Source organism: Collinsella aerofaciens, assembly GCF_039752955.1.
GTDB classification, from domain to species: domain Bacteria; phylum Actinomycetota; class Coriobacteriia; order Coriobacteriales; family Coriobacteriaceae; genus Collinsella; species Collinsella aerofaciens_BI.
This window is the reverse complement of record NZ_JBDMHB010000002.1, coordinates 82,723-126,614: the sequence shown is the minus strand read 5'-3', so window position 1 is coordinate 126,614 and position 43,892 is coordinate 82,723. Positions and strand designations below refer to the sequence as shown.

General features: G+C 61.0%; 40 protein-coding genes and 1 tRNA gene. 17 read left to right on the top strand and 24 right to left on the bottom strand.

What is annotated here, in order from left to right; genetic code table 11:
• Positions 1–556: transposase (locus ABHR75_RS01220; protein WP_346963452.1), on the top strand; the 556-nt coding region annotated here is incomplete at its 5' end.
• 411 nt (positions 557–967) lie between these two features.
• Here the strand turns inward: ABHR75_RS01220 and ABHR75_RS01215 are convergent.
• The 7 genes from ABHR75_RS01215 to bilR all read right to left on the bottom strand — a co-directional run bounded on the left by ABHR75_RS01215 (position 968) and on the right by bilR (position 9,577).
• On the bottom strand, positions 968–1,309 hold the full coding sequence (locus ABHR75_RS01215; RefSeq protein WP_346963451.1) for a 4Fe-4S dicluster domain-containing protein: 342 nt from the start codon (positions 1,307–1,309) through the stop codon (positions 968–970).
• Between the two features lie 7 nt (positions 1,310–1,316).
• Positions 1,317–2,405: a hydrogenase large subunit gene (locus ABHR75_RS01210; protein WP_346963450.1), complete on the bottom strand. Its 1,089-nt coding sequence runs from the start codon at positions 2,403–2,405 to the stop codon at positions 1,317–1,319.
• Between the two features lie 5 nt (positions 2,406–2,410).
• The gene (locus tag ABHR75_RS01205; RefSeq protein WP_346963449.1) at positions 2,411–3,043 is read right to left on the bottom strand and encodes an NADH-quinone oxidoreductase subunit C; all 633 of its coding nucleotides are present in this window, start codon (positions 3,041–3,043) and stop codon (positions 2,411–2,413) included.
• On the bottom strand, positions 3,043–3,627 hold the full coding sequence (locus ABHR75_RS01200; protein ID WP_346963448.1) for an NADH-quinone oxidoreductase subunit B family protein: 585 nt from the start codon (positions 3,625–3,627) through the stop codon (positions 3,043–3,045). The genes ABHR75_RS01205 and ABHR75_RS01200 overlap by 1 nt, the downstream gene beginning before the upstream one ends.
• A gap of 12 nt (positions 3,628–3,639) precedes the next feature.
• Complete coding sequence (locus ABHR75_RS01195) at positions 3,640–6,522, bottom strand: proton-conducting transporter transmembrane domain-containing protein (protein WP_346963447.1); 2,883 nt, start codon at positions 6,520–6,522, stop codon at positions 3,640–3,642.
• Between the two features lie 179 nt (positions 6,523–6,701).
• Entirely contained in the window at positions 6,702–7,097 is a 396-nt protein-coding gene (locus ABHR75_RS01190; protein WP_346963446.1) for a helix-turn-helix domain-containing protein, read from the bottom strand.
• A gap of 449 nt (positions 7,098–7,546) precedes the next feature.
• Positions 7,547–9,577 carry a bilirubin reductase, long form gene (gene bilR, locus ABHR75_RS01185; protein WP_346963445.1) on the bottom strand — a complete coding sequence of 677 codons (2,031 nt, stop codon included), beginning with the start codon at positions 9,575–9,577 and terminating at the stop codon, positions 7,547–7,549.
• 749 nt (positions 9,578–10,326) lie between these two features.
• Here bilR and ABHR75_RS01180 point away from each other — a divergent pair.
• The 3 genes from ABHR75_RS01180 to ABHR75_RS01170 are packed head-to-tail and all read left to right on the top strand — an operon-like array spanning position 10,327 to position 13,534.
• Entirely contained in the window at positions 10,327–10,716 is a 390-nt protein-coding gene (locus ABHR75_RS01180; protein ID WP_346963444.1) for a plasmid mobilization protein, read from the top strand.
• A gap of 8 nt (positions 10,717–10,724) precedes the next feature.
• Positions 10,725–12,581 carry a type IV secretory system conjugative DNA transfer family protein gene (locus tag ABHR75_RS01175; protein ID WP_346963443.1) on the top strand — a complete coding sequence of 619 codons (1,857 nt, stop codon included), beginning with the start codon at positions 10,725–10,727 and terminating at the stop codon, positions 12,579–12,581.
• 17 nt (positions 12,582–12,598) lie between these two features.
• Positions 12,599–13,534 (top strand): relaxase/mobilization nuclease domain-containing protein, encoded by a 936-nt coding sequence (locus ABHR75_RS01170; protein ID WP_346963442.1) that lies wholly within the window; start codon positions 12,599–12,601, stop codon positions 13,532–13,534.
• A 519-nt stretch (positions 13,535–14,053) separates the two neighbouring features.
• Here ABHR75_RS01170 and ABHR75_RS01165 read toward each other — a convergent pair.
• Together ABHR75_RS01165 and ABHR75_RS01160 are read right to left on the bottom strand one after the other, a co-directional pair.
• Positions 14,054–14,287 (bottom strand): hypothetical protein, encoded by a 234-nt coding sequence (locus tag ABHR75_RS01165; protein ID WP_346963441.1) that lies wholly within the window; start codon positions 14,285–14,287, stop codon positions 14,054–14,056.
• A gap of 50 nt (positions 14,288–14,337) precedes the next feature.
• Complete coding sequence (locus ABHR75_RS01160) at positions 14,338–14,637, bottom strand: DUF2958 domain-containing protein (protein ID WP_346963440.1); 300 nt, start codon at positions 14,635–14,637, stop codon at positions 14,338–14,340.
• Between the two features lie 399 nt (positions 14,638–15,036).
• On the opposite strand from ABHR75_RS01160, the gene ABHR75_RS01155 reads away from it, so the two are divergent.
• The 4 genes from ABHR75_RS01155 (at position 15,037) to ABHR75_RS01140 (ending at position 20,200) form a co-directional block, all read left to right on the top strand.
• Entirely contained in the window at positions 15,037–15,204 is a 168-nt protein-coding gene (locus ABHR75_RS01155; RefSeq protein WP_346963439.1) for a hypothetical protein, read from the top strand.
• Positions 15,205–16,212 (top strand): DNA methyltransferase, encoded by a 1,008-nt coding sequence (locus ABHR75_RS01150; protein WP_346963438.1) that lies wholly within the window; start codon positions 15,205–15,207, stop codon positions 16,210–16,212.
• Between the two features lie 286 nt (positions 16,213–16,498).
• Complete coding sequence (locus tag ABHR75_RS01145; RefSeq protein WP_346963437.1) at positions 16,499–17,338, top strand: DNA methyltransferase; 840 nt, start codon at positions 16,499–16,501, stop codon at positions 17,336–17,338.
• Between the two features lie 3 nt (positions 17,339–17,341).
• On the top strand, positions 17,342–20,200 hold the full coding sequence (locus ABHR75_RS01140; RefSeq protein ID WP_346963436.1) for a DEAD/DEAH box helicase: 2,859 nt from the start codon (positions 17,342–17,344) through the stop codon (positions 20,198–20,200).
• A gap of 74 nt (positions 20,201–20,274) precedes the next feature.
• Here ABHR75_RS01140 and ABHR75_RS01135 read toward each other — a convergent pair whose 3' ends face one another.
• Genes ABHR75_RS01135 through ABHR75_RS01125 form a run of 3 tightly spaced genes read right to left on the bottom strand, consistent with a single transcriptional unit; the run spans position 20,275 to position 21,761 of the window.
• Entirely contained in the window at positions 20,275–21,129 is an 855-nt protein-coding gene (locus ABHR75_RS01135; protein ID WP_346963435.1) for an ATP-binding protein, read from the bottom strand.
• Positions 21,044–21,532 (bottom strand): hypothetical protein, encoded by a 489-nt coding sequence (locus ABHR75_RS01130; protein ID WP_346963434.1) that lies wholly within the window; start codon positions 21,530–21,532, stop codon positions 21,044–21,046. The genes ABHR75_RS01135 and ABHR75_RS01130 overlap by 86 nt, the downstream gene beginning before the upstream one ends.
• 13 nt (positions 21,533–21,545) lie before the next feature.
• Positions 21,546–21,761 (bottom strand): helix-turn-helix domain-containing protein, encoded by a 216-nt coding sequence (locus ABHR75_RS01125; protein ID WP_346963433.1) that lies wholly within the window; start codon positions 21,759–21,761, stop codon positions 21,546–21,548.
• A 95-nt stretch (positions 21,762–21,856) separates the two neighbouring features.
• Here ABHR75_RS01125 and ABHR75_RS01120 point away from each other — a divergent pair, with 95 nt between their 5' ends.
• Positions 21,857–23,116: a hypothetical protein gene (locus ABHR75_RS01120; protein WP_346963432.1), complete on the top strand. Its 1,260-nt coding sequence runs from the start codon at positions 21,857–21,859 to the stop codon at positions 23,114–23,116.
• Between the two features lie 44 nt (positions 23,117–23,160).
• Positions 23,161–24,378 (top strand): tyrosine-type recombinase/integrase, encoded by a 1,218-nt coding sequence (locus tag ABHR75_RS01115; protein WP_346963431.1) that lies wholly within the window; start codon positions 23,161–23,163, stop codon positions 24,376–24,378.
• Between the two features lie 109 nt (positions 24,379–24,487).
• Here ABHR75_RS01115 and ABHR75_RS01110 read toward each other — a convergent pair.
• A tRNA-Met gene (locus ABHR75_RS01110) sits at positions 24,488–24,564 on the bottom strand.
• A gap of 196 nt (positions 24,565–24,760) precedes the next feature.
• Between ABHR75_RS01110 and ABHR75_RS01105 the strand changes: the two genes are divergently transcribed.
• The gene (locus ABHR75_RS01105; protein ID WP_346963430.1) at positions 24,761–25,534 is read left to right on the top strand and encodes a type III pantothenate kinase; all 774 of its coding nucleotides are present in this window, start codon (positions 24,761–24,763) and stop codon (positions 25,532–25,534) included.
• Positions 25,535–25,633: 99 nt separating this feature from the next.
• On the opposite strand, the gene ABHR75_RS01100 is transcribed toward ABHR75_RS01105, so the two are convergent.
• The 4 genes from ABHR75_RS01100 to ABHR75_RS01085 all read right to left on the bottom strand — a co-directional run bounded on the left by ABHR75_RS01100 (position 25,634) and on the right by ABHR75_RS01085 (position 30,373).
• Positions 25,634–26,830, bottom strand: coding sequence for an ATP-binding protein (locus tag ABHR75_RS01100; RefSeq protein ID WP_195364198.1), 1,197 nt, complete (start codon positions 26,828–26,830; stop codon positions 25,634–25,636).
• Between the two features lie 250 nt (positions 26,831–27,080).
• Positions 27,081–27,782 (bottom strand): hypothetical protein, encoded by a 702-nt coding sequence (locus ABHR75_RS01095; RefSeq protein ID WP_346963429.1) that lies wholly within the window; start codon positions 27,780–27,782, stop codon positions 27,081–27,083.
• A complete protein-coding gene (gene folP, locus ABHR75_RS01090) occupies positions 27,783–29,525 on the bottom strand; it encodes a dihydropteroate synthase (protein WP_346963428.1) in 1,743 nt (580 codons plus the stop codon).
• 95 nt (positions 29,526–29,620) lie between these two features.
• Positions 29,621–30,373, bottom strand: coding sequence for an NAD-dependent protein deacylase (locus tag ABHR75_RS01085; protein ID WP_346963427.1), 753 nt, complete (start codon positions 30,371–30,373; stop codon positions 29,621–29,623).
• 113 nt (positions 30,374–30,486) lie between these two features.
• Here ABHR75_RS01085 and ABHR75_RS01080 point away from each other — a divergent pair, with 113 nt between their 5' ends.
• Positions 30,487–31,305, top strand: coding sequence for an exodeoxyribonuclease III (locus ABHR75_RS01080; RefSeq protein WP_271737020.1), 819 nt, complete (start codon positions 30,487–30,489; stop codon positions 31,303–31,305).
• Between the two features lie 148 nt (positions 31,306–31,453).
• On the opposite strand, the gene ABHR75_RS01075 is transcribed toward ABHR75_RS01080, so the two are convergent.
• From ABHR75_RS01075 to ABHR75_RS01065, 3 genes are read right to left on the bottom strand one after another with little or no spacing between them, the layout of a single operon-like run.
• Positions 31,454–32,167: a DUF6580 family putative transport protein gene (locus tag ABHR75_RS01075; RefSeq protein ID WP_346963426.1), complete on the bottom strand. Its 714-nt coding sequence runs from the start codon at positions 32,165–32,167 to the stop codon at positions 31,454–31,456.
• A gap of 4 nt (positions 32,168–32,171) precedes the next feature.
• Positions 32,172–33,815 carry an ABC transporter ATP-binding protein gene (locus ABHR75_RS01070; RefSeq protein WP_346963425.1) on the bottom strand — a complete coding sequence of 548 codons (1,644 nt, stop codon included), beginning with the start codon at positions 33,813–33,815 and terminating at the stop codon, positions 32,172–32,174.
• Positions 33,815–34,702, bottom strand: a complete 888-nt coding sequence (locus tag ABHR75_RS01065) for an energy-coupling factor transporter transmembrane component T (RefSeq protein WP_346963424.1) — start codon at positions 34,700–34,702, stop codon at positions 33,815–33,817. The genes ABHR75_RS01070 and ABHR75_RS01065 overlap by 1 nt, the downstream gene beginning before the upstream one ends.
• 199 nt (positions 34,703–34,901) lie before the next feature.
• Between ABHR75_RS01065 and glmU the strand changes: the two genes are divergently transcribed.
• The 5 genes from glmU to gltA all read left to right on the top strand — a co-directional run bounded on the left by glmU (position 34,902) and on the right by gltA (position 40,975).
• Positions 34,902–36,314 carry a bifunctional UDP-N-acetylglucosamine diphosphorylase/glucosamine-1-phosphate N-acetyltransferase GlmU gene (gene glmU / locus ABHR75_RS01060; RefSeq protein WP_346963423.1) on the top strand — a complete coding sequence of 471 codons (1,413 nt, stop codon included), beginning with the start codon at positions 34,902–34,904 and terminating at the stop codon, positions 36,312–36,314.
• Between the two features lie 191 nt (positions 36,315–36,505).
• On the top strand, positions 36,506–37,492 hold the full coding sequence (locus ABHR75_RS01055) for a ribose-phosphate diphosphokinase (protein ID WP_089573682.1): 987 nt from the start codon (positions 36,506–36,508) through the stop codon (positions 37,490–37,492).
• A gap of 239 nt (positions 37,493–37,731) precedes the next feature.
• A complete protein-coding gene (gene pth / locus ABHR75_RS01050; protein WP_171025267.1) occupies positions 37,732–38,361 on the top strand; it encodes an aminoacyl-tRNA hydrolase in 630 nt (209 codons plus the stop codon).
• Between the two features lie 374 nt (positions 38,362–38,735).
• Positions 38,736–39,575, top strand: coding sequence for a sulfide/dihydroorotate dehydrogenase-like FAD/NAD-binding protein (locus tag ABHR75_RS01045; RefSeq protein WP_006235793.1), 840 nt, complete (start codon positions 38,736–38,738; stop codon positions 39,573–39,575).
• Positions 39,566–40,975 (top strand): NADPH-dependent glutamate synthase, encoded by a 1,410-nt coding sequence (gene gltA, locus ABHR75_RS01040; RefSeq protein WP_022094914.1) that lies wholly within the window; start codon positions 39,566–39,568, stop codon positions 40,973–40,975. Before ABHR75_RS01045 ends, gltA begins: the two co-directional genes overlap by 10 nt.
• Positions 40,976–41,101: 126 nt before the next feature.
• Here the strand turns inward: gltA and ABHR75_RS01035 are convergent, their stop codons facing one another.
• The 4 genes from ABHR75_RS01035 to ABHR75_RS01020 all read right to left on the bottom strand — a co-directional run.
• On the bottom strand, positions 41,102–41,725 hold the full coding sequence (locus tag ABHR75_RS01035) for a cytidylate kinase-like family protein (RefSeq protein WP_117746190.1): 624 nt from the start codon (positions 41,723–41,725) through the stop codon (positions 41,102–41,104).
• Positions 41,726–41,773: 48 nt separating this feature from the next.
• A complete protein-coding gene (locus ABHR75_RS01030) occupies positions 41,774–42,412 on the bottom strand; it encodes an amino acid ABC transporter permease (protein WP_055285379.1) in 639 nt (212 codons plus the stop codon).
• A gap of 3 nt (positions 42,413–42,415) precedes the next feature.
• On the bottom strand, positions 42,416–43,162 hold the full coding sequence (locus ABHR75_RS01025; protein ID WP_346963422.1) for an amino acid ABC transporter permease: 747 nt from the start codon (positions 43,160–43,162) through the stop codon (positions 42,416–42,418).
• Between the two features lie 25 nt (positions 43,163–43,187).
• On the bottom strand, positions 43,188–43,892 hold a 705-nt coding region (locus tag ABHR75_RS01020), incomplete at its 5' end, for a transporter substrate-binding domain-containing protein (RefSeq protein WP_346963421.1).

The window sequence follows — 43,892 nt, the reverse complement described above, 5'->3', positions numbered from 1 at the left end:
GCTCGGCGTCGAGGGCTGCGGCACCACGACCGCCGCCGCCCTGGTCGTGGCCGCCGGCGACAACCCCGGCAGGCTGAGGGGCGAGGCGGCGTTCTCGATGATGTGCGGCGCCTCCCCGATCCCCGCGTCGAGCGGGAAGACGGACCGGCACAGGCTCAACCGCGGCGGCAACCGGCAGGCGAACTGGGCGCTCTACGAGATCGCGATCAAGCGCATGGCGTACGACGAGAGGACGAGGAGGTACGTGGCGAGGCGAACCTCCGAGGGGAAGTCCCGGAGGGAGGCGGTCCGCTGCCTGAAGCGCTACATAGCGCGGGAGGTGTACCGCGTGCTCATGGACCCGAACCCCGACGGCGCCGCGCCGGAGGGACCCGAGCTCGCGAAGATGCGCAAGGCGATGCGGGTGACTCAGAGGCAGGCCGCCGCGGAGCTCGGCCTGTCCGCAGCCACACTCGGGCACTTGGAGCGGGGGAAACGGCGGTCGACGAAACTGGAGAGGAGGTATTACGAGCTCCTGTGCGAATTGAAGGGAGCGCTCCCGCAAACTGCCTCTTGACAACTTATAGGAGCGTCGGTTTTGTTTTCGCGTTTTTCGCTGTGGTTGAGGGTAGCCGCCCAAACGTAGTAGATGGGCCCATTTCGTGGCGGACGGGTCGCGCAGACGCCCTTGCAAGGCCTAAATGGTCCGCTTTCCTCCGTCCCCGGGGGATCAGGGGCTGTTGCCGATACGGTGCCATTTCAAAACTATGCCGGTTTACTACGATAAATACGAATTCCCCGACCACACTCGCTTTCTTTGCAAAATCGCAAGCCGTCTACCTGCAGTTTTGTTTTTACCAAATGCGGCGTGGTTGAAGATTAGCAATTCATCGTAGTAAACCGGCATAGTTTTGTTCGAGATGGCCTAACCGCGCGTCTACGCGCGGGGCCGGCGGGGCATTTTGCCCCGCCGGCCCCTATTTCAGCGCTATTCCGGCTTGGTTTCTACCGTGGGAGTCTTATCCGCCGCAACCGGAGTACGGGCGGTGTCCATACTCAGGCAGTGCTTGGGGCAGCTTTCGATGCATTCGCCGCAGACCACGCAGGCGTACGGGTCGATCGACCAGGTGCCGCCCTTGCGATCGACCGCGAGCGCACCCGCCGGACAGCGACGTGCGCACATGCCGCAGCAGATGCACACGTCCATATCATTGACGATATGCGCGCGCAGGCGCGCAGGCGCCGCGAGCTTCTCCTGCGGATAGCACACCGTTACCGGCTGCTTGACCATAGAGCCCAAGGCCGTCTTGGCAAATGTCAGCAAACTCATGCCGCGCCTACCTTTCCGTGCAGCTAATGCAGGGGTCGATGGTCAGGATAATCATGGGCACGTTGGCAAGGAGTACGCCCTGCAGCGCATGCGTCAGACCCGCCAAGTTCTGCGACGTCGGCGTGCGCACGCGGAAACGGTCCAGGTTCTTGGTGCCGTTGCCGCGCACATAGTAATACGCCTCGCCGCGCGGCTGCTCAATCACAACCTCGCCGCGCGCGCCGTCGGCCGGCGTAAGCTTGGTGCGCCCGCCAATCCCGTCGTGCGGAATCTTGCCCACAAGCTCCTTAATGATGTCCATGGCCTGCGTGACCTCGGCGCAACGCACCTGGCAGCGGGCATAGCAATCGCCATCGGTAGCAACGATGGGCTCAAACGCGGCCAAGTCCGCATAGGCGCCGTCGTCAAACATGCGCACGTCGTAATCCACGCCCGATGCGCGCCCAAACGGACCGACCATCGAAAGCTCCAGCGCGTCTTTCTTGCTAATCACGCCCACGCCATGCAGGCGCTCGCCGCAGCTGTTGTCGTCCAAAAACGTATGCACCAGGGCCTCGTAGTCAGGACGCATGGCATCGAGCGTCTGGACAATGCCCGCCAGCTCGGAGTCCTCGATATCGTGCTTAAGGCCGCCGATCTCGTTAATCGACAGAATCACGCGCCCGCCGCAAGTGCTCTCAAAAATCTTGAGTATCTGCTCGCGCAGGGTCCATGACCGATAGAACAGCGCCTCGAAGCCAAAGGCGTCGGCGAGCAGGCCCAGCCACAGCAGATGCGAGTGAATGCGCGAAAGCTCATGCAGAATGGTGCGGATATACTGCACGCGACCAGGCACCTCGATGCCGAGCATGCCCTCGCAGGCGCTGGCATAGCCGCAGCTATGGCCCACGGCGCAGATGCCGCAGATGCGCTCGGCAATGTAGCCAAACTGATGCATATCGCGCTTTTCGGTGAGCTTCTCGAGTCCGCGGTGCACAAAACCGATCTGCGGAATTGCCTCGATGACGCGGTCGTCCTCGATCACCAGGTCCAGATGAAGCGGCTCGGGCAGTACCGGGTGCTGCGGGCCAAACGGAATAACGGAGCGATGTGCCATGGGCCTTACGCCTCCTTTTTCTGCTTGTCGCGGGCGGCCTTGGCGGCAAGCGCCGCGCGGACCTTGGCTGCTTTCTCGGGATCCATGGCAGCGGGCTGAGCAGCGGCGCCCGCGGCATCGCCGGCGCTCGCAGCGCCCTCCCCTGCAGCAGCCGCAGCAGCGGCGGCCTTTTCGGCAGCGGCCTTGCGCGCCTTGGCTTCGGCGGCGGCACGGACCTTCATGGCCTTCTCGCGCGCGGCCTTCACCTCGGGCGTGATAACGCTCATGGGCTCGGCAGTCGAAACATGGTAGAAAAAGCCCTTAAAGTCGATCTGCATGTCGGTGACGGCAAGCCCGAACAGGTCGTGCGCTTCGTTCTCAAACGGGAACACCGCGGGGTAATACGAGCTGATGGACGGAATCTCCTGGTACCGGTCGATACCCTCGACTACCAGGTTCTCAATCACATAGTTGCCGTCCTGGGCGATCTGCTCCTGGGCAGCACGAACGTTGATGAACGTATAGACCAGGCGATACGAGCCGTCGTCGACGTTGCGCTCGGCGTGCATTTGCACAAAGCGCGCGCCGACGCCCTTGAGCGCCTGGACATGAGACAGGAGCTCGTCAATCCCGACGGTGGTATAGATAGCCTTTTGCATTACTCGGCCTCCTTTGCAGCGGCGGGCGTCTCAGCAGGTGCGTCGCCAGCGGCAGGCGCGTCGCCGGCCTCAGACGCAGCCACAAACCCGCCCTCGCCCAGCTCAACGCCACCATCCCAGGTAGCGGCGCCGCCCACGGTAAGCGGATCGCCGCCAGCACGCATCACGGCCTCCTTCTGATCCAGGATGCCGCACGCCTCCACGATGGCATCGATCACCGTCTCGGGGCGAACGGCGCACCCGGGCGCGTACACATCCACGGGAATCGCGCGGTCCACGCCGCCGATCACGTTATAGGCATCGCGAAACACGCCGCCCGAGCACGCGCAGATACCGCATGCCACCACACACTTGGGCTCGAGCATCTGGTTGTAGATCTGGCGCACGACAGGCAGGTTCTGGGCATTGACCGACCCCGTCACCAAAAAGATATCCGCATGCTTGGGGTTGCCGGTGTTGACCACGCCAAAGCGCTCCGCATCGAACAGCGGCGTGAGCGAGGCCAGCACCTCGATATCACATCCGTTGCAGCTCGAACCGTCGTAATGAATAACCCACGGCGAGCGCGACATTTTATGATCCATGGATGCCGCCTCCTAAATAAAAACGTCGACGAGGATGGGCATAAGGTTGAGCAGGCCAAACACCAGCGCCACGCCCCATCCGAGCCTAAAGCAGCTGCGCCAGGTGCTGCGTGCGAAGGTGTTGTCGATCAGCACCTCGACAAAATACGTCGCAGCCATCACGACCAGGGCTACGACCCAGCTCACCGGGTTGTCCCAAACAAAGAACATGCCCACCCACATCAAAAACAGCACGGTCTCGCACCAGTGCATAAGGGTCATCTTGGCCAGCGTGCCGCCGCTCATCTCGGTGGCGACGCCCTGGACGATCTCCTGATGCGCGTGATGCGAGTACGAAAGGTCAAACGGCGACTTGCGCAGCTTGATGGTGAGCACCGCGAGCAGCGCGAGGAAAATGGGCGCGCTGTACACGATGATGGGGGCCGACTGCCCCGTCACGGCGATGGAATCGAAGCTGTCGGTGGCAAGGTACAGGCCCACGCTCATCAGCAAAACGGCGGGCTCGTAACTCATGACCTGCAGCAGCTCACGGTCGGCGCCGACCTGGGCAAACGGGCTTTGCGTCGAGGCGGACGCCAACACCACAAAGATCGCAGCGAGGGTCACCATAAAAGCGCACAACAGCGTGTTGGAACCCGACACAAAGATGCCGCCGCCCACCACGGTAAAGATGAGCGCGCACGCCATGTAGGTATCGTCCATGGTGTTTACGCTGGCGGGGGCCTTGCGCAGCAGCTTGGCCACATCGTAGAAAGGCTGGAGCAGGCGCGGGCCCACGCGGCCCTGCATGCGGGCCGAAAGTTTGCGGTCAACGCCGTCGATCAGGCCGCCCACAAGCGGCGCCAGTAAGGCAAATGCCACGGTGCCAATAAAAATGCCCACGACGCCCGAACCCTCGAAATACTTGCCGCGCAGCACCGAGGGCGCACTCATGGCAAGTCGCTCGGGCCCAATCCACGCGCAACACAGCAGCGCAAACAAGATAATGCTGCAGCACACGACGCTACCCGCGGGGCCAATACGCTTCTCGCCAAGGGCGTCCTCCGAGTACCAATTGCGCTTTTCGGCCTTCACCTCGTGTCCCATCGAGCCGCGGAAATGGCGATATTTGTCGGTCCCCACGCCCGAAAGGTACACGTTGACGTGCGGTTTGTTGCTCACGCGGAATGAAGTCAGCAGCACCACGGCGATAAAAGCCACGATAACCACCATCAGATACATGGCGTCCTTGCCAATAACGTACGGCACGCGGCCAAACACCATGGCCAAGTAAGGCGACACCAAACCGCTCGAGATAACCGGAAACGCCACGCAGCACAGAATCAGCAGCGCGGCGATGGTGTTGAGCGCCATCCATTCGGTCTTATGAACATTGACTTCAACGTTTTGAGCCGTGGGGTCGACGCCCGAAAGCTTGGCAAGCCACTTGCCCCAGAAGAAGAACGTCGCGGCCGAGCCAAAGGCCAGCACCATGATCATGAGCACGTTGCCGGTCTGGGCAAACGCCACCAGGGCGCCCCACTTGGACACGAGCATGCCAAACGGCGCCACAAACATGCCCATGATGCCCAGCATCATCAGGCGCGTCAGGTGCGGCATGCGGCTGAACATACCGTCCATGTCCTCGATATCGCGGCTGCCGATATGATGCTCGGCCGTGCCCACGCACAGGAACAGCAGCGACTTTGCCACCGTGTGGAACAGGATCAGGAAGATGGCCGCCCATACGGCCTCGGGCGCGCCGACACCCAGGCAGGCACTGATGAGGCCCAAGTTGGAAATGGTGGAGTACGCGAGCACGCGTTTGGCGTTGCTCTGCGAGATGGCCATGAGGGCAGCGAGCAAAAACGTGATGGCACCCACACTCGTGACCATAAAGCCGGTCACGGGATAGATGGCATAGAGCGGGCTCAGCTTGACCATCAGGAACACGCCGGCTTTGACCATGGTTGACGAGTGCAGCAGGGCGCTCGTGGGCGTGGGGGCAACCATGGCACCGAGCAGCCACGTGTGGAACGGCATCTGTGCGGCCTTGGTGAGTGCGGCGAGCGACAGCAGAATGACCGGCATCACCAGCAGCGCGGATTGCGCGGTTCCGGAGCCGGAAAGCTCGATCATGCCCGAGATGGTCAGCGGCATGCCGTTAACGTGCAGGAACATAAGGCCCGCCAAAAACGCGATGCCGCCCAGCATGTTAAGGATGATCTGGGTGAAGGCGTTCTTGATGGCCTCGGGCGTGCGCGTGTAGCCAATCATAAGGAACGAGCACACGGTGGTGATTTCCCAGCCGCAGAACAGCCACTCAAGGTTGTCGCTCGTCACGATGACGAACATGGCCGAGAGGAACAGGAACATAAGCGCCAGGAACTGCGGACGACGGTCGGGTGCGGTCTGCCCGCGCAGCGCGGCCTCGTGCTCATCGTGCGCTTGGAAGTCCTTCATGTAACCCAGGGCGTAGATACAGATAAGGCTGCCGACAATGCCGACGGCGAGGACCATGATCACGCTCATGTAATCCAGGTAGAGCGGCGTCGCCGTGACGGCTTCGGCCGCGGGCAGCGTCATGGTCGCAAAGGCAACGGAGCCCACCAGCTGCACCACGCCGAGCACCGTGGTGAGCGCGTTCCTATATTTGTACGCGTTGTACAGGATGACGGCGCACAGGATGACATCGATAGCGGAGCTGATGATCGAGAGCACATGCGAGGTGCCGGGGGCAACCTCAAAGCTCTGCGGACCCGTGCCAAAAAACATGACGGCGACTACAACTGTCACCGCCATAATAATGCCGGAGCCTATGAGCCCCACCGCATCGCGGGCGCGGTCACCGCGCGCGAGCAGCATGCCCAGCGCCGGTACCAGCGGAAACAGGGTAAGGAAATACAGTAGCGTCATACCATCACTCCCCCATGCAAAAACGCTGCAATTGTTTAACGTTATAGCTCAATTGAGGAGTAGCGGCGGCGGGTTTTCGGTCAACTGGGGAGTTTTAGGCGTACGGGGTAAGGGTGCGTCCGCATTGGAGCAGAGGCGCAGCAAGAAAAAGCGCCCCTGTGGGCGCACCATCCCGTTTGCTATTCCGCCTTTTTAACGCGCGGCTTGCGACCGCGCGGCTTATCGACCAGCGCGGACTCACCGCTCTCGCGATACTGACGACACCAAGCCTTGACCGAAGACTCGCTGGGAATCTTGTGCTTGATCATGGTCTCGCGAACCGTCAAGCCGTTTTCCAGACGGTCCTTAACCACAGCGAGCTTTACGTCGTACGAATAGGTGTGATGATGCGAACCGGCATTGAGAACGGCGTCGGCACCGCCCACGGCATACGCGCGGGCCCACTGACGAGCCGTGGCCTGGGGAATGCCAAGCTCCGCGGCGAGGGCGCGATGACCGACCCCCTCTTGGAGGATCTCGACGGCGCGCTGCCTAACCTCGGGCGCATGCGTGCGAGTCCTAGTTGCTTCCGACATACCTGCCACTTCTTAGCCTTAACCGTTAATCTGCTTTCTTACGTGCAAGTTAGATAGTAGCATTTTACTGTTTGTTCAAAGCAGTTAATTAAAATAGACGCGGCGTTATCTGGGCATTTGGCACCAAATTACGACATTTCTTTATCGATTATTTACGCTGGTAGCTGACTCGCAGCTAATCGTCATTCGCTTGTCAACAAAATTGACATCTCTTTATGTCCTTTGGTATAGAGGATATAGTTATTAACCCCTCCCACAATAATTTTGAGTGATCTGCAATGCAGTAGACGTCCTCACTCCTCATGATTACCGCGCATTGCCATCCACCGGAGCAAAACAAAAAGGGCGGGACCTGCTGCGCTTGCAGGCCCCGCACCGATTGACACCCGACGGGACACAGCCGGGCGAAACGAATCCGTGCTACCGTCCCGCCTGGCCGCGATGCTCAACTACAGCTCGTTGGCCGCGTGATACGCCGTGCGAATGGCGCTCGCAATGTCGGCGGTGCGCTCGCCCGAGCAGTCGCCCACGCAGGTCACGGGCACCGTCACGCCATCCAGGTCAAACGCGTTGGCCTTGGAGCCCACGGCCATCACCACGTAATCGCAGGCGATCTTCACCGGCTCCTCGGCGCCGTCCTCGGCGGTGCGAACGGCCTCCACGCCCTCGTCAGTAATGGCGGTCAGGCGGGTCTTCACGTGCTGCTCCACGTTGTGCTCGGCAAAGTCGCTCATAATCAGCGGCAGAATGGTCTCAGACTCGCCCGCGGCAATCTTGTCGAGCATCTCCACGATCGCCACCTCGCAGCCGTGCTGCAGCAGATACTCGGCAGTCTCGGTGCCCACTAGGCCACCGCCAATGACGGCGACGCGGCCGCTGAGCTCCACCTTGCCGGCCAGCACGTCCCAGCTCGAGACGACCTTGTCCGAGTCGGCACCCGGAACGGGGATGACCACGTCGTGTGCGCCCACGGCCACAATCGCGGCGTCAGCGGCGTTGAGGTCCGCGGGGCTAGCGACGTGGTTGAGCTCAACCTTCACGCCCAGGCCAGGCAGAATCTTCTCGTAATACTCGACCGAGCGCATGATCTCGTCCTTGCGCGGGGGCGCGGCCGCCAGCACAATCTGGCCGCCCAGATGATCGCTCGCCTCGTAGACGGTCACGTTGTAGCCGCGCTTGGCTGCCACGCGCGCGGCCTCCAGGCCGGCAATACCGCCGCCCACCACGGCGATCTTCTTGTCGCCCTCGCCCGGCTTGATGGCGATGGTCGCCTCGTCGCCGTTCTCGGCATTGAGCACGCACGAGATGTACTTGCGGTTTTGAATCGCGTCGACGCAGCCCTTGTTGCAGTTGAGGCACTCGCGGATGGGCTCACCCGTGGCGGCCTTCAGCGCAATGTCGGGGTCGCACATGAGCGAGCGGCCATAGGCGATGATGTCGGCGGCGCCGTCTTCCAGAATCTTCTCGCCGGCCTCGACCGAAACCACGCGGCCGACGGTTGCCACCGGCACGGAGACCAGGGCCTTGACGCGCTCGGCCACGGGCAGCGTCCAGTTGTAGGGCATGGCGCCCATGGGCGGAATGGTGTCGCCCATGTTGCCGGTATGGTTGGCCTGCGCGACCTGGATCATGTCGATGCCCGCGCCCTCGAGCAGCTTGGCGAACTCGCAGGCCTCGTCGGGCAGCAGGCCGCCCTTGCCGCGCGGCGTGCCGTCGGGGTTCTCCATGATCACGGGGAGCTTGTACTCCACCATCAGCCCCGGCGCGGCCTCCTTAATGGCAGCGACGACCTCCAGCGCATAGCGAACGCGGTTCTCGAACGAGCCGCCGTACTCGTCGGTGCGCTTGTTGAGGATGGCCGAGCACAGCGAACCCACCAGGCGGTCGCCGTGGACCTCGATGGCGTCGATGCCGGCCTGCTGCGCGCGGGCGGCCGAGGCGGCGATGGCCTCCTTGATCTGGGTGAGCTGCTCTACGCTCGCCTCGTTCACAAAGTGCTGCATGTCGTGATGCAGCTTGGCGTAGGCCTGCTTGCGGATCTCGTTGGACTCGGCCATCTTGGCGGCGAAGGTCTCCTCGTCGCCGGCGGCTTTGGCCTCCTGCGCGGCCTTGGCGGCGGCCATGGAACCCATGACCATGCGGCCGACGCCGGGCACGTCGTACTCGGGGTGGAACAGCTGCAGCGCAACCTTGGCACCGTGCTTGTGGACAGCGTCGGCCAGGGCCTTAAACGTGGGGATCTGGGCGTCGGTCGCCAGCTTGGGCGTGGGGCTCGCAGTCATGACGGGAGCGACGTCGCCGATGACGATGTAGCTCACGCCGCCACGGGCCAGGCGCTCGTAAAAAGCCAGGCTGCGCTCGCCGATGGAACCGTCACGCTCCTCGTAGCCGGTGGTCAGCGGCGGAAACATAATGCGGTTCTTGAGCTCAAGGGGGCCAACCGTAATGGGCTGGAGCAGCTTGGATGCAGGTGTGGTCATGGACATTCCTCTCTTGTAGGCGCGGCGGCGATGATGCCGCATAGTTGTCTAGAGGATATGGCATGGGAATACAGCAGCGCAACGGAAATCGGCGGACAGCAGGTAGCGGCAGGTGGATGGGGATGGGCGGGGCGGCCCGCCGGTTTATCTCAATCTGTAACAGTTACGCGGCAAAACCGGGTCTTACTGTTACAGATCGAGACATTCCTCTCGGCCCATCCTCAACAATCTAGATCTGTAACAGCTAGGCCCACTTTTTGCCCCTATCTGTTACAGATCGAGACAAACCAAACCCGCCTGCTAGAAAATCTCAATCTGTAACGGTTACTCGGCAAAAACCGTCCCTCGTGTTACAGATTTAGACAAACACGACCCAACCCACCGGTATATCTCGATCTGTAACACCAAGCCGCCCAAATCGGGTCTAGATGTTACAGATCGAGATTTTGTTTGAGAGGCCGAGAATTGGACCGAAAACACAGTCCCGGAATAACAAAAAAGCTCGCCGGCTAGGCCGACGAGCTGCAAGTTCTTGGTCGCGGGGGCAGGATTTGAACCTACGACCTCCGGGTTATGAGGGGCATTTTCTACGTAGGCCATGTAAACGCATGAGAGTTGATTAGGGGTATCTACCTCGTAAAATGGCAACGGGAAGTAATTCTAGGGAGCCTGTGGTAGTCCGTGGGAGCGGACCTGCTGCCACAAATCCTGCCACAGGCTCTGCCACAACTGACGTAAGGATTACTCCCATGAACGACAAGACGAACAACACCCAAGAAGGCGGCGAGCACCGCAACGCAATCGGACGCCGCAGGCGAATCTACGTCCGCGTCACCGAGAACGAGCTCACCCGCATTCGCTCGCGCGCGTGCAAGGCGGGCATGAGCATTTCCGCCTACACCCGCATGAAGACGCTGGGAGATCAAGAGGCACGGCCAACGGTGGACCTCGACATCGCCGAACTTCGCAAGGCGTTCGCGGATTTGAAGCACGCCGGGTCGAACTTGAACCAATGCGCTCGCGCGCTCAATACCTTCGGAGCAGACGAGGACTCCGCCGCCAATACCGACCGCGCGGTGCGCCGTGTCTCCGCAGCCGCGGACAACATCTGCGCGCTTATCGCCGCAGTGCGCAGTTAGGGGGAGCAATGGAAATCCTTACCCCCTCCCTCATCAGCGCTCTGGCACTCGGAGCGTTTTGCTGTCCCGCGCTTGCCCGGCCAGCGGAATGTCTGCTGAACGGAGACGGTGTCACCGTCATCCCCGTTTTCGATCTCACCGCCGTTCCCGGCTGGTGGCTATCAGGCGGTTTCGCTGCTCACCCGGCCGGCACCATCGCCATCCTTGCATTGCTCTTCCTCATCTCCCTGCTCTTCTTCGCGACCGAAAGGGCCAAGGGCCGCGCCGAAGACGGCGGCGTCTTGGGAAACGCCCGCGTCAAGGAGGGCCGCGAGGTCATCAAGGGCTCCATGACATGGGACGGCAAGAGCGAGCCGAAGGGCCACGGCTACGTCTTCGGCTTCTCGCGAGGTCTGTACCTCTTTGAGCCCGACCGACATGTCATCTGCATCGGACAGACCGGGTCTGGCAAGACAAGGTTTCAGAACATCCCGAGCCTCGACCTGCTCACCTTCGGCGAAAGCGCCGAGAACGTAGTGGTCTCGGACGTGAAGTCGGAGCTCATCGAGCTGTGCGGCGATGCCATCGAGGCGCGCGGCTACGATGTCCTGCTCCTCGACACGCAACACCCCTCGCGTAGCTCTCGCTTCAACCCGCTCAAGCTCATCGTCGAGCTTGCGGTCCAAGGGGATTCGCAGGCCGCCGAGCAGGCGGCGGAGGACCTGGCTTCGGCGATAGTACCCGCCGAGCGCGAGGGGCAGGGCTCCCACTGGGTGAACTCGGCCAGGGGCCTCTTCTCCTCCGTCGCCTACTACGTCTCCACCAGCCCCGACTGCCCGAACTGCTGCCGCAACATGGCGACCGTGTGCAGGGTGATCAACGAGGGCACCGAGGCCGAGGGGGCCGACCCCGCAGTCCCGCTCAAGGCTCTGCTGCGCTCGCTGCCCCACGACCACCCGTCGCGCGTCTTCGGCTCCCAGTTCCTGAGCAGCGGGGGCAACGAGATGCGCAGCGTGCTGTCCACGCTCAAGGTCAACCTGCGCATCTACGCCTCGGGTCCCATCGCATGGCTCACCTCCGGGGACGACATCGACGTGCGCCGCGTCCTGACCGAAAAGACCGCGCTGTTCCTCCACGTGATGGACGAGGGAAGCCCCTACAATCGGCTGTTCGAGGTACTCTTCGACCAGCTCTACAAGGCCGTGTACGCCATAGCCGACTCCAACGGCGGAAAGGTCCCGAGGAGGCTCACCATCCTCGGCGACGAGTGGGGCAACCTCGGCGCGGTCAAGTGCCTCCCCGCCCTGCTCTCCCTCGGCCGCTCGTATGGCCTGAGCTGGTGCGGCAGCGTGCAGAACATCTCGCAGCTCAATAAATACGGAGAGCGCGACGGCCGCCGCAAGATCCTCGCCAACTGCTCCGTGAAGGTCTTCCTCAAGTTGGGCGAAGAGGAGGACAGGCGCTACGCGAGCGAGCTTGTCGGGAAAACGACCAGACATACCATGGGCACGAGCGCGAGCAGGGGCGCGTCCTCATCGAGCACCACGAGCTACAGCGAGCACGCCGACGACGTGATACGACCGCATGAGTGGATCGAGATGGCACCCGACAGGGAAGGCGCCATCGTGGTGAAGCAGGCTATGAACGGACTGCCCGCATCCCGCGCGGGCGCGTTCCGCGCACCGTTGGCCGACTGCACCAAGACGCCTACGAAAGCGCACTTCGGGCTCGGCACAAGGGAGGAGGACGCCGCGAAGCGCCTCGCCTACCAGAAGAAGCTCGACGGACGCGATGCGGGCAGGGTGTCGGACGTCCGCACATGGTGCCCGGACTTCCCCGAAGCAATCGCCGACGCCGCCGACGATGACGAGTGGGGCGCGCTGTAGCCCCGGGAAGGAGGAAGATGACGGCCGTGAAGCAGGTGTCCGTCTGTAGCGAGCGCCATTTGAGGAACATCAGGTCCTATCTGGACTGGAACCGAGAGAAGGTTCTGGCGCACGACACCCAGAACATCATCGACGAGGGCAGGTGGTTCGAGGAGATGCGCGCCACTCGCGAGCAGTTCCATCACAACGAGCCGGGCAAGGTAGGCGCGCGCTGCACATACATGCAGCATGTCACCCTCAACTTCAATCCCGACGAATGCAGCTGCAACGGCGGCAAGATGACGCCGGAGCGTTGCATGGACTACGCCCGCGATTACATCCAGATGCGGTACGGCACCCACGAATGCCTCGTCGTCCTGCACCGGGAGCACTGCGGGTCCGACGGCACCGACAGGTTCTCAGCGCATGTGGCCGTAAATCGGAGCGACCTCGCCACCGGGTTGCGCCTAAACGAGGGCCCGGCGCGGGCGGCGGCGAAATCACGCGCCGAGACCGTGCGCGCCCTTGACGAGAAATACGGGCTCAGGCAGCTTGAGCGCGGAAAGGCGAACTCCCGCGTGCACGGCAGGCAACCCGGCGCGGAAGAGCGCGACATGGCCCGCAAGGGGCAGGCCGAACGCTCCGAGAACGAGCGTGTGAGGCGCACGGTCGCCAAGCGCATCGAGGAGGTCGGGCGCATGCCCGACTGCCCAGACCGCATGGCCGAGCTCTCGCGCCGCCTCGTGCAGGACGGCATCTCGCTCAAGCGCTCGAAGGGAGGAGACCTCCAGTACCGCTTCCGCTCGAAGTCACTGGGCGGCGAGCGCAAGGTGAACGGGGCGAGGCTGGGCTACGTCACGCATCGCAGGACGGGGCGCACAATCCGCTTCACCTACCATGGCGTCATGCGCGCGATAAGGCTGTGCATGCAGCTGTACCGCACAATGGACTACATGACGCGGGACATGTACTAGCGATGCCTCCGCGTCAGACGGAAGCCTCGTGGCCCCGGCCGCCCGCGCGCGGTCGGGGCCTCTTTGTGATGAGAGCGAACCGTAGCGAGCGGCCCATCACCCGGCGGGAGCGAGCCGTAGCGAGCGGTTCGCCCTCCCCCTGCGCCGTGCGCAGGGCAAGATCATTGCGACGAGCAAACCGTAGGAACGACGGTTTGTACGCCGCAATGCATATCTTGCCAGCCCATCGGGATGGTGAGCGGAGGGCTTCCGAAGGCGACCCTGAGGGAGCGTTTGGAAGCCCGCAGTGAGAGCCCGAGGCGCGCGACACGGCGGAATGATCGCGGCCATGAGCAAGCGATTGAATGCAGCCGTTCGCGGGACACGGGCGGCGTGAGCGGAGGGAGCGGGGAAGGCGACCCCGAGGGAGCGTTTCCTGGTCGCGCAGCGAGAGCGAGGCCCGCCCTTGCGGGCCGAGCGGGCGGAGGGCCCCTTGCGGGCCCGGAGCACCGCGCCGAGAGGCGCGGCACCCCGCGGCCGTCACAGCCGGACCCACCCTTCTTCGCCCGTCGGGTCCAGGACCGCAACCTCAGCCGAGTCGTACACGAAGCCCTGGAGGCCGAACTCGAGCACTGCGTCGAGCATCCCCAGCGCCTCGGACAGGTCGTCGCTCGAGCCGCACGTCGGACCCTCCAGCGCCCCGGCATATGAGCGGAGCAGCCCGCGCTCGCAGACGACGTAACGGCCGACCTTCTTTTCCAACTTCATTTCCATTCACCCTTCCTCTGTGGAGGGCGGGCCGTAACGGCCCCGCCCTCTCGTTCCTAACGCCTGACCTTGCGCACGGGCGCGGGTTCGAAGCTCTCGTCGCGCTCCACGACGTTGAAACCATGTGAGCGGTTCAGGGCCTCGAACTCGGGGATAGAGAAGTACCCCCACTCGTCGGCGAAACCCTCGACGAAACCGAACGCCTCGCCCGTTTCGAGGTCGTACTCGGTCACGTACCACGTCCAGCCGCTTATGCAGCTGAACAGCTTCACGCGCGCGACAGGGTCCGCTTCCTCCTCGGTCGCGTACAGCGGCGGCACCGTCGCCACCACCTCCTTGGGCATGAGCTTCTGCATCTCCGTCTCCCTTCCGGCCCCGTGGGCCTAATCCTCTCGCCCCTGCGGGCAAAGCCTTGGCGGCGCCTGCGGCCGCCTTGGCTTTGCTCCCTGCAAAGCCGCGCCGCAACGAAGGAGGGGTCAAGGGAGCTGCGCGGCAACCTCCACCAATCGGGAGCGCAGCGGACGATTTGTGCGGGGTTCCGCGCGGCCCCTTGAGGCCCCGCAGCGGAGGCGCAACCGCGACGAGCTTTAAACGCCTCTCCACATGCAGGCAAAGTTGCCAAAACAACAGGTTTGCCACCTGACCTCAACTTCCAAACAAACGAAACCCTCCTCATCGCCATTTAGGCGTAATTCCGTAAATACGCAATTACGCCTAAATGGGATATGATGGCCTCACAGGAGAAGGAGGCCCATATGCCACAAGCTGCACTCAAAGAGCATGGAAGCGAGTTAACGAAGCTCACACTCTCGATGACCTTCGAAGATAAAAGGACCTTGAAGGCCTACGCCGCGAATCAGGACAAAACCGTTGCCAAAGTCGTCCGGGAGTGGATCGACGAGAAGTGCAAGGGGGCGAACTAAGTGCCTCAGACCTCACAGGAGACGGTCCAGAACCTTGTAGACAGGGCTGTGAAGCTCGGTGATAGGCAACTCGCCGCAGACATCCGCGCCTTTGCCGCGCAGAGGCAATTCGGCCTCGTCTTCGAGCACAACAGACCAGAGCGCATGAGGCTCCATGGCAAAAGAATCACACAGGGCGACATCGTTCAGGTTCTGCCCGAAAGAGGCGAAAGGGAGAAGCCGTACAACAAGCTTCTTTGGCGCGTCGAATCCATCTCGGGCGACACCGCAAGCCTCGTTGCCCACAAAACAGTTTCTTACTACGATAACGTCGAGACGCCCAGACAGGCACTCATTCGCGACGTTGTTGCCGTTGCGGAGTACGATCAGCCCATATACGCTGGACTTAAAGAGACCGGGCGCGTTGAGCGCGGCGGGGATAGGCCCTATCAGGTGGTCATCAACGGCGAAAACTACCATGCGCTCGAAACGCTCGCCTTCGCCTACGCTGGTAAAGTCGACTGCATCTACATCGATCCACCCTATAACACCGGCGCGCGCGACTGGAAATACAACAACGACTATGTGGACGGCTCCGACGAATACCGCCATTCGAAATGGCTCGCATTCATGGAACGTCGCCTCAAACTGTCCAAGCAACTGCTCAACCCCGAGAAATCCGTTCTCATTGTTACGATAGATGAGAAGGAGTACCCGAGACTCGAGCTCCTACTTGAAAACGTCTTTTCCCATGCGGCAAGCATTCAGACCGTCACGATCACAATCAACAAGAATGGCGTTGCGAGAGACAATCAGTTCAAACGCTCGGACGAATACGCTGTCTTTTGCTTCTTCGGCTCGGCTGCCCCCTGCGCCGTTGACCGCAAGCTCTATTCAGCAGAATTCGGGGATATGCAAGAAAAAGTGGCTGCTGAGAGGAGGCCCCAACGCGGCCCGAGCGGCCCGACCCAACCTCTTCTATCCGATATTTATCGACGAGCGCGATGCCACAATCAAGGAGATCGGTGATTCCCTCCCCCTTGCTGCAGACTGGCGCGAAGTTGATGTTCCCAATGGCCTTCGGGCGATTTGGCCACTCAGAACGGACGGCGGGGAGGCGACGTGGCGCATATCTCAGCCCGCATTACGAGCAAAACTCGCCCGAGGTTGTGCAAAGGTCGGAGAATACAACAAGAAAAACGATCGGTACTCGCTTCTTTATCTTGGAGACTCACAAGAGGAGCGCCTTAAAAACGGTGAGATCAAACTGCTGGGCAAAGCGCAAGATGGATCTCTAATTTTGGAGGAATGCGGCGTGCGTAGCGCCGTACCGACCACCGTGTGGAGTGGCCCCCAGTTTTCCGCTGGGGAATATGGAAGCAGGTATATCAAGAGATTTGTAGGCGACAGGCATTTCACCTTTCCCAAGTCTCTCTATGCTACAGAGCTTTCACTCGCTAGCGTTCTCGCCAACAAACGGGATGCCCTTGTAATTGACTTCTTCTCGGGCTCGGGCACCACTGCTCACGCCGTTATGCGACTCAATCATCAGGATGGTGGAAACCGCAGGTGCGTCTGTATCACGAACAACGAGGTCTCTGAGGATGAGGCCAAGAAACTAATAAAACGCGGCCTGCGCCAAGGTGATCAGGAATGGGAATCACTCGGCATCTGTGAACACATCACAAAGCCGCGTGTGACGGCGGCAATAACTGGAAAGACACCAGAAGGACAGGCGGTTAAAGGCAATTATAAATTCGTAGATGAATTCCCAATGGCAGACGGATTTGAGGAAAACGCGCTCTTCTTCGACCTCACCTACGAAGACCCCGATGCTGTCGAGCTCGGAGTCGCCTTCGAACAGATTGCGCCGCTCCTATGGCTGCGCGCAGGCGCAAAGGGCCGCATCATCGAACACGAAGCATTGGGTTATGAGATTGCCGATAGCTACGCCGTACTCTTCGACTACGCGAGCGTTGGCGACTTTATCAATGAGGTCTCCTCAATAGAAGGCATTTCGTGCGCTTACGTGATTACCGACGACACCGCGCGATACGCCAACGTCAAAGCCCAACTGCCGGGTATCGACGTCGTACGCCTGTATGAAAACTATCTGCAATCCTTCAAGATTGCAGCCGAAGACGCTGTGAGGTAGAGCATGAGAATCGAACTAAAGGACTTCCAATCGAGGGCGGTCTCTACCCTGTCCTCCAAACTTGAAAGCATGAGGAGACGCTATGAGCAGGACGGCGAGACGTCTTCCATCTGCCTCGCATCGCCGACCGGCTCGGGCAAGACTGTCATGTGCGCAGCAACCATCGAGGCCCTTTTCTTCGGCGGCGACGACCTCGGCCTTTCACCCGATGAGAATGCCGTCGTCCTCTGGCTCTCTGATTCACCCAGTCTTAATGAGCAGACCTGTGTTCGCTTTGCCAACGTCGCCGACAAGCTTGCCGACAGCGTTCTCGACCATAGACATTTGGAGACCGTCACCAATCATTTTGGAGCATCCCATGATGTTCTGGACCCGCGCCACGTTTACTTCCTCAGCAAGGACCTCCTGAGTAGAAACGGCCTGCTTACCAAGGGAGGCGAGCTTAATTCCGGACGCGTCTTCTGGGACATCCTCGACCGCACCATCAAGGATCCCGAGCGGAACCTCTACCTCTTCATCGACGAGGCTCACAGGGGTCTCGGATCCAACGCTTCAAGCGACAAGGGCACCAGCACCATCTACGCAAACCTCATTGATGGCTTCGAGGGTCGTGCCGCCATGCCCATCGTCGTTGGCGTGTCTGCCACGCCGCAGCGCTTCGACGCCGCCATGGACCTGAGAGAAAACCGCGTCAGGATGCCTCGTGTTAGTGTCACGCCTCGCGAAGTTCAAGAATCTGGCCTCCTGAAGGACATCATCGAACTCCGCGTCCCCGAGAAAGACGACCCGGTTGAGCATCAGTACCTGACCATGGCTTGCCAAAGGTTTGCCCTCGCTTGCAGCAAGTGGGACGAGTATTGCACCGAACAAGACGAGCGAAGCATCCACCCGCTCTTGCTCGTCCAGACCGCCGACAACATCAGCATGTCGTCCCTTGCCGAACTGTGCGACCAGATCATGAGCCTAGTTCCCGGCTTGAATGAGGCGGCCTGTTTCGCAAACGTGTTCGGCGAGCACAAGCTGCTTGCTGCGGGCAAATACCTTATTCCCTATATAGATCCCGAGTTCGTTCAGGACAGTCCCAATGTAAGGGTTCTTTTCGCAAAAGAGGCGGTCTCAAACGGATGGGACTGCCCGCGCGCCGAGGTTATCTTCTCGCAGCGCAGACGCTCGGATTCCACCTATATCGCCCAGCTTGTCGGGCGCATGGTCCGCACTCCGCTGGCGAGGCGCATCGACGGAGACGATATGCTCAATTCCGTCGCGTGCTATCTCCCGCAGTTCAACCCAGACAGCACCAAAGACGTTGTTGACTATCTTATGGGCCGCAAGGACGCCATGGGCGAAAGCTCCATCGGCGCCAAGAACATCGTTCTCAGGCCGGTGACCGTAACGACAGCCGAACCTCGCACCGACAAGGATTATGAAGACGAGCTTGAGCGATACGAAGCTAATCAGGAGGCGATTAGGGAGGCCGAAGGGCAGCAGCCCGGATTCCAGCCTTCCGTCGCCGGCATGGGAGAACAGAGCTCGTTTGAGGACGCTCTTGTGCCCATTCGGGATAAAGAACCGAAAGACGACTCGGACCAGACAGGCAACGAATCCCCATCGGCGACAGATGGCGGCACCAGCGCCATCCCCAAACCAAATGACAGCACAATCAATCCAATCGCCCCCGCGCAGCTTTCCAAGCCAAAGCCGCCTACCAAGCAGGAGCAATCCTTCACCAAGGAAGAGTGGGCCGGCATTAAGAAGGCCTTTGGCTCAATACCCGTTCAGAGGGTCCCCAAGAAGGCACGTAACGAGTTTCAAAGTCTGCTACGCACAGCGAGTCTTTTGGTTGAGACCGGCTTGGACCGCGATGCCGCGAGAGATGTCAATCACAGGTTCTCCCGGCGCCTTGCTGGCTCGATCGTGTCAAACGAAGACGAATACCTCGCAGCTCGCCATGAGGTCGAGGTTTCTGAAACGGTCAAAATTACGCTCGACAAGCTGAACGAGACCGAAACTTCCAGCCAAGAAGAGGCCATGACCGATCCCGAGGGACTTCGCAAAGCAGCCCGAGACGCGGATGTTCGTTTCGGAAAAGAGCTCGCCCAGGCGTATCGCAAGGAGAACTTCGTGCAACTCGGTCGGCAGGAGTGCGACCTCAGGCTCGCCGCAGCAGTGCGCACGCCCGCGATTGTTGATGATTTGGAACGTTGGGCGGCAAAAACTCGAAAAGATTATTTCGACACGGTTGACGGCAGCGGATCGTACGATTTCCTCAGCGATGCGGCAAAGCAGCGCTATGACGAGCTTGCACGCGAAACCGAGGGCAGGCGTCTGACCAGAATCGAATGGCCCACGAGCCTCATCACATCCGATCTGTTCGCCAAGTATCCACGCCATATCGTTCAGAAGGAAGACGGCCTGTGCCCGCTCGATCTGAACGACATGGAACAAGCCATTGTGAATACTGAGCTTGCCAAGGCCCGTACGATCGCTTTTTACCGCAACCCCTCCGGGAGTATGTCAGCAAAAGCATTCTCCATCCCCTATATGTCCTCAGTCGGTCGAAAGGCGCTACACCCTGACTTCATTTTCTTTGTCAGGGACGAACAGGGTGATATCCGCCCGTCCCTTGTGGACCCACATGCGGAATTCCTTGGTGACACGCTTGCCAAGCTCAAGGGCTATGTGAACTATCTCAGGGACTTCCCCGACGTGTTCAAACAGGTACTGTTCGTAGGCGATATGGGCAATAAGGAATACCGGGTCATCAATCTGCTTAGAAACGACGTGCAGGAGGCCATCCTGTCGTACACCGAGGTTGACTGCAAGGCGCTGTTCTACGGGCCTTATGCAAACACCTACCAATAGCAACGGGCGCCCCTGAAAAAGAATGCGGTCGAGGAAGCTCCTCGACCGCATTTTCCTTTTTGCATTTTACCGACTCACAGGGAAACGTGATTGGCCTCAATTGCCGATGCGTCCTGTCTAAGGTAGCCGCTCATCGACGCGAGCACGCGATTGATTAGAGAGGTCACGTCATGTTCATCTGCTCCTGCCTTTCGCAGCATCGCGCAGTATTCGCGCAAGCCAAACTGAGTCGTAAAGATAGTCGGGAGCATTGAAGTGTAACGTTTATCGACCACCTCCCGAACGACCGCGCACTCCTCTTTACCCTGCTTGACGCAAGTTCCCAGATCATCGAGCACAAGCAGCTCACATGTCGTCAGGGGGCGAATGGAGCGCCATTTGTTTTCCTTGCCGTAGTAACTCGCACCCATCCATGTATCACGAACCAGATCCGCCACGGGCACAAATGTGGCGCTCGGAGCCGTTTCTCCGGTCTTCTCTGAGCGTTCAACGAGCTCCTTCACAATCCAGCACGCCAACGTCGTCTTCCCCGAACCACTACCGCCGCTCACCCAGAGAGAGGGAGTCCCCTTTCCTTGATAGGAGGAGAGCCAGCTAAGCGCCCTCTCGGGGATGCGACTCAAATCGAAACACGTATCCGATAACACACTCAAGACGAGCTCTGAGAAGCCGCTGTCACTCAGCAGCACTCCGGAGTCTGGAGGACGGCACTTCATCTTGGGCAACCCCATTAGTCCGGCACCGCGCAAGTAATCCAGCGTCTGCTTTGACATGACATTAGGACTGCCGAAACGCTCTGCATCTTTCTCAAGCAGGGATTTGAGAAGGCTGACCTCTTCGGTCTCAGGGGTTTTCTGGATCTCGTCTGTCGAGGATGGCTGCAAGGTCTTCGATGTCTGCTCGCTCGCCGGTATGTGGGGTTTGTTCATAGTTTCCCCTTTCTGTTGGATGACATAGCTGACATGTTTGGGATGACAAGGCTGACGTACCGGGACCCTTGTCATGCGACAGGTTTGTCACCGCACCGATGACAGACTTGTCACCCGACAAGGTCGTCAGGTGACAGAGGCTGAATTCGCTGCCGCCCCTTATGACCACGTGATTGATAAGACCGGCTTTTACGAGGCCATCTACCGCGCGTTGCACCGTACGCAATGCGATGTCCAGATGTTCAGCCAGCCAACGCTCGCTCACGCCGATTTTGTTGCCACAAGCGAAAGCACGCGAATGCAGCCAGTGGTAAATCGCCACAGAGCTCCCGCTGAGCTTGGCGAGCTTCGGAGCAACTGCATCGGCGTCGCTCTCGAAATTAGGCGTGAACAGATCTTTCATGGTCTTCTCCCCGTTAGTCTGCGTCGGAGTCCTTGGGGCTCGCGGAGCGAATGTACTCCTCGACCCACTCACGGCGAATGCGATAACTACGCCCACAGCGGATAGCGCGAATCTTGCCTTCACGAACGTACGAGTAGACGGTTTTTTCATGCAAGCCGAGGAACTTGGCGACGTCGGCCACATGAAGCACGTCGGAAAGGCCAGCAGCTCCGTTTCCAACCTTTTCCATTTGACTCTCCTAATAATGGATTGGTAGTAATACTGAATCCATTATGTGATATCATATCCTAAATATAATAGTCAATGATTGGATTGATTTAGTTTATGAATCCATTAGAGTGCTGTGAACGACTGCCCCTCTCGCTTCGCAAGCCCACCAAGCTCGATATCGGGGCAGTAAGACCGTGGCTTCGCTACGACTTCGACCGTCTCTGGGGGACCTCTGCCGATGGCGAGCGCTTCGCGTACTACGCTGAGCGCGGAGAACCCATTGTCATGAAATTCGAACATCTTGAAAACGAATTTTTCGCAAACGGCCTTCAAAAGGTCAACGTCAATCGAGCCGAGAGCATCGTTCGTTTCTGCGAGCGTTACGGTTTTCCCGTTTCCAGCGGCTATGACGGCGCCCAGCGCCTCTCTCTGTTCCGCAGCCGCTTCAAGTTCTTAAGAACGAATTTCCAGCCGTTCAGGAGCGAATGGGATATCCTCGCCAACGAAAATGCGTCCGCCGCAGGCGCCCCCTTGTTCAGCAGTGCCTATTCCAATGATGATAAGGCACTGTTGGGACGCAGGCCCTACTACCTCTCCGAGGAAGCTCGTCGCATTCATCTGAACGATCGCTCGGTTGTTGGAGCGATTTCTGAAGCCGAGATCATCCAGACCATACGAGCGCTACAGGTCTCGACGGCCCTACTTGCAGCCATCGGCTACGGCGTAGAAAACCACGCGACGTGGGGGGCCTCCGATGTCGCTGAGTATCTTTGCGACCGTTCGCACATGGCACAAAATGGCGTAACTTTCTTTCTTCTCTCGACAGACGACGCCCTACTCAAGGACACGCGACTTATGTCTTATGACACACTCATCCGCAAAAGCCCTGACTTTAAGTCAGCGGTCCAACAGGGAGAGGAAGCGGGATTCAACACCCGCGCGGGCTACACATCAAGTCTTGGAACCGGGTTGATTCTCGCATCAAACACTGCCAACGCCTATCTAGCCGACTCCCTGCTCTCCTATCGTTTCGACGCTAACGCCGTGACAGATGTCATGGTTGAAAAGAGCGGCAACGCCATCCTTGCCATGTGGGCCCAGGCCCAGAAAAAAACTGAGCACATCCTTACTTGCCGCGCAGAAGACCATGCCCAATACGGCTGCCTTCCCGAAGCGATCATCTCCCAATTCGGCCTCCTCTACGACGATCCCGCCGAATGGCGCATCTGCGACAACTGCGGGCGAATCTTTAAGAAATACCGCGAGGAAAAGCCAGGCAAGGTGATTCAGAAGACCCGCTTCTGCAAACGCAGCTGCGCCAATTCCTATAGCAAGAAAAAGTCCCAAGGGCTCATTACCGAGCAATCGGTTTGAGATAGCACCATCGGCCCCAACGCACTTGAAGGAGGTGAATAAATATGAGAACAGTCAGCGAAGGCTACGCCCCCGTGAAGCGCGGCAAGGACTCTTGGCTGCTCAGGGTCAGCGTGAGCGAGGACGGCAAGCCCTCTAAGCGCGTGAGCAAAACCGTCCACTGCCGCACCAAGACCGAGGCGAAGCGCCTGTTGGACGAGTGGCGCGTCGAGCTCATGACGGCCCGCACGCGCATGGACCGCTCCAACAAAACCCTTGAGGAGTTCCTGCGCGAGCACATCACCTATCTGCACGACGTGAAGCACCTGAGCGCCAACACGATTCGCGGTTACCGCGACATCGTCGAGACGCGCTGGGCACCGAGACTCGGCACGACCTTGCTAAAAGACTTGAAGCCCTACATGATCGAGGATCAGCTGGCATGGATGCGCCAAAGCGGCGGTCTCAACGGCAAGCCCCTCTCTGGCAACACCTGCCAGAAGGCTCTTTCGTTCCTGAAGACCGCGCTCAAACGCGCCCGCCGCCTCGAATACATCGACTCCAACCCCTGCGAGCTTGTGGACGTCCCGTCCAAGGAGAAGAAGGAGGTTCGAGTCATCGATGAAAACGAGGTATCCCGCATGAAAATCGCCCTGCTCGGATGCCCGGACTACCGCTTCGCAGCCGCCACAAACCTCGCGCTCGACACGGGTATGAGACGCGGCGAGCTGTGCGCCCTCAGGTGGCGCGACGTCGACCTCGATGGAGGCGTCATCCGCGTCCGCCGAGCGCTCGCCGAGGCGCGCGCGACGGACACCTACTGCGGCGAGACCCTGGAGGAGAAGCTGCCCAAGAGCAACCGCTCGAACAGGGACGTCACCATCCCCGAGGGGACGGTCGAATTCCTGCGCCATCACAAGCAGATGCAGCTCTATCGCCTGACGTACAACGACATCGAGCAGGGCGAGGACACCCCCGTGTTCTGCAGTGACCTCGGCGAGCTCTACCGCCCGTCGAAATTCACGAGCGACTTTAGCCGCTTCGCCCAGCACAAGTCATTCGCGGTCACGTTGCACGGCCTGCGCCACACGCACGCCAGCCTTCTCCTGAAAAAGGGTGTCTCGATACAGTACGTCTCCGCCCGTTTGGGCCACGAGAGCATCGAGATCACTTACAAGACCTACTCGCACTTCCTGCCGGGAGACGACGGCGGGTCTTCGGAGAAGTGGGGCGAGTTAGCCGCGCTGCCGAAGGACATCTTCGGCCTGCTTCCCGCTGCCTGATTCTCATTGTTTGCCATGGTTTACTGCCACAATTCCGCCACAAGCCCTAAAAGGGGCTGCCACAACAAGAAAAAAGGCCAGCCGCATAAGCGACTGGCCTGCAAGTTCTTGGTCGCGGGGGCAGGATTTGAACCTACGACCTCCGGGTTATGAGCCCGGCGAGCTACCAGACTGCTCCACCCCGCAATGTCTGGGCGCCTCATGTGCGCAAGAAAGAATATTACGCGGGAGTTCGGTAAACGGCAAGGAAAATCTCGTAGAGCATAATTCCTTCATATTTAAACCCCTCAGCCCATATCACCGTAAACGAATCGCAGCCGAGCGCCGCCGGCAGCGCGTATACAATGGTGCGCGTCCTTTTACGCCGACACCTGGAGTAGACATGCTGCTCGCTATCGATATGGGAAACACGCAGACGGCCATGGGCCTGTTTGACGGAGACGAGCTGGTGCAGTCGTGGCGCATGCCCACCGACCGCTCCTATACCGCCGACGAGATCCACGTGCGCCTGATGGGCTTCTTTAAGATGTACGACCTCTCACTCGACGCGGTCGACGCGATCGCCTTTGCCGGCGTGGTGCCGCAGCTCTCGCGCGAGTGGCACACTGTGGCCGACCGCATTGCCGCGGACGCCATCGTCATCGGGCCGCAGACGGCCGCCGTGACCAAGCTGCGCGCGGCGCGCCCCCAGGCCGTAGGTGCCGACCGCGTCGCCAACGCCGTTGCGGCCGAGACTTTCTACGGCGCGCCGGCAATCGTGGTGGACTTTGGCACCGCGACCAATATCGACGTCATCGATGAGGACGGCTATTACATTGGCGGAGCGATTGCGCCGGGCATCCGCATTTCGATGGACGCGCTCGCCACCCGAGCCGCCAAGCTCGCCAGCGTTCCGCTCGAGGCGCCCGAGCATGCCATCGGTCGCGACACCGAAGAGTGCATCAAGGTCGGCGCCGTGATGGGCGCCGCCGCCATGGCCGAGGGCCTGGTCGCGCGCATGAAGCGCGAGCTGGGCCGCGACGATGCCACCGTTATCGCCACGGGCGGTCTCGCCGGCATCGTCGCCGATTCGACCGATGCCTTCGACGTGGTAGACGGACAGCTCACCATCAAGGGTATCTGCGAAATCTACCGCCGCATGCAGGAGCAGGGGTAAGGCGGGGTTTAAGTCGAGCGCGAGCGGCGAACTAGGCAACGCATCGGTCCTATTCCTCAAAATCGAAAATTTTTCAGTTTTGAGGAATAGGATTTTTTGCTAAGCCTCGCCGCACAACCACCTCGCCAGGTCCACGATCTGCACCCCATCGCGATCCGTGGCCTCGTGATGCGTGCGGGCAAGAATCATCTTGGGATACGCATCGCCAATGCTCAGCAGTGGCGAAATCTCGCGTTCAAACGTCTTATCCGAGCTGATGTCGTCGCTCACCTGAATGTAGAGCTTCTCGCTTCGCTTGATTGCTACAAAGTCTATTTCCTTTTTATAGAGCACACCGACGTATACCTCGTATCCGCGGCGCAGCAGCTCGATGGCCACCATGTTCTCGTATACGCGTCCCCAATCCATATCACGTGTACCAAGCAGTGCGTATTTGAACGCGTGGTCTGCCAGGTAATACTTCTCGCCGCTCTTAAGGTATTTTTTGCCGCGAATGTCGTACCGACGAACTTTATAGAAGGCAAACGCATCGCACAGGTACCCCATGTACGTGCCGACCGTCTTGTTCGTAATCTTTAGCCCATCCGCATTCAAAACATCTGTAATGTTGCGTGCCGACGTTATGTTGGAGACGTTGTCCATCATGTAATCGGCAATGCGCAGCAGTGCCGATTCGTTTCTCACGTTATGCCGCTGCACGATATCCCTCACGATGAGCGTTTTGAAGACATTGGAGAGATATTGGTAGCGCTGCTCCTGCAGTGGATAAGGGTAAGAGCCGGACATACCGCCGGTTCTCGCGTACTCATCGAAGTCGCGATCGACCTCGCCCTCGTCACTATAGAAGCGATACTCCTCAAACGAGAATGGGAAAACCTCGATCTCGAACGTGCGCCCCGTAAAGAGCGTCGACAGATCACTCGACAGCAAAAAGGCGTTCGATCCGGTGATGAAGATGTCGTACTGCTCGGATGCATGGAGGCTGTTGATCGCGCGTTCAAAGCCGTCGCACATCTGAACCTCGTCGATAAGCAGGAAGTTTTGCTTGTCGGACACTCGATGCTCTTTCACATAGGCGAGCAGGGCATGATATTCGAGCAGGCCCTCGAACTCGTCGAGGTTGTAATTGATATGGATGACATTCGAATTGGACAGATTTGCCTCCACGTAATCGCGGAGGGCCTCGAGCAATTTTGACTTACCGCTACGGCGAATGCCCGTTATGACCTTGATGTCCGGTACGCCAATAAGGCTCGTCAACGTGTCCATATATGACGTTCTATTGATGAGTTTCATTGGTGCCTCCCTGCGGTCTTCTATCGCTATTCCTCAAAAACGAAAATTATTCAGTTTTGAGGAATAGACTCTGCAACGAATATACCTCGTTAAAGGCCGAGCTGGCTTAATTCTATTCCTCAAAATCGAAATATTTTCAATTTTGAGGAATAGAACCGCGATGCCACCCTGTAGTCGCGTAAAGACCCTCCCCGGCACAGCCGAGGAGGGTCTTGTTGTCATCGCTATCTTTGAGCGCGGGCGCCTCGCGCTACAGCCCGCGAATCCGTACGGCCTCGGGCGGAAACTCCTGCTCGCCGGCATCGGTCTTGATGGTCGCGCGACCCCAGATGTCCAGGCCCGCAAACACACCGACCGCAAGCGGCAAACCGCTGGGCGACACCGCCGCGACCTGACGACCCAGCAGTGGCACCATGTCAAAGTACTCGCCCAGCACCGGAGCCAGCGGGCCGGCGGCGCCCTGCGGCGTGTTGGCGGCAACTGCCCAGGTGTCCACGCGGACCAGCACGGCGGCGGCCAATGCCTCGATCAGCGCCTCATCTGCCATATCCACGCCAAGCTCACCCAGCGCCGCACGCTCAACATCAACCGTCACCGCGGCAAACATACCCGCGGCACCGGCACCGCCGTTCACGGCAACGCGCGCGAGTGACGTCTCAAACGCAGGCGCACCGCACACGATATCGCTCGGCCATTGGATACCCACCTTGCCGGCAAGGCCCAACCCCGGCGTCGAAGCCGTGCCCACGAGCGCATCCATCATGCCCATCGCCGCCACAAACGGCAGGCCGTGGAAGGCGTGCATATTCACATCGGGGCGCACAACCAGCGAAAACGTCAGCGAAGCATCGCCCGCGCTCCACGCGCACCAGCCCGCGGACACGCCCTCGCGGCCCGCGTCACGCGCCGCGTCGAGCTCGGTACCAGCGGCAACAGCATTCATCTCGATCATCTACATGCGCCCCAATTCGCCCACGATATGGCCCACGCGGTCCTCGGGCTCCTTGACCTCGACGCCGTTGTAGCGGAAGAACCGCGCCGGATCGTGCATCAGATCCTCGAGCGGCACCAGCACAAAGTCGCGCTCGCCGATCAGCGGATGCGGCAGGCGCAGCTTTTTGCCGCCGTGGGTCTCGCCGTCCATCCACAGCAGATCCAGGTCGATGGTGCGCGGACCGTTGGCCTTGGCCTTTTTGGAACGGTCGCGGCCCAGCTCGGCCTCGATCTTCATGAGCTCGTCGAGCAGCACCAGCGGCGCCAGCTCGGTCTTGATCTCGATGACGGCGTTGGCGAACGCGTCTTGGCGCGTCTCGTAGGCCGGCTCGCTCTCGTAGATGCGCGAGCAGTTGGACACGCAGGTGAGCGGAATCTCGGCGATCATGTCGCGTGCGGCGCGGATATTGTCGCAGCGATGCCCCAGGTTAGAGCCCACGGCCACAAACGCGCGGCGCGGCTGCGGCTTGGCAACCGCCCAGTAGCCGTTCAGGAACTGCGCAAAACCCGCGGCGTCGTGCACGCGCACGATGTTGGCACCGGCCTGGATGGCGCCCAGGCACACGCCAAACGTAGCGGCATCGCGCTCGGCGGCCTCGGTCACGCCCGAGACGGCGCCCACAAAGCGCTTGCGCGATACAGCGCACATGAGCGGATAGCCCAGTGACGCCATCTTGGCAGTCTCGCGCTGGATGACGATGTCCTCGTTGGCCGTCTTGCCAAAGCCAGGACCGGGATCGATGCAGATGCGGTCGCGCGACACGCCGGCGTGGATGAGCGCGCGAGCCTGGTCGGACAGAAAGCCCATGACGCGGCGCATGATGGGCGCCGAATCGGGCAGGGTGAAGCGGCGGAGCTGCGAGGTGGGCACGTAGGCTTCCTCGCGGCGGGCGCTGCGGCGCATCATGGCGGCCAGTCGGTCATTGGACTCCGATGCGGCCTCGGTGGCCTCGGGCGCGGCCTCGGGCGCGGGCGCGACGGTCTCGGCGGCAGCAGCCTGCTCGGCGGCCGGCGTCTCCTGCTCGCTTGCGGGCTCAGACGTGGGCTCCGGTTCGCCAAACGGCAACGAGGGCTGCACCACGCCGCCCGGAAGCTTGGCCTCCGGCTTAGGCTCGCCCAGCAACTTGCCGCGACGGCGGCGAGCCGGCTTCTCGGCCTCACGCGCGGCCTCGGCAGCCGCCTCGCGCGCCTTCTCGGCAACAAACGCCGCTGCCGAGGTATCGAGCTGCACCGTTGCGTGCGTGCGTGCGGGCGCGGCGACCTCGCCGGCATGCATCACGATGACGCCGCAGGTGCTCGTCTTAACAAACTCGACCATCTTGGGGTCGGTGAAGCCGGTCACGTCGTTGACGATCGAGGCGCCGCAGCGCACGGCCGCCTTGGCAACCGCCACATGACGCGTGTCGATCGAGACGATGGCGCCCTCCTTGGCCAGCGCGCGCACAACGGGCAGCACGCGGCGCGCCTCCTCGTCGGGGTTGACCGGGGTAAAGCCGGGGCGCGTGGACTCGCCGCCCACGTCGATGATGTCGGCGCCGGCGTCGAGCATCGCCAGGCCATACTCGATGGCGGCATCCGGGTCGAAGTGCTCCCCGCCGTCGCTAAACGAATCGGGCGTCACGTTGAGGACGCCCATGATGCGCGAACGGTCAAAGCTGAGCTCATACTTTCCGCACCGCCATGTCTTGCTGTCGTTCGCCATGAACATCCTCCTAAAATGCCCACGCCGCCGAGCTTGGGGAGCTGGCGGCGGGGTCGCTTTGCACTCAGTCTTTCTATTGTATCCGCGCGCGCGGGCTAGAACGCAAACGCGGCCGCGATGTCGCAAGAAATCAGCAGGTCGGCATTTGCATCCTGATCGGTGGGCACCAGATTGCAAATGGCCAGCGTATCGCCGGTAAAGTAGCGCGTGAGGCCCGCCGCCGGGTACACCACGAGCGAGGTTCCGCCCACGATGAGGGCGTCGGCCGCGGCAATGGCGGCAACGGCGCTGGTGAGCACGCGCTCGTCGAGCGGCTCTTCGTAGAGCACCACATCGGGCTTGATGCGGCCTCCGCATGCGGGACACACAGGCGCGCCCTCGGCGTCCTCGTGCTCGCGAGCGCAAATCCATTCGGCGCTATAGACCGCACCGCACGACCGGCAAATGTTGCGATGGACCGATCCGTGCAACTCAAACACGCGCCGTGAACCAGCCGCCTGATGCAGTCCGTCGATATTTTGCGTCACCACGGCGTCGAGCTTGCCGGCGCGCTCCAGCTCCGCCAGCTTGGCGTGGCAGTGGTTGGGCTTGGCGTTAAGGGCGATCATCTTGGTGCGGTAAAAGTCGAAGAACTCCGCCGGATGTGTCTCGTAAAAGCTGTGCGAGAGCATGGTTTCGGGCGGATAGGCAAACTGCTGGTGATACAGGCCGTCCACGCTGCGGAAATCGGGAATGCCGCTTGCCGTGGAAACACCCGCGCCGCCAAAGAAGACCACGTGGCTATGGGTTTCGAACAGCTCCGCCAGCGCGGCGGAGGCCTGCTTGGGATCCGATATTGCCTGCGTCATATATGACCTCCGTCCGTGTCTCCGGGACGGCGGCGTTCACACTATCACTCGCGGACTCCGCCCCGCTCTAGTTGCGTTAATCTTAAGCCTGCCAACCCCGTCGAAAGGACACCATGCCTCAGACTTACACTTTCGCCTCGTGGAACGTTAACGGCCTGCGCGCCGTGCTCAAAAAGGACCCGAGCTTTACCCAGATCGCACAGGAACTCGATGTCGATGTCCTAGCGCTGCAAGAAACTAAACTGCAAGAAGGCCAGGTGCAGGTCGACCTGCCCGGCTATCACCAAACCTGGAGCTACGCCGAGCGCAAGGGCTACTCGGGCACCGCGGTCTTTAGCCGCCAGGAACCGCTGCGCGTGCTGCGCGCCGACGCGCTGCTGCCCCACGCCGGTGAAGGCGAGGCAGCCGAGCTCGTTGCCCAAGCCGCGACCGAGGGTCGTGTCTGCGCGCTGGAGTTCGACAAATTCTGGTTTGTGGATGTCTACACGCCCAACGCGCAAAACGAACTCGCCCGCATCGACGTGCGCATGGCCTGGGACGATGCCTACCGCGGCTTTTTGAACGCGCTCGAGCGCGAGACCGGCAAACCCGTGGTAACCTGCGGCGACTTTAACGTGGCACACGAGGAGATCGACCTTAAGAACCCCAAGTCCAACCGCGGCAACGCAGGCTTTTCGGACGAGGAGCGCGGCAAGTTCACCGAGCTGCTCGACGCCGGCTTTACCGATACCTGGCGCGCGGCAAATCCGAACGTCGAGGGCGTCTACAGCTGGTGGAGCTACCGCTTTAATGCCCGCAAGAACAACGCCGGCTGGCGCATCGACTACTTCCTGGTAAGCGACGCAATCGCCGGCAACGTACGCGACACCGGCATCCGCGGCGACATCTTCGGCAGCGACCACTGCCCCGTCACCCTCACGCTAGAGCTCTAGCCCCAAGTAATTCCTGGGGGACGGAGGAAAACAGATCATGTGACCCCTCTCCCCCTATAAGCTGCGGTGGAATAGTTCCTGTTTGGGCAGCAAATAGCCAAAAACGAGAACTATTCCACCGCAAGTTCGCGAGGAAACGCGAAATGCCTTACAGCCCGTATTTCACGACGACACGGTTAATGCGACGGCACCAAGGCTTGTACAAGGCGGCCAAGAACACGCAGGTCGCAAAGCCGTGCGTAATATCGAACGGCACTGCCGTGGCAAGACGCGCCACGGCACCCGCCCAAGTAAGCGGCTGCACAAAACCAATGATGTCATACGCGTTGATCACCACGCCGTACAGCAAACCCGAAGCAAAGCCGTAGGTCAGTAGCGCCGGCATGCGCACGGTTCCATCCGCACGGTCGAACGCACCGGCATGCGCCAGCGCACCGCCAACATAGCCAACCAGGCCCCAGGCATACATCTGCCACGGTGTCCACATGCCCTGTCCAAAAAAGAAATTGCTGGTCAGCGCCGCCAGCGCGCCAACCATAAAACCATTGCGGCGACCAAGCGTCGCCCCCGCGATAATGGCGATGGCGCTCACCGGTTTAAAGTCGGGAATGGGCCCAAACAGGATGCGCCCCGCCGCCGCCAGCGCCGCCAGCACCAGCGTGGGCATAATCTGGCGCAAACCCGGACGAGATGCCTCGTAACCCGCAAAGAACAGTGCGAGCACCAGCGCCACCACAACCAGCATGGCCAACGCTGCCTGCCCAACACCCGACAGCAACGCCGCAGCCATCACCGCCGGCACCGCCAACAACAGCGGGACCTCCAGTTTTGCAAGCAAGCGCGAGAAACGACAGTCCGTCATCCCATCACGCCCTGTAGAACACGTTGTCGGCAAAGAAATCTGCCGGGGGCTCCATGCAGGCAATCTCGCCGTCAAACATCATGGCGACGTCGTCGGCTGCCTGCTCGGCAAAGTCCAAATCGTGCGTAGCCATGATGACGGTGCCGCCAGCCCGCGCATGGTCGCGCAGGGCGCGGGCGATGATGCGGCGGCTGGCCAGGTCCAGACCCTTGGTGGGCTCGTCAAACAGCAGCAGCTCGGGGCCGATCAGCAGCAGCTTTGCCAGTGCAAGCAGCTGGCGCTGTCCGCCCGAGAGGTCGTAAGGGTGGCGCGTCTCCAAGCCGTCCAATCCCAGTTGCGCCGCACGCTCCCGCGCCAAGTTCTCGTCATATCCGCAGGTCGAGGCCCATTCCATCAGCTCGTCGCACACCGTCTCGGCAACCAGCAGGGCCTTGGGGTTCTGCGGCAGCAGCGCAGCCGAGGCCGCCCCGCGCACCATACGACCACGCTGCAGCTTGGCAGTCTTGGCCAGCACCGAAAGCATCGTCGACTTGCCGCAGCCGTTACCGCCCACAACCGCATGCACCGCGCCAGCCGAAAACGACGCATCGAGCCCGCGCAGCACCCAGCCGGACGCTCGATCGTAGCGAAACCAGCCTTCCGACAGGGTGGTAGCCGACCCGCCGTGCATTTTTTGGAGTATTCTGCTTCCATCCGTGCGCGAGAAGGCTTCCGAGCCGTTCTCGAGCGACGTTTGCGCCACAAATTCGGACGATTTGTCCAATTCCGAACTTTTTTTCGCGCTCGATACGTCCCCGGGCGGCTCCAGAGAGCCCAAATTGTCCTCACGCCTGCTGAATACTCCTTTATTTGCACATCGGATGGCACCCCACCCCAACATGTCATCGGAAAACAGCGATTCTCGGCGTCCCAAAGAAGCCATATCCGTCACCTCGCGCACGCGACCGTCCTCAATCCGGTACGCACACGTCGCGTATTCGAGCATTGGGCGCGGCTGATGCGTCGCCACAACAACCGTGCAGCCCAGCTCGCGATTCACACGAAACAGCGCGTGCAGGAAATTCTTCTCGACAACGGGATCGAGCTGAGACGTGGGCTCGTCGAGTAGCAGCACACGCGGACGCAGCGCCAGGACGGCGGCAAGCGACAGCAGCTGCTTGCGGCCACCCGAAAGCGTGTCGGTATCGCGATGAAGCCAATCTTCCAGCCCAAAGAAATAGCTGGTCTCAGCTACGCGACGGCGCATCTCATCACGTGCTAGCCCCAAGTTTTCCAGGCCAAACGCCATCTCGTGCCACACGGTTTCGCACACGATCTGGTTCTCGGGATCCTGGAACACATAGCCCACGCGCTCCGCCGATGCCCGCACATCCATGTCGGCGACGGGCTCGCCCAGCACGCGCAGCTCGCCGGAGCGCGTACCCGCAGGCGCGATCTCGGGCTTGAGCAGCGACAGCAGCGTCGACTTGCCCGAACCGGTACCGCCAACAAGCAGTGCAAACGCACCTTGGGAAACAGACCAGTCGAGCCCCTCGAGCACCGCAGCATCAGCATCGGGGTAGGCAAAGCTCAGGCTCCGCACCTCAATCGCCGGCATATCCGGGCCGCACGCCGCGCCCGACACCGGGCCCCTATCCAACCGAGCCATCAGCCAAACCTCTTCTCATCAATCGCGTGCAACGCGCAAGGCAGCACCATCCAGGCAGTGTACACAACATAGCCCGGCCACGGCGCCGGCACCAAGAGCTGAGGATAAAACGAATACTGCGTCGTCGCGGTCCACGCCACTGTCACCGTGACCACGCCAAACAGTGCAAGCCCAACCAGCGCGGCAACATCGCCGCGCCCCAGCCGATACCGCGCATACGTCGTACGACGCGTCGCGGCACCCCACCCGCGCGAGCGCATCGCGTCCGCGCGCTCCAGCGAATCTTCCATGCCCCAGCCCATCAACACACTCGATGCCCGCAAACGCGAACGCACGGGGTCGGCCGGCGCGCGGCCCGGTGCATCGATCGCATCCTGCACCGCCAGCACCGTACGACCGCGGCGCAAAAACTGCGGGATAAGCCTCATGCACATCGAGATCATGAGCGCGATCACCGGCGCGGCATTACCCAGCAGCGCGAGCACCTTGTCGTATTCGAGCATCGACGCCGCGGCCTCAAACCACAGCACGCTCGCCACAAACAGCCCGCCCATGCACAGGCCGTAAACCATGCTCTCTAGATACACCGCACGCATGCCAATACGAAACAGCTCCGTCGAACCCGAAGCGCTAAACAGTGGATTGACCAGCGCGATAATCAAAATCACCGGCAGCTGCCAGCGGAGTGCGCCCAGCGTGCGGGCAGCCCCACGCGTCGCAAATCCATACGCCAGCCCGCCCGCAAGTGACAGCGCAATCAGCACCGGCTGCATCGAGAACATGGTGAGCCCCAGCGTCAGCACTATATAGAGTGCCGGCACAGCCGGATGCGACATCGAGAATGCCGCGACGGGCTCGCCGCCAAACCCCTCTCGTATGTTGTCCACGGGTACCCCCGTCCCCTCGCTCAAACGACAGCTCCGCAGCACCGCCAACGCCGCACGCAAGCAGCGCAAACGCCACGCCGGCGGCGCAAGCCTCAACCGCCGCAAACCAATCGTTACGCGCTCGTCATATGCCTGCGGTATCATATTGCGCCGTGTATCGTTTCCAAACACACGTCTCTATAACGTAACAGGAGATCACATGGACGCAACCGCAATTATCCTCGCTGCCGGCGAGGGCACCCGCATGAAGTCGAACCACTGCAAGGTTTCGCACAAGATCCTGGGTAAGCCCATGGTCCAGTGGATCGTCGACGCTACCATCAAGGCCGGCTGCAGCCGCGTCGTGGTTGTCATCGGCAGCCACGCCGACGAGATGCGCGCCCTCATCGACGGCGCCTACGCCAGCAGCGCCACCAAGGTCGAGTGCGTCGAGCAGACCGAGCGTCTGGGCACCGGTCACGCCGTGAAGGTCGCGCTCGAGGCCTGTGGCATCACGCAAGGCCCCGTCGTGGTGCTCAACGGCGACCTGCCGCTCATCACTGCCGACACCGTCGCCAAGTTCGCGCAGACCGTCGCCACCGGCGAGCTCGCCTGCACCGTCATGACCATGACCCCGCCCGATCCTTTTGGCTACGGCCGCATCAAGCTGGGCGCCGGCGGCCAGATCGAGCGCATCATCGAGCAGAAGGACTGCACGCCCGAGCAGGCCGCCACGCTGCTGGAGTGCAACGCCGGCTGCTACGCCTTCGACGGCGCGCAGCTCGCCGCCCACATTAACGAGATCGGCAACGACAACGCGCAATCCGAGTACTACCTGCCCGACATGCTCGAGATTCTCAAAAGCCACGGCCAGGCTGTCTCCATCTTCCACTGCGATGACTACCGCGATGGCCTGGGCGTCAACAGCCGTATCCAGCTCGCGCAGCTCACCGCTATCGCGCGCGACCGCATCAACGAGCACTGGATGGCCGAGGGCGTCACGTTCATCGATCCCACGCAGGCCTGGATCGGCCCCGACGCCGTTATCGGCCGCGACACCGTCGTGTGGCCGCAGACGCATCTGATCGGTCACGTCACCGTGGGCGAGGAGTGCCAGCTCGGCCCCAACAGCCGCCTCACCGACACTACCGTCGGCAGCGGCTGCACCATCGATGAGACTATCGCCATCGAAGCCGTCATCGAGAACGGCGTCGACTGCGGCCCGCGCGCCTACCTGCGCCCGGGTACCCACATGCTCGACGGCTCCAAGGCCGGCACGCACGTGGAGATCAAGAAGTCCACGATCGGTGAGGGCTCCAAGGTGCCGCACCTGTCCTACATCGGCGACACCACCATGGGCTCCGGCGTCAACGTGGGCGCGGGCTCCATCACCTGCAACTACGATGGCGTGCACAAGCACAAGACCGTCATCGGCAAGGATGCCTTCATCGGCTCCGACACCATGATGGTCGCGCCCGCCCAGATTGGCGACGGCGCGCTCGTGGCCGCCGGTTCCGTCATCACCGAGCCGGTCCCGGCCAACGCACTCGGTCTGGGCCGCGCCCGTCAGGTTAATATTGAGGGCTGGGCCGCCGATTATCGCCGCCGTCTGCACGAGGACGACGAGGTATAACGTTTTATCAAGCATCTAAGGAGCTGTTCCCATGGGGGCGGCTCCTTTTTCTATCGTGACCTGCGCAACCGGATGAGTGGTCGGTTCGTGTCCGTTGACGGTAAAGACGTTATCAAGACCCGATTAACCCCGTCGCGCGGTTACAATGCAACAAGGCATCTATATGGCATTCGATATAAAGGAGAAGGGTAATGCCGATTAATGATCCCGAGAAGTCGGAGAATATGCGCAAGTCCATCCGCGTGTATTCCGGTTCCTCCAACCGTCCCCTCGCTCAGAAGATCGCTGAGTACCTTGGGGTCGAGCTTTCGGGCCTTACGCTAAAGCAGTTCGCCAATGGTGAGATTTACGCCCGCTACGACGAGACCGTCCGCGGCGCCGACGTCTTCCTGATTCAGTCCGTGGCCGGCGGCAACGTCAACGACATGCTCATGGAGCTGCTCATCGCCACCGACGCTGCCAAGCGCGCATCCGCCCGCTCCATCACCGCCGTTATCACCCACTACGGCTATGCCCGCCAGGACCGCAAGGCCGGCCCGCGTGAGCCCATCACCGCCCGCCTCGTCGCCAACCTGCTCGAGCGCGCCGGCGTCAACCGCATCATCACCCTCGACCTGCACCAGGGCCAGATCCAGGGCTTCTTTGATATCCCGGTTAACCACCTGTCCGCACTGCCTCTGTTTGGCCAGTACTACAACGACATGCACTTCGACACCGATAACCTGGTTGTCGTCTCCCCCGACGTGGGTCGTGCCAAGGCCGCCAAGAAGCTGTCCGACATGCTCGGCTGCGACCTGGCCATCGCCCACAAGGGCCGTCCGCGCCACAACGCCGCCGAGGTCATGGGCATCATCGGTGACATCAAGGGTAAGACCTGCATCATCAACGACGACATGATCGACACCGCTGGCACCCTGTGCGCCAACGTCAAGGAGCTCAAGGCTATGGGCGCTGGCGACATCTACGTCTGCGCCACCCACGGCATCTTCTCCGGTCCGGCCATCGAGCGCCTGAACGATGCCCCCATCGTCGAGTGCGTCGTCACCGATGCCATCCCCGTCGAGGTCGGCGGCAAGATCAAGACCATCTCGGTCGCCGAAGAGTTCGCTCAGGCCATCTCCGCCGTTTACCACGAGGAGCCCGTCTCCACGCTCGTCGGCGGCGACTTCGCGCTGTAGTCGCTTGACCCTCGCATCCCACCGGAAGCCCGGTAGGCCTGCGGGGTTATCACGCCGACGTCCTCGCCGCTTCGCGGCTGCGGGATGTCGGCTTAGATAACCCCTCCCGGCCTACCGGGCTTCCTGCTGTCTCGGGGCAGCTGTTTTCTGAAATGACTTTGCCGTGCCCTTTCCTCGCCTTCGGCGGGCGTGGTAGCCTTTGTCGTTGAACGAACTTCTTATGTAACGAAAGGAAGCCTATGGCAGCTGCACAGCCGCTTAAGATTCGCATGGTTGCCGGACTTGGCAACCCTGGCGATGAGTATGCCGAGACCCGCCACAACGCTGGCTTCAAAGCAATCGACGAGTTGGCCCGTCAGGCCGGTGTCACCTACTGGAAAAACCAGGCAGGCGCCGAGGTCGCGCTCATCAACATCAACGATCCCGAGGAAGAGGGTGGCAAGCGCCAGATCGTGCTGGTCAAGCCGCAGTCGTACATGAACACCTCGGGCGGACCCATCTCCAAGCTCTGCCGCGAGTACAAGATCAAGGCCGAGGAGCTGCTCGTGATTCACGACGAGCTCGACATTCCCGCCGGTGACGTGCGCGTCAAGGTGGGCGGAGGCCATGCCGGTCACAACGGCCTGCGCTCCATCATCGACAAGATGGGCAGCCGCGACTTTAGCCGTATCCGCACCGGCATCGGCAACCCTCCCGGCAAGATGGCCGTGGCAGACTATGTGCTCAAGCAGCTGCGCGCCCGCGAGGCCGAGGACTTCCAGGACACCTGCGCCCGCGCCGCCGACGCCGCGGGTCTCGCCATCGTGCACGGCGTGATCTATGCCCGCGACCACGTCAACGGCGCCGCCTCCGCCAACGGCAAGCACTAAAACCTACCGTTTAGGGACAGGTTTATTTTGGCAGGTTCTATCTACAGAAACGCTCCGGTGGCCGCATCGCAATAAACCCCGCGCCGCCATACACGCATAACACCCCAAAGGGGGCCGGCCTCATCACAACCCGAGGCCGGCCCCCTTTGCCGTTTTGCCTGATAAAACCGACCAAAATAAACCTCTCCCCCTTTGGTGGGCCGAAGTGGATAAACCCCGCTCCCAACCGCCGAAGACACACGTAAGTGACATGTCCATGAGGGTATAATTTGCACCGTATGTCTGCACAACGCCTGTGCGCGTACGGTTTTATTCGGGCTACCGTCCATTTCCGTGGAGGCACGGTTCGGCAGCCCTAACAAGAGAGGGGTTCTATGTATAAGATCCTGGAGAAGACGCAGTTCTCGGAGAAGGTGTTCAAGTTCCGCATCGAGGCGCCTGCAATCGCCAAGCATGCGCACGCTGGACAGTTCCTCATGGTTCGCGCCAACGAGACGGGCGAGCGCGTCCCGTTTACCCTAGCTGGCTGGAACGGTGACGAGGGCTGGGTCGAGTTCATCTTCATGGTGATCGGCAAGACCACCGAGATGCTTTCCACCTACGAGGCCGGCGAGTCGCTGCGCGACGTCGTGGGCCCGCTGGGCGTTCCCACCGAAATGGCCGAGGGCCCCTGCGCCGTCATTGGCGGCGGCGTCGGCCTGGCAATTGCCTTCCCGGTCGCCAAGCACCTGGTCGAGACCGGCCACGAGGTGCACGCCATCATGGGCGCCCGCACCAAGGACCTCCTGCTTATGGAGGACCAGTTCCGCGAGCTCCTCGACGAGGACCACATCCACATCACCACTGACGACGGTTCCTACGGCGAGCAGGGCGTTGTCACCGCTCCGCTGGAGCGCCTGCTGCAGGACAAGGCCGTGAGCCAGGTCTTCTGCGTCGGCCCCGTTCCGATGATGAAGTTCTCGACCCTCACCGCCCAGAAATACGACACCCCCATCACCGCGTCCCTCAACCCCATCATGGTTGACGGCACCGGTATGTGCGGCTGCTGCCGCGTCGAGGTGGGCGGCGTGACCAAGTTCGCTTGCGTCGACGGCCCCGACTTCGATGCCACCCTGGTCGACTGGGATGACCTTCGTGCCCGCCAGGCCGCTTACCGTTCCGAAGAGGGCGAGTCCCTCAAGGCCTATGAGGAAAAGAGCTGCGCATGCCACTAGTTAACGGTCGTTTCGTTGCCGATATGAAGTCGCCCCGCACCCCCGATAACGAGGAGCCGGCTGCCGAGCGCGCCTGCGACTTCCGCCCCGTCGACAAGGGCTTCACCGAGGAGATGGCGCTGGCCGAGGCTGAGCGCTGCCTCAACTGCAAGAAGCCGTTCTGTGTTGAGGGCTGCCCTGTCAACATCAACATTCCCCGCTTTATCGAGCAGATCCGCGCGAAGGACTTCGGCGGCGCTCTCGATACCATCCGCGAGGACTCCATGCTTCCCGCCATCTGCGGCCGCGTCTGCCCGCAGGAGAACCAGTGCGAGGGCAAGTGCATCCGTGGTAAGAAGTCCGAGCCCGTGGCCATCGGCCAGCTCGAGCGCTTCCTGGGTGACCGCCCCGAGCTCGCCTCCACGCCCAAGATGGCCCCCAAGAACGGCAAGAAGGTCGCCGTCGTTGGCTCCGGCCCGTCCGGCATCACCTGCGCCGGCGAGCTCGCCCGCAACGGCTTTGACGTCACCGTCTTTGAGGCCTTCTTCACCGGCGGCGGCGTGCTGGTCTACGGCATCCCCGAGTTCCGTCTGCCCAAGGCAGTCGTCAAGCGCGAGATTGACGGCCTGGAGGACATGGGCGTCAAGTTTGAGTACAACTCCGTCGTGGGCAACATGGCCACGGCCGAGGAGCTGTTCGAGCAGGGCTTCGACGCCATCTACGTGGCGACCGGCGCTGGCCTGCCCAAGTTCCTCAACGTCCCCGGCGAGAACCTGCCCAACGTCTTCTTCGCGAACGAGTACCTCACCCGCGTGAACCTGATGAAGGCCAACAAGTTCCCCGAGTACGACACCCCCACCAAGCACGGCAAGAACGTCGTCGTCTTTGGTGGCGGCAACGTGGCTATGGACGCCGTCCGTACCGCCAAGCGTCTGGGCGCCGAGCACGCCATCATCGCCTACCGTCGTACCGAGGACGAGATGCCCTGCCGTCGCGCCGAGCTGCACCACGCTAAGGCCGAGGGCGTCGAGGTTCTGCCGCTCGTCTCCCCGCTCGAGTTTGTCGCTGGCGAGGACGGCTCCGTGTGCGCCGTCAAGGTCCAGAAGATGGAGCTCGGAGAGCCCGACGAGTCCGGCCGTCGTCGCCCGGTGCCCATCGAGGGCGCCATCGAGGAGATTCCCTGCGACGTCGCAATCTCGGCTATCGGCACCAACGCCAACCCCTTCGCAAAGAAGATCGGCGGCAAGATGGAGCTCAACAAGTGGGGCTACATCGTCGCCGACGAGGAGACCGGCCAGACCACCGATCCCCGCATCTGGGCCGGCGGCGACATCGTCACCGGTGCCGCTACGGTCATTCTGGCGATGGGCGCCGGCAAGAAGGCCGCTGCCTCCATCACCAAGAGCCTGCTGGGCGAGTAATCACCTACAGCGCTAACCACCAAACGGCAAAGTCCCCGTCGAGCACACGCCCGGCGGGGACTTTTTCTATGCCGACCACCCAACCACCACGATGGGGACAGGCACCTTTGTGATGGTTTTGGTCGGTTAGTCTTCGAGCTGCGCTACTTTGTAGCGGTAGGCTGCGGCAATAACGTCTTTGCAACCCTCGCGGCCCAGCTTGGCGCGGTTGACGACGATGTCTTTACCGCTCGTCATCTTCCACTTTCCGGCACTGTAGCGCTTATAGAACGCCTCGCGCGCCTTCTGCTGCTGCTTGACCAGCTTGGCGCCCTTCTTTTTGTTGAGACCGCGCTTCTTGCGCACGATCTCGACGCGGTCCTCAAAGGGCGCAGTCACCAGCACGGCGATGTGGTTGGGGTTGTTGCGCAGCAGATAATCGGACAGACGGCCTTCGATAATGCAGCTCTCGGTCTCACCCAGATCCAAAATCACCTGGCTCATCTTTTGGAACAACTTGTCCGAGTACGAACGCGCATCGTAGCGGTCGGGCAGAAACGCCATGTTCTCCACGGCCAGGCGCTCGTCGTAGGCGGCCATCTTGTCGAGCGACTCGCCCGCGCGCAGCGAAGCACGCACCAGCAGCTCGTTATCGTACAGCGGAATCCCCAGCTCATCGGCGAGGATACGACCAATCTCGTGGCCCTCGGCGCCAAAGTCGCGCGCGATGGTAATGACCACAGGATTCTTCTTATTCTCCAGATCGCTCATCGCGATTCCTTTCTCTATGTGACAAAGGGACAGTCCCTTTGTCACATTCTACGCTGCCACAATACGACGTTGATACGCTCGGACCAGCAGCGAGATACCAAAGTTGAGCACAAAGTACATCGCAAACACCAGGCCGTAGAGCATAAGCACCTGCGACAGATCGATCGCGTGGGCCATCACGACGTTGGCCGTGTACATGAGCTCGGCCACGTTAATGCCCGAAAGATACGAGCTGTCCTTGATGACGGTCGTGCACTGGCTAAACAGCGCCGGAATGATCGTCTTAAACGTCTGGGGCAGAATGATGTAGCGCATGGTGGCAAAGAAGCCAAAACCCTGGCTCTGCGCTGCCTCAAACTGGCCGCGCGGAATCGAGTTGAGGCCTCCGCGCACAATCTCGGCCATAACAGCGCTGGTAAACAGCGTAAAGGCGATGGTCGAAATCACAATGTCCAAACCCTGCACCGTAAAGTAGATAAACAGGATCCACAGCAGGTTTGGCGTGCAACGGAACAGCTCGATATAGGCGCTCACCAAAATACGGAATGGACGGGGCGCATAACTTTTAACGAGCGCCAGCACCGTGCCAAAGATGAGCGAGAAAAAGATCGACAGCGCCGAGATCTCGATCGTCTTAACAAAGCCGCCCCAAATGTAGAGCAGGTTGGTCGCGTTGAAGATTTCCATGCGCTAGGCCTCCTCTACGTTGTCGAGCCCCAGCTCGGCCAGGCTCACACCGCGCGGACGCTCCTTGGAGCGGCGCTCGAGCCACTGCACCAGTATGGCGAGCGGAAAGCAGATGATGAAGTACATAAGGCAGCAGACGATGTATCCCTGCAGGTAACCGTACAGACTCACAAAGTTGTCGGAACGGTACATAAGGTCGCCGCCGGCCACAAGCGCCAGCACCGACGTATTCTTGACCAGGTTGAGCGCCTGGTTGCACAGCGGCGGCAGAATGATCTTGAATGTCTGGGGCAGTACGATGTACCAGTACGCCTGCGCACGGGTGAAGCCCTGGCTCTGGGCCGCCTCCATCTGACCGCGCGGAACCGCCTCGATACCAGTGCGGATGACCTCCGAAATGTAGGCCGCGTGATACAGACCCACGCCCAAGAAGCCCAGCACGAACGGCGCGATGCGCACCGGCTGGTCGGCACCGGTTATGGCCTGCAAAAACTGCGGACCGGCCATGTACATAAAGAGCACCTGCACGGGCAACGGGATGTTCTGGTAAAACTCCACGTACACGCGGCTTATGGCGCGCAGCACGCGCGAGCGAGTGGTAGAGAACACGCCCAGCAGCGTGCCCAGCACCAGCGACAACAGCAGGCCGGCAACGACCACTTGCAGCGTCACGCCAAAGCCCTCCCAGAAGGGCCCCATATTTTGAAATGTCGTCGACCAACGGTCGGCGTCAAATAATCCTTCGAGCATTTGATTCCTTCCTTGGACGATGCGCCTATACAAGACCCCAGGTCTTGACCTCTTGGTCGAGCCAGCCGTCGGCCAGGCGATCGCAAATCACCTGATCGACCACGGCCGAAAGGTCGCAGCCCTTCTTGGTCGCCACGCCGTAGCCCTGCTCGCCAAACTTGACCTCGGGCTGCAGCAGCTCAACGGTCTCGTTCATGTAACCGGCCAGCGTGGAGCGGTCCATGGCAAAGACGTCGATATTGCCGGCGTCGAGCGAGCTCTTGATGATGGGATAGCCGCTAAAGGCCCTAAACTCTGGCTTGCAGCTAAAGCCGTTGTCCTTGATCATCTGCTCGATCAGGCCCTGCGTGGTAGCACCCTGGCTCACGCCGATGATCTTGCCGTCCAGATCCTCAATCGAGGTAAAGCCCGAACGCTTCTTGACCATGAGCCCCACGTAGTCGGTGCGGTACGGCGTCGAGAAATCCCAGCTCTTCTTGCGCTCGTCGGTGATGGTGTAGGTCGCCGCGACCACGTCAAGCTGGCCGTTATCGATCAGCGGGCCGCGCGTCTTGGGTGTTACGTCGTTAAACTCGACAAGCTCCTGGGCACGGGCCTCCTTGTAGCTCACGCCAAAGACGGCAGCGGCGATCTGGTAGCACAAATCGACTTCCATGCCCTCAAAGCGACCCTTGGCGGTGTCGTAATAGCCGTAGCCGGGAACATCCTTCTTAACGCCGGCATTCAGATG

What these genes read in the sequence shown, in the direction of transcription:
- ABHR75_RS01175 (WP_346963443.1), top strand. Translation starts at nt 10,725, where the DNA reads ATGGAAATCCTTACCCCCTCCCTCATCAGCGCTCTGGCACTCGGAGCG.
- ABHR75_RS01215 (WP_346963451.1), bottom strand. Translation starts at nt 1,309, where the DNA reads ATGAGTTTGCTGACATTTGCCAAGACGGCCTTGGGCTCTATGGTCAAG.
- ABHR75_RS01155 (WP_346963439.1), top strand. Translation starts at nt 15,037, where the DNA reads ATGCCACAAGCTGCACTCAAAGAGCATGGAAGCGAGTTAACGAAGCTC.
- ABHR75_RS01085 (WP_346963427.1), bottom strand. Translation starts at nt 30,373, where the DNA reads ATGACGCAGGCAATATCGGATCCCAAGCAGGCCTCCGCCGCGCTGGCG.
- ABHR75_RS01165 (WP_346963441.1), bottom strand. Translation starts at nt 14,287, where the DNA reads ATGGAAATGAAGTTGGAAAAGAAGGTCGGCCGTTACGTCGTCTGCGAG.
- ABHR75_RS01055 (WP_089573682.1), top strand. Translation starts at nt 36,506, where the DNA reads ATGCCGATTAATGATCCCGAGAAGTCGGAGAATATGCGCAAGTCCATC.
- ABHR75_RS01195 (WP_346963447.1), bottom strand. Translation starts at nt 6,522, where the DNA reads ATGACGCTACTGTATTTCCTTACCCTGTTTCCGCTGGTACCGGCGCTG.
- ABHR75_RS01130 (WP_346963434.1), bottom strand. Translation starts at nt 21,532, where the DNA reads ATGAAAGATCTGTTCACGCCTAATTTCGAGAGCGACGCCGATGCAGTT.
- gltA (WP_022094914.1), top strand. Translation starts at nt 39,566, where the DNA reads ATGCCACTAGTTAACGGTCGTTTCGTTGCCGATATGAAGTCGCCCCGC.
- ABHR75_RS01095 (WP_346963429.1), bottom strand. Translation starts at nt 27,782, where the DNA reads ATGATCGAGATGAATGCTGTTGCCGCTGGTACCGAGCTCGACGCGGCG.
- ABHR75_RS01180 (WP_346963444.1), top strand. Translation starts at nt 10,327, where the DNA reads ATGAACGACAAGACGAACAACACCCAAGAAGGCGGCGAGCACCGCAAC.
- ABHR75_RS01190 (WP_346963446.1), bottom strand. Translation starts at nt 7,097, where the DNA reads ATGTCGGAAGCAACTAGGACTCGCACGCATGCGCCCGAGGTTAGGCAG.
- ABHR75_RS01045 (WP_006235793.1), top strand. Translation starts at nt 38,736, where the DNA reads ATGTATAAGATCCTGGAGAAGACGCAGTTCTCGGAGAAGGTGTTCAAG.
- ABHR75_RS01140 (WP_346963436.1), top strand. Translation starts at nt 17,342, where the DNA reads ATGAGAATCGAACTAAAGGACTTCCAATCGAGGGCGGTCTCTACCCTG.
- glmU (WP_346963423.1), top strand. Translation starts at nt 34,902, where the DNA reads ATGGACGCAACCGCAATTATCCTCGCTGCCGGCGAGGGCACCCGCATG.
- ABHR75_RS01205 (WP_346963449.1), bottom strand. Translation starts at nt 3,043, where the DNA reads ATGCAAAAGGCTATCTATACCACCGTCGGGATTGACGAGCTCCTGTCT.
- ABHR75_RS01120 (WP_346963432.1), top strand. Translation starts at nt 21,857, where the DNA reads ATGAATCCATTAGAGTGCTGTGAACGACTGCCCCTCTCGCTTCGCAAG.
- ABHR75_RS01100 (WP_195364198.1), bottom strand. Translation starts at nt 26,830, where the DNA reads ATGAAACTCATCAATAGAACGTCATATATGGACACGTTGACGAGCCTT.
- ABHR75_RS01200 (WP_346963448.1), bottom strand. Translation starts at nt 3,627, where the DNA reads ATGGATCATAAAATGTCGCGCTCGCCGTGGGTTATTCATTACGACGGT.
- ABHR75_RS01135 (WP_346963435.1), bottom strand. Translation starts at nt 21,129, where the DNA reads ATGAACAAACCCCACATACCGGCGAGCGAGCAGACATCGAAGACCTTG.
- ABHR75_RS01030 (WP_055285379.1), bottom strand. Translation starts at nt 42,412, where the DNA reads ATGGAAATCTTCAACGCGACCAACCTGCTCTACATTTGGGGCGGCTTT.
- ABHR75_RS01125 (WP_346963433.1), bottom strand. Translation starts at nt 21,761, where the DNA reads ATGGAAAAGGTTGGAAACGGAGCTGCTGGCCTTTCCGACGTGCTTCAT.
- pth (WP_171025267.1), top strand. Translation starts at nt 37,732, where the DNA reads ATGGCAGCTGCACAGCCGCTTAAGATTCGCATGGTTGCCGGACTTGGC.
- ABHR75_RS01070 (WP_346963425.1), bottom strand. Translation starts at nt 33,815, where the DNA reads ATGGCTCGGTTGGATAGGGGCCCGGTGTCGGGCGCGGCGTGCGGCCCG.
- bilR (WP_346963445.1), bottom strand. Translation starts at nt 9,577, where the DNA reads ATGACCACACCTGCATCCAAGCTGCTCCAGCCCATTACGGTTGGCCCC.
- ABHR75_RS01160 (WP_346963440.1), bottom strand. Translation starts at nt 14,637, where the DNA reads ATGCAGAAGCTCATGCCCAAGGAGGTGGTGGCGACGGTGCCGCCGCTG.
- ABHR75_RS01075 (WP_346963426.1), bottom strand. Translation starts at nt 32,167, where the DNA reads ATGACGGACTGTCGTTTCTCGCGCTTGCTTGCAAAACTGGAGGTCCCG.
- ABHR75_RS01035 (WP_117746190.1), bottom strand. Translation starts at nt 41,725, where the DNA reads ATGAGCGATCTGGAGAATAAGAAGAATCCTGTGGTCATTACCATCGCG.
- ABHR75_RS01115 (WP_346963431.1), top strand. Translation starts at nt 23,161, where the DNA reads ATGAGAACAGTCAGCGAAGGCTACGCCCCCGTGAAGCGCGGCAAGGAC.
- ABHR75_RS01105 (WP_346963430.1), top strand. Translation starts at nt 24,761, where the DNA reads ATGCTGCTCGCTATCGATATGGGAAACACGCAGACGGCCATGGGCCTG.
- ABHR75_RS01170 (WP_346963442.1), top strand. Translation starts at nt 12,599, where the DNA reads ATGACGGCCGTGAAGCAGGTGTCCGTCTGTAGCGAGCGCCATTTGAGG.
- ABHR75_RS01025 (WP_346963422.1), bottom strand. Translation starts at nt 43,162, where the DNA reads ATGCTCGAAGGATTATTTGACGCCGACCGTTGGTCGACGACATTTCAA.
- ABHR75_RS01080 (WP_271737020.1), top strand. Translation starts at nt 30,487, where the DNA reads ATGCCTCAGACTTACACTTTCGCCTCGTGGAACGTTAACGGCCTGCGC.
- ABHR75_RS01210 (WP_346963450.1), bottom strand. Translation starts at nt 2,405, where the DNA reads ATGGCACATCGCTCCGTTATTCCGTTTGGCCCGCAGCACCCGGTACTG.
- folP (WP_346963428.1), bottom strand. Translation starts at nt 29,525, where the DNA reads ATGGCGAACGACAGCAAGACATGGCGGTGCGGAAAGTATGAGCTCAGC.